The organism is Luteirhabdus pelagi, from assembly GCF_016827595.1.
Classification (GTDB): domain Bacteria; phylum Bacteroidota; class Bacteroidia; order Flavobacteriales; family Flavobacteriaceae; genus Luteirhabdus; species Luteirhabdus pelagi.
This window is the reverse complement of record NZ_JAECMS010000005.1, coordinates 11,277-68,947: the sequence shown is the minus strand read 5'-3', so window position 1 is coordinate 68,947 and position 57,671 is coordinate 11,277. Positions and strand designations below refer to the sequence as shown.

Below are 57,671 nucleotides of genomic sequence, written 5' to 3'. Positions count from 1 at the left end.
TGAATTGGAAGTTCAAGTTCGAGAGAATAAGAAGACGCTAGAAGAAAAACTTACTTATACATGCAACTGCTTTGCATGGCCTTACGGTCAGGATCAGGATTTTCCAAAACAGGCGCTTGAAATAACGGAAAAATACCATCCGTATATTTTTAGCGGAACAAACTATCAAAAGTATTTTTCCAGGAGTGGACGTATTATAAATCGACGACATTTGGAACCGTTCTGGAAGAACTCTCATATCAAATATTTCTTATCGGTAGAAAAAGAATGATTTTAATAGACTCGATATACATCAACACCAGTGGCGGTAAAATCCTTTTAGACTATTTGGTCGCTAGCCTCGAGAAATCCGAGCTTTCCTGCTATTACCTTTTCGATAATCGGAACAAAGGCGACTATTCTACGATTCCAGATGCTAAGAAAAAGTTCATCGAGGCAAGCGTTCGAAATCGCTATAATTTTTACAGAAGTGAAGGCGAAAAATTCACCAAAGTACTTTGCTTTGGAAACATTCCGCCGCTCATTCGTCTCGATATACCCGTGTATACCTATTTCCACCAATTGCTATACGTAGATTTACCAGATTCGATTACCGGCTTAGAACGGCTGAAGTTCAAACTGAAAATTTCCTTTTTAAAATTTTTCAAGAGGAATACAGACCATTTTCTGGTCCAGTCTAACTCGGTAAAGAAAAAGCTGTTAAAGGCTCTATCATTATCTTCCGACACCGTAATTGTCATGCCATTTTATCCTCCATTGCCGTCAACTACTGCCATCGAAAAGGAAAAGAATACCTTTCTATACGTAAGTACAGCGTCGCCCTATAAAAATCACGAAAAACTGATCAACGGCTTTGAAGCGTTTTATGCGGAACATCAAAAAGGAAAACTGATCGTTACCGTGGGAGAGGAGTTTGAAGCTATGAGATCTCTTATTGCTTCGAAACAGGCTGCCGGCATTCCGATAGAAAATCTAGGGATTATCCCGCGCGAAGAACTCGCCTATCAATATTCGAGATCCGAATTTTTAATTTATCCCTCGCTACGCGAAAGCTTTGGCCTAGGGTTGGTGGAAGGGATAGAGCACAACTGTAAGGTATTGGGAGCCGATTTACCTTATACTTTCGAAGTCTGTGAACCCTCGTTGGTTTTCGACCCGCATTCAGTATCCGATATTAGCGATACCCTTGGCAAAGCCGTTAGTGGAACTATCGGCTATTCTTTAAAACGTATTAATAATGAAATCGATACCTTGCTAAAAATGCTAGCATAGTTTTATGGTGGAGAAAATTTTAATTACGTCTACCGGTCGAACGGCCACAAGAAGCCTCGCCGATTTTTGCAATGCAATAGAAGGGGTTGTTTGCTATCATGAGAAGCACCGCAATGACGTGCAATTACTCTTTATATCGCAGTTGCCACAATATTCAACACTGGTTAAAGAGTGTTTGACTAAACGGATGTCGGAAATGGATAAGGCTGCCGGTTCGCACTATGTTGAGGTAAATCCATATTTCAGATTTGTCGATAACGATTTGCTGAAGGGTATGGGCTGGAAAAAGATTGGGATTATAAGACATCCAAAAACCTATCTGGAAAGTGTTTTTGAGCGACCATTATTTACCAAATATGATGTATTGTTAAACCAGTTTCCCTCAAATTCGGACCCGGCTTCGGAGAAATGGACCCATTGGTCTCGATTTCAAAAACTATGTTGGTACTATGCCTCGGCGAATAACTTCCTTTTGCAGTCTGGGATTCCTATATTTCAATTTGAAAAGCTGGTAAATCAGGATGCACAAGTGAAGGAATTGCTCACACTTATGAACATAGACATAACTAACGTCTCAAATTTTAACCTTCCTAAAAGGAATAGCAGCGCCAGGTTTTCTTCCACCAAACAATTAAAACAATTATTTGGTAACGATACATTTCGCCCCGAACAATTGGACTGGAAAACGCTATCATCGGCCGAGAAACAAACCTATACCGAATATTGCCAACCTATAATAAAGCAAGTATATGGCGATATATAGCAGATGGTATCCGTATCAACGTTTATACCTTCCATGGAGGAGAAAAAGACAAGTAACGGCGTATGTATTTGCCATTAAGAACCACGGAAAACCGTTATTCATCCACATCAATAGGACGGCAGGTACTTCAATTGCTTCGGCGCTTAACGTTCCACAGCAGCATTATACCTTAGCGCAATTTGAAACCTTATATGAAGATGTGGTGAAGGCACCGCTTCCCACGACTACTATAATAGTATCGGCGGTTCGAAATCCGTTCGGGAAGGTGCTTTCAGATTACCGTTACCGAAAGCAGACAAATCAAACAAATATTGTAAGCGCAAATCTCGATTTTAACGATTGGGTTGTGGAGGTTTTTGAACGAAAGAACAAAGACTTCAGGGATCGGGAGATCATGTTCCTGCCTCAGACCAAATGGCTTCATTCAGAGCAAGAGTACACCATACGAATAATTCGTTTCGAGAACCTGATCGAAGATTTTGAAAACGTTCAAAAACAGTTTGGAGGGACCTCCTTACCCTGGAAAAAACGAACCCAATCCCAAGCGTATAGGAATATATATAATAACCGATCAAAACAGATTATTGAATCGGTTTTTGAAGAAGACCTTAATCGTTTTAATTACACTTTTTAGAATGCTCGTAAAAAGCTTAAAGACGGTATTTGTCCATATCCCAAAGACAGCGGGACAAAGCATCGAGGATGCTATTCTAGGAGAATTGGGTCACGATCGTATAACAAATGGGGCAACATTTCTTTTAAAAAGGAATAGAAATCCAGAACTGGGCCCCCCGCGTTTAGCACATTTAAGTGCACACAACTATGTAGATTTCGGTTATCTCACATGGGAAGAATGGAAGGCTTATTTTTCCTTTTCGTTTGTGCGCAATCCTTGGGCACGTACAGTTTCGCTATACAAGCACAAGGGGTTTCATAGTGTCACCTCTTTTGAAACCTTTGTGAATAGGTATCTACCGGGATATATAGAGAGGGAAAATTGGTTTTTTAAACCCCAAACTTCCTTTGTTTTTTCGGATAGCGACGAGCCCTTAGTGGATTTTATCGGTAAGGTTGAAAACCTTAAAGAAGATTTCAACACGGTAGCAACAAGATTACAATTGGGAAGCATCGAGCTTGATCGAAAGAACGCGGCTAAACCACAAAAGTTTTTGTCGAGAAAAACAGTCTCTCTTTTACTAAGACATCCCTTGTTGGCACTTCGGCTTCAGCCTTTCGCTACGCAGTATATGAAGTATTCAGATTATTATTCAAACAAAACCAAAGCAACTGTGCAATCTGTTTATGAACGCGACATCGACTTGTTGGAGTATTCCTTTTCAGAATGATTTGATATATTGCGAAGATTCTGAGATTTGAAATTACCGTTATTGATATTATTTCAAAGAACATTTTAGCACCTATTTCATGATTGTTTCCCATAGGCATAAATTTATCTTTGTTAAAACCAAAAAGACAGCTGGCACCTCTATCGAAATTGCCTTAAGTAAGATATGTGGGCCTAAGGACATACTTTCTCCGTTGCGCAACGATGATGAACAATTCAGGCGGAATCAAACGGGTAAGGAGGCGCAAAATCATGATATTCCCTTCAGCAAGTATACAGCAAAGGATTGGTTGCGGATGGTTCGTTATCTGAAAAGGCGAAGGTATTATAATCATATGCCCGCGCTAGAAATAAAGCAATATGTTGGGGCCAGCATATGGGATTCTTATTTCACATTTTGTTTTGAGCGTCATCCCATTGATAAGGTTAAATCGCATTATTTATGGCAAAAAAGGAAGGGCGGGTTTCAGGATATAGCTTCTTATATGGCTTCGAAAAAAATTGAAGAAATAAAGGGGGATCATTTTTATACGGATGATGGCACTACCGTCTTGGTCGATAAGGTTTATAGAATGGAAGACATGGACATGGCTTTTTCGGATATTGGTAATCGACTTTCCATACCCTCTGAGCTGTTGAAAAAACCTTCATATTTTCGAAAGAAATATAAAGGAAAAGATCTTTTGGATAAGGAAAAACTTCAACTTGAGTTTGGTGAAACGATACGAAACATCTTTCAATTCGAATATAGCAACTGGTACGGAGAAAATTTCGCTGCCAAATAACGCAAAGAGTAAGCATTGTTAAAGAAACTATATAAATCGTATGGATACAAGGCATTGCACTTAATTGTGTTAGCACTGTATGCCATCTTTCTTATCCCAGCATTACTTTATTTTTGGGATTTGCAGGTCTATGGAAAATGGATAGCGATTTATTCTTTTTTCAACCTTATCCAAGTACTGGAACTGGGCCATGCAAAATTCATCGGAAACGAATTTAACCAACTTATCCATTTGGATATCATCAAGGCCAAAGCGCTGGTGGGAGGCGCCATACGGTTTAATTTTGTGATCGGCATACTCCAAATAGGGTTGGTCTACCTATTTTATGCCTATGATTTCTTTCGATACTTTTTCGACGACGATATCAATCGAGATGTAATCGCTTTAGTGCTGGCCATTCTATTTGGCTATCGGTTTGTAATTGGCTCCTATCGTGGTTTAATCGTGAAACTATTAAATCCTTTCGGTCTTATATACAAATCCTTTCAGTTTGCTTTGATGGAAAAGATTCTAGAGTTTGTAATTTTGGTATCGGCCGCCGCTATAGGGTTTTCCTTGATAGAATTGGCTATAATTTGGTTTATCTCAAAGACCTGTTATTCTGTGATTATTATGATTGAATTGCGGAAGTTACTTCCAGAATACTATCCTTTTTGGAACTATGGTTCTTTTAGTATTGGAGCACAAAACTTTAGGTCATCCATCTACTATTCAACCAGTACTTTTTTGGACCGTTTAAGCAACGATGGAATCAATCTGTTTGTATCTGCCATAGTAGGTACTACCTTTCTACCCCTGTTTAGTGCTACTAAAACCCTTGTAAATTTCGGAAGCAAATTGTCTGAATTACTGTTAGCCCCCATCAACCCAGAAATGATTACCCTTTGGGTTAAGGGTAAGCGGTCAAGGATTTTAGATGTCTTTAATGGGTACTGGTTCGCTACGGCAGTCATATTAATTCCTATGTATACAATAGGTTTATTTTTCCTAGACGATTTTTTCGTTTTTTGGACCAGCGGTAAATTGATTTTCAGTGAACTGCTGTTTGGTGCATTGGCAATTATCTATTTGGTACGGAACTACGGCTTTATTATGGAAAGCTTCTTTGTTGGAATTACAAAAACAAAGGTTATTTTCTCCACTTCCGTTCTTAGGGCAGCAATCATGTTGGGTGTAATATTTATGTTTAGGGAAGAAGGACTGTCCTCTATTTTGGCAGGTCTGTTTTTTTCTGAGCTTTTTTTGTCAGCCTTTTGGTTACCATATTGGACCTTTAAACATTTTAAAAGTCAATCGATACGCCCATTGGTCTTTTTCGGCTATCTGATAGGAACATTATGGCTGGCAATATTATTTTATATGAAGCAAGATGGTAAACCCCTTTGGTTGTTGTTATTATTATTTATTCCGGTTCTTTTTGTCCTACGGTATCAATATTCCACCGTAACGATTTCAACAAAGGAAATTGTGGTAATGGGAATACAGAAGTTAACTAGTTTTGTATCGAAGAAAAAGTAATATGAACACTCCATTCGTTTTATTTGTGTTGCGGAAGAGCCATCAAGGGAATTTCAGCATTGAAAACATTTACAATGGTTTGTACTCTTTTCTTAAAGGTGAAAACGGGGAGAGATTTCGATATGGACGTCTGCAACTATCACGAACATTCGACTTCCTTACATTCATAAATTGTTTTATTACCTCATTCTTCAGCCAAAAGAAAATCGTTCATATAACCGGAGGATGCGATTATATGGTCATGGCATTTCCGGGTATGATCAGGGTTTGGACGGTCCATGATACCTTCCGCTACCGCGAGATGCGAGGAATTCGAGGTCGCTTTTTCGATTGGCTTTTCTACCGGCTACCTGTTCGGTTTAGTCATAGCATCATCTGTGTGTCAAATGCTACGAAGGAATCGCTGGAGAAATATTTTCCGGAAGCTAGTACTAAGATAGTGGTTGTTCATAATCCTTTGCCGATAGCCAATATCCCACCAGTAAGGGAAGCAAGAATAAGTAAAAGAGAGCGCACCCTGAAAATTCTTCAGATTGGAGCAAAACCTCTAAAAAATTATGAGAGATTGATTATGGCAACCATACATCTGAACGTACAGTATACTTTTGTACAACCAGATAACCCAAGGATTCGAAAATTAATCCAGCAACACAAACTACAGGAGCGCGCAAGGGTAGCTAATAATTTGTCCAGAGATGCATTTTTATCATTGTACGAAACCCACGATGTGCTGTTTTTCGCTTCGGAAAGGGAAGGGTTTGGACTGCCTATTATCGAGGCCCAAGCGTACGGTTTACCAGTTATTACATCGAACATTGCTCCTATGAACAGTATTGGGAAAAATTGTATCCTAGTAGATCCCTTCGATACTGAATCGATTGCGTTGGGGTTCGAAAAGCTTTATGATCCGGCAATCGTGAGGATGTCGATTAAAAAGGGATATGAAAATTACGAGGAATTTAAAATGGAACATGTGTCAAGAAACTATCAATCACTTTATGAAGATTTAGCTCAAAGGTTTCTTTGAAAATTTGTAACATTGCGGCAGTTTAAAGGAAGGAATTTGATTGCCATTTTAGCACCATATTATTTGCCCGCCGTAGAACCCGGAGGGCCTATTAAATCTATAAAAGGTGTGTGTTCTATCTTACATGGGAAAATTCCTTATAAGGTCATTACCTGGAACCGTAACATAAGACAGAAACCCTTCGAAAAGAGGGAGTGGAGTACGCATGCCGAATATGTGCCTAGAATAACCATCCGTGTATTGTGGAAAAACTTTAAGAAGGCAAAGGTTATTTGGTTGAATTCACCGTATAGTATTCAATTCGCTTTTCTTCCATTATTGGTATTGTTGTTTTTCAAAAACAAAAAAGTTTTAGTGTCACCTCGGGGCCAGTTGTTGTACGGAGCTATTTCAACTAAAAAGAAACTGTATTTATACGTATTTCGGTTCTTGCTGCGTATTTCCAGAAATACAACCATTATACATTACACGCACAGCGATGAGCAATCTCGGTCGTACCCCATATTCCGGGATTTTAAGCAAATAGTTTTTTTAAACCCGATTAACGAAATTGAAAATACCCTTCACAAGGGAAAAAATGTGGTAAAGCCAATAATTGGGTTTTTTGGTAGAGTGGTCCCGAAAAAAAATATCGATTTTATCATTAGTATCTTGCCGCTTTTAGATAATAAATGTACTTTTCAGATACATGGATACATTGAAGATCAGTGGTATAAGAAAAAATGTGAATCGTTAGCGAAAAAACTAGGGGTCTACGATAGGGTAAAATTCTATGGTACCTTTACACCTAACGATTTTCAAGAAAAAATTGCCCCCATGAAAGTGGTTGCTATACCTTCATTATCGGAAAATTTTTGTCATGTATTCTTCGAAGCAATTGAAGTTGATAAGATGACTGTTGTAAGCACTGGATTGCCATGGAAGGATGCCAATGACTTTGAGCCTAACACGGTTCTTCCCTTACAGGAGAACTTTTGGGTGAAGCGTATCAACGAAATAATGAAATATGATGAAAAGACGTATGCAGCACATCAGATACGATTGAAGGAATACTATAGGCAAACACAAGCAACTATTAAAAAAGAAAACTTAAAGCACTTTACAGAATTAGTAGAACAAGCCTAAACTAGCATAATGAAATTAAGAAATAAGACCTTATTGATTACGGGTGGCACGGGATCCTTCGGAGGAGCCGTATTAAACCGGTTTCTCGATACCGAGCATTTTAGTGAAATACGCATATTTTCTAGAGATGAGAAAAAGCAAGACGATTTAAGAAGGCGTTTAGGTAATCCCAAAGTTAAATTTTACATCGGCGATGTACGCGATCCGGAATCGGTTGATTATGCCGTACGAGGCGTCGATTATATCTTTCATGCTGCCGCGTTGAAACAAGTCCCTTCTTGCGAATTCTTTCCATTGCAGGCAGTAAAAACCAATGTATTAGGGACAGAAAATGTGCTATTGGCCGCAATTCGGCATAAAGTCAAGAACGTTGTGGTACTGAGTACAGACAAAGCTGTGTATCCTATAAATGCCATGGGGATTTCCAAAGCGATGATGGAAAAAGTGATGGTAGCAAATGCTAGAAACGCCGGGGAAACTGTAATTTCAGGTACGCGTTATGGCAATGTTATGGCCTCAAGAGGATCTGTCATTCCCTTATTTGTTGAGCAGATAAAAAACGGTTTGCCCTTAACTATTACCGATCCTACAATGACACGGTTTATGATGACACTAGAGGATGCTGTCGATTTAGTATTATTCGCGTTCGAGAATGCGAACCCTGGCGATATGTTCGTTCAAAAGGCACCTGCGGCAACCATAGAAACGCTAGCTATGGCGGTGAAAGCGTTATACAATAGCGAAACACCCATTAATATTATTGGTACGCGACATGGTGAAAAGTTATACGAATCGCTCCTTACCCGGGAAGAGGTAATGAAAGCCGAAGATTTAGGCGATTATTATAGGGTTCCGGCCGATAACCGAGATCTAAACTATGCTAATTATTTTTCAGAAGGGGAAAAGGATATAAGTACAGTAGAGGATTATCACTCTCATAACACAGAACGTCTAGATATTGAAGGAATGAAAAAATTATTGTTGAAATTAGACTTCATCAATGAAGATTTAAAAAATCAATAACCTTTTGCAACCAAAACTGATACCTGGGGGTATACATAAGGATAAAAGGGGAATGTTACAGTTTTTAAACGACTTCGACATGTCACCGATTAAGCGGATGTATGTCACCACCCATCATGACACAAAAACCATCCGAGCTTGGATGGGGCATAAAATTGAATCGAGATGGTTCTTCTGTACCCGAGGAGCTTTTATAATTCGATTAGTTGCTATAGGGAAAGACGATTCACCAACCGGACCTGTTCGGTCCTTCCAATTAAAGTCTAGTGCATCTGAAGTACTGTTTATCCCTCCTGGTTATGCGTCTGGCTTTAAGGCCGAAGAAGAACATTCCTCGCTCTTGATTATGGCCGATTATGGTTTTGGCGAAATAGACGATACATTGAAATTTTCAACCAAAGAGTTTTTAGCATGGAAGTAAGAAAAAAAGTAGGCATTACGGGTCAATCGGGGTTTATGGGGCAACATTTATATAATTACCTCGGACTTTTCCCCGATGAATTTACCCGTGTTGAGTTTGAACGTTCGTATTTCCAAGATGACCAGGCACTTGAACAGTTTGTGGCCTCGTGTGATGTAATCGTGCACCTTGCTGCCATGAACCGCCATGACGATCCACAGGTTATCTACGATAATAATATCGAATTGGTTCAGAAACTTGTACACGCTTGTGAAGCGGCCGAAACATCTTCCAAGATTATTTTTTCCTCCTCTACCCAAGAAGAAAGAGACAATCATTACGGAAAGTCAAAGCGCGAGGGGCGAAAAGTGTTTCAGGAATGGGCTCACAAATCTGGAGGCCAGCTTGTTTCAATGATTATTCCAAATGTATTTGGACCTTTCGGCAAACCCTACTATAATTCGGTAGTGGCAACCTTCTGCCATCAGCTTACACACGATGAAACTCCCGCAATACATCAAGATGGTACGGTCAACCTGATTTATATAAACGAATTATGCGAAGAATTCCTTAGACTCATCAGAGGGGATCAACAGGAATCTTCTGTCACGGAAACAATTGTACCTCCACATGCGATCAAGGTTTCAAGCTTATTGAAATTACTGCAAGAATACAAAAGCGATTATCTTGAGAATGGAGAGGTACCCGATTTGACCGATGCTTTTCAAAAGGCGCTTTTCAATACGTTCAGGAGTTATATTCCAATGGATTATTTTCCTAGAAAGTTCACCCAACATTCTGATGATAGGGGAGCCTTTGTGGAAATAATGCGAGCCGATACGCCAGGACAGTCTTCCTATTCAACTACTGTTCCTGGAATCACCCGGGGAAACCATTACCACACCCGAAAAATGGAGCGTTTCGCGGTCATAAAGGGGCAAGCGATTATTCAACTTCGAAAAATAAATACGAAGAAAGTGTACGAATTTATGCTTAATGGAGATACTCCGGCCTATGTCGATATGCCTATCTGGGTAACACATAATATTAAAAATGTGGGCGATACAGAACTCATTACGCTTTTTTGGATCAACGAACCATTCGACCCTAAAAATCCAGATACGTATTACGAAACGGTTTAGTTTTTATGTCTTGATATAGATTAAATTATGTTACTTTTGCAGCCGAAACAAACCTGCTGATTATGAAAACATTAAAAGTTCTCACAGTAGTTGGTACACGCCCCGAAATTATACGCCTAGCTTGCGTAATGAAAGCATTGGATGCCAACGAAGCCATAGAACATATACTCGTGCACACAGGTCAGAACTATGATTATGAGCTCAATGAAATTTTCTTTGAGGACATGGGTATTAGAAAACCAGATCATTTTCTCGAAGCGGCTGGCAAGAATGCTACCGAAACTGTGGGGAATATTTTAATTAAAATAGATCCTATTCTTGAAAAGGAAAAGCCTGATGCATTCTTAGTATTAGGCGATACGAACTCCTGTCTTTGCGCCATTCCAGCGAAGAAACGAAAGATTCCAATTTTTCATATGGAAGCTGGAAACAGATGTTTCGACCAGCGTGTGCCCGAAGAAACCAATCGAAAAATTGTAGATCACATCGCGGATGTAAATCTTACCTATAGCACTATTGCACGCGAATATTTATTGCGTGAAGGCCTTTCGCCTGACCGGGTTATTAAGACTGGTAGTCCTATGTTTGAAGTACTTTCCGCTTTTCGTGAAAAGATTGAGAATAGCAACGTATTGGAAAGGCTGGAACTGAAAAGGAATCGATATTTTGTGGTGTCCGCCCATCGAGAAGAAAACATCAGTAATCCGAAAAATTTTGAAGGGCTCATCGCTTCGCTTAACCAAATTGCGGAAGAATACGAATATCCTATTATAGTTTCGACCCATCCTAGAACACGAAAAATGTTAGACGAAAAGGGCATTGCCACTCATGAAAACATCCAGTTTTTGAAGCCATTGGGCTTTAGCGACTACAATGCACTGCAACTGTTCTCATATGCCGTCTTATCCGATAGCGGAACCATTTCGGAAGAATCCTCAATTCTTAATTTCTGGGCCCTAAATATCAGAGAAGCCCATGAACGCCCAGAAGCGATGGAAGAAGCCTCAGTTATGATGACGGGCCTGGATCCCGAACGCATCTTACAAGCACTGGTTACCTTAAAAACGCAAAAACGAAATCCAGAGCGATCTTTCAGAGAAGTGGCCGACTATAGTATGCCCAACGTTTCCGATAAGGTTGTACGTATCATCCTCTCGTATACCGACTATGTGAATCGTGTTGTGTGGGCTAAATAAAGAAATATTCCGGTTATGAAAGTATTGTTTCTTACCATGGCAGGTATTAGTAACGTGTCTTCCAGGGGTATCTACACAGACTTGTTGCGTACCTTCAGGGATGAGGGCCATGAAGTTGTTGTGATGTCACCGATTCAACGACGAGAGAATCAAAAAACGTTTGTAAAAAAAGAAGACAATGTAACTATTGTAAGGGTGCGCACCTTGAATGTAGAAAAGGCTAGCGTGCTGGAAAAGGGAATCGGACAATTATTAATCGAACAGCAGTTTCTAAAAGCTGTAAAGAAGTTCCTTAAAAACGATTCCTTCGATTTGGTTCTTTATTCTACTCCACCTATAACATTTTCAGCGGTTATAAAATATGTGAAAAAACGAGACAATGCATATGCCTATTTGTTGTTGAAGGATATTTTTCCTCAAAATGCGGTAGATATGGGGATGATAAGAAACGGCAGTATATTGCATCGGTTTTTTAAACGGAAGGAACGAAAACTATACGCGCTTTCCGACACCATTGGCTGTATGTCGCCAGCAAACAAAGAATTTTTAACAAAGCACAATCCGGAAATAGCAGAGGATAAAATTGAGATTAATCCGAATACCATTGTCCCAATAGTGCAAGCGCCTCAAAAAGATGAATCAGTCCTTGAAAAGTATAACTTGCCGATCGACAAAAAAATCTTTGTATATGGTGGTAACTTGGGCGTTCCACAGGGATTAGATTTCCTCCTGGATGTAATTGAACAGAGCTCATTCGATACCGTTCACTTTCTTATCGTAGGGTCGGGAACACAATATCTAAAGTTAAAGGCTTGGTTTTCTCGGAAGAAGCCCTCTAATGCTACCCTATTCTCTGCCCTGCCAAAAGAGGATTACGATCGGTTATTAGGCAGTTGCGATGTAGGGCTCATTTTTCTGCATCCTAATTTTAGTATTCCAAACTTTCCCTCTCGATTGCTGTCGTATCTAGAAATGAAGATGCCTGTAATTGCCGCTACAGACGAAAATACGGATATCGGTTCATACATTGAAAATTATCGATGTGGCTTTTGGGTGAAGTCGGGGGACATAGATTCCTTTATGGCTAAAACTAGAAAATTACTGTCCGCTAATGATGCGGAATTTGAAAAATATCGTGAAAATGCAAGACAATTGCTTTTCGATAACTTTACCATTGAAAAGTCATATAATAGTATCATGTTGCATATGGTAAATCACTCCTCTCATAAAAAAAGGAAGTAAAACGATGTATACTAATTTTATTAAACCGTTTTTCGATATAACAACAGCGTTCGTCTTGCTCGTTGTTTCCAGTCCACTTTTTATATTGCTTCTTATAGGATTGGCACTGGTAAATAAGGGAACACCGTTTTTCATCCAATTACGTCCTGGTAAGGACGAGCACTTATTTAAAATTATCAAATTTAAAACCATGACGGATGAGAAAGACAAGAATGGAAAGCTATTACCCGATGAAAAACGGCTAAAATCTTTTGGTAAAGTTGTAAGGGCACTCTCCTTAGACGAACTACCCCAATTGATAAATGTGGTGAAGGGAGATATGAGTTTTGTCGGACCACGCCCATTATTACCAGAATATTTGCCATTGTATGATGAGGTACAGAAGAAAAGGCATTTGGTGAAACCAGGGATTACGGGATGGGCTCAAGTTAATGGACGTAATGCGATTAGCTGGACAAAAAAATTCGAACTCGACGTATGGTATGTTATGCATCAAACGTTTGCTTTAGATGTAAAAATCTTGTTGAAGACGGTCAAAAAAGTAATAATAAAAGAAGGGATTAATACCGAAGGGCAAGTTACTACTACACCCTTCAATGGAAGCAATTAAGATATGGAGGATATAATTATTGTAGGGGCAGGAGGTTTTGGACGTGAAGTTGGAATGCTTATAGATGTTATAAATCAATACTCTAGCGAAAAGAAAAAATACAATCTCTTAGGTTTTGTTGACGATGGTATAAAACAACACACAAAAATCCATGAACACGAGGTATTGGGAGGCATCGATTATTTAATGAATAATGATAAAAAATGTGCACTGGTATTAGCTATAGGAAATCCTAGCATTAAACGTGAACTAGCAGCAAAACTAAAGAACTATCATTTCCCAAATATTATTCATCCAAATGTTTCGTTGAATAAAAAGTACGTAACTATAGGAACGGGATGTATAATTTGTGAAGGCTCAATAATTACGTGCGACATCGCTATTGGAGACTTTGTAATTGTAAATCTGGCCTGTACTATTGGTCACGATACCGTAATTGAAGATTTTTGCTCATTTATGCCAGCGGTTAATATTAGTGGTGAAGTAACGGTTAAAGAAGCTGTTTACATCGGTACTGGAGCGAAAGTTATTAATCAATTAGAAATCGGTAAAAATGCTATTATAGGAGCAGGAGCAGTGGTTTCCAAATCCTTACCAGAAAATTGCACAGCGGTAGGCATTCCAGCAAAACCAATAAAATTTAATTAATGAAGGCATCAAAAATTTGGTTGTCCTCGCCACATATGGGAGGAACCGAACAAAAATACGTAACGAAGGCTTTTGAGGAGAACTGGATTGCTCCGTTAGGTCCAAATGTTACCGGATTCGAAAACGATTTGGAACATTATCTAGGCAGGGATTCCCAGGTAGCGTGTGTATCCTCTGGTACGGGAGCTATTCACATTGCTTTGGACATGGCTGGTGTTTCTGCCGGTGATACTGTGTTGTGCCAAAGTTTTACCTTTTGTGGATCCGCTAACCCTATAACCTACTTAGGTGCGAAGCCTATTTTTATCGATAGCGAGCTAGAAACATGGAATATGTCACCAGAGTATCTCAAGGCAGCTATTGAAAAAGAAATCCAAAAAAGTAAAAAGCCTAAGGCTGTCCTAGCAGTACACTTATATGGGATGCCCGCGAAAATCGACCAGATTGAACAAATCTGTAAGGAATACGACATTGTTTTAATAGAGGATGCGGCAGAAGCGTTAGGCTCGGAATATAAAGGAAGGAAATGTGGAACATTTGGCGACTTTTCAATTTTATCATTTAACGGGAATAAAATAATTACAACCTCTGGTGGCGGAGCGCTGGTCTGTCGTACTAAAGAAGCTAAGGCTGAAGCCATCTTTTTAGCCACGCAGGCAAGAGATAATGCCCCGCACTATCAGCATAGTAGGATTGGGTACAACTATAGGATGAGTAATGTCGTAGCCGGAATAGGAAGAGGACAAATGGAAGTTTTGGAGGATCATGTTTCAGCCAGACGAGCAAATCATACGTTCTATAAAAAAATCTTTGAAAAGGTTGAAGAAGTTACATTATTCGAAGAACCATCAACCGATTTCTACAGCAATCACTGGCTTAGCTGCATAACATTTGATGATAAGAAAATGTTAAATTGTGAGAAATTACGTAATTTTCTACTCGATTTTAATATAGAAAGTAGACCTTTGTGGAAGCCAATGCATCTTCAACCTGTCTATGAATCAAACGATTACTATGGTAATGGGGAGGCAGCGGCATTATTTAATAAAGGGCTATGTCTTCCTTCTGGATCTAACCTTGGAAGTGAGGAAAAAAATAGAATCAAAGAAGCCCTTTACTCGTTTTTCGAGAATAATTAGGGCCCCAAGCCATTGAAAAGATGATGAAGTCGAAATTTTTACGAGCATTAAAAGTTATCCTCTCTTCTAGCGATAACAGGCTCGATATACGAAATGTTCGCTACCTGCCTAGATGGGCTGTCCTTGGTATCGATACTATTTTACTACTATGCTCCATTTTGTTAACAGTTGTAGTTCTCGGTGACTTAAATATCTATCACCTAAATTTTATGCCAGCATACCAACAGATTCTCTTGGTACTGATGGTGAATGTAATTGTGATGCTAATTTTCAAGACCTATGCCGGCCTAATTCGTCATTCGTCTTATATGGATGCCTTAAAGTTGATACTTTCCAGTATTAGTGCCTTCGGCATACTTACGATTATCAACTTGATAACAATAGCCATTACTAGTGAAAAGATTTTTCTGAATGCAGCATTGGTGGTATACTCCTTTTTTTCATTTGTTTTACTGTTTACGTTTCGCCTTTCTATCAAACAGCTTTTTGAGTATTTCAGAGTATTTCAAACTAATGAACGTTGCGAAAAAGCGGTGGTAGTAGGAATCGATGAGAATGCTATATCTATTGCAGCTGCCTTAGATCTTGAGCACCCCCAACGTTTTAAAATTCAAGGTTTCTTGTCGCGAAGAGCCTCTAATAAACGCCTGATGATACTAGGAAAACCTGTAGTTAAAGTGGAGGGTGGAATTGGTATGGAGGTCCAAAAACTGGGTGCAGACGCAGTAATATTATCAGGAGATGGCTTAACTGCCAACCAGAAATATGCATTAGTTGAGGACTGTTTAGAGCACAATATCAAAGTTTATAATAGCCCCTTGGTATTAGACTGGAGTGCTGAAACCTCCGTAGCGAAACAGGTCCGAAATCTACAGATCGAGGATCTGCTTGAACGTGAACCCATAGTGTTACACAATCGAGAAAAATCGAAGCAATTATTTGGCAAGACCGTATTGGTTACTGGGGGGGCGGGTTCCATTGGAAGTGAAATTGTTCGACAGCTTATAAAGTATAAACCTGCTCTAGTCTTAATCTTAGACCAAGCAGAAACGCCATTGCACGAGCTTTACTTAGAATTAAAGGCGAAGCATAAGGATTTCAATTTTAAATGTATCATCTGCGATGTAGCCAATCGAAATCGGTTAATGATGCTATTCAAGAGATACAAGATCGACGTAGTATACCACGCAGCAGCATACAAGCATGTACCGCTAATGGAAGATAACTCTCCCGAGGCAATCATCACCAATATTTATGGAACAAAAAACTTGGCCGATTTAGCGGTACTAAATAAAGTTTCAAGATTCGTGATGGTCTCCACCGATAAGGCAGTTAATCCCAGCAACGTAATGGGAGCATCCAAGCGCGCAGCAGAAATGTACGTTCAGTCTAGAAACTTTTATAAGAGAAACCCTAAAAACGCCACCAAATTTATTACCACTCGATTTGGAAATGTATTAGGATCTAATGGAAGTGTAGTTCCCTTGTTCAAAAGCCAAATAGAAAAAGGAGGCCCCGTTACCATTACGCATCCTGACATCATTCGGTATTTTATGACAATACCAGAAGCCTGTCAGTTGGTGCTGGAAGCTGGAGCCATGGGGAAAGGTGGCGAAATTTATATTTTCGATATGGGCGAACCCGTCAAAATTATGGACCTTGCTACCAAAATGATAAAACTAGCGGGATATGTTCCCAATGAAGATATTACTATAGAAATTACTGGACTTCGACCAGGTGAGAAGTTATATGAGGAGTTGCTCGGGGATACCAGCAAAGCCTTACCGACACACCATTCAAAAATTTTGATAAGTAAAGATCTGGAACAGGATTTCGATACCGTGAGCGAAAAGATAAACAGAATTATTGAAGCTGCCCTTAGATACGATGCCACAAGAGTCGTTTCTGAATTGAAAGATTTGGTACCTGAATATATTAGTAAAAACTCAGAATTTGAGATGCTCGACGATTCCGGTATACAGAAAGATAAAAACCAAGATTTTTCACCCTTTAAAACCGAAATTATCTCAGAAGATTCATGATGGGAAGCTTGCCACGCCTGTTTTGTTTTTTGATATTCACTGTGTTGGTATATAACCCTTCAAGCTTCTCTCAGTCAACACACCAGTTTTCCATAAACGGTTTTATCGATTTACAGGGTAGTTTTGCCAATGCCGATAAAAACCCATTCTGGATCAGCGCCAATACCTCTGGAGCATTGTCGGAGACCACCACCTACGTAGTTACTCCTTCCATTCGTATATCGTATGGTTTATCTGAAAATGATTCTTTAGCAATCGGGGTTTCAGGTTATGTACACGACGGATTTGATGATCAATTTCAACGAAAGGAAGCTTATTTGGAATATAAGAACGATTGGTTACGAATACTGGTAGGTAGTGAAAAAGTAGAAGAACGATTTAATGGTGCTTCGGTAGTAGCAGAAAATTTTTGGATGTCTGGAAATAGCAGGCCGCTTGCTGGCTTTTTAGTGGAGGCTCCAAAAAAACTGTTTGTCACTAACACCCTTTCTATAGATTATGGGCTTGGGCACTATTTTCTTAACGATGAACGAGTCGTACAAAATGCATGGGTTCATTTTAAACGACTTGGTTTATCTTGGAACTTTTCAGAAAGAAATACTATTACCTTCAAAGTCGAACACTATGCGCAATGGTCTGGTACTTCTGAAGAATATGGTGTACAACCAAATGATTTCAATGATTTTTGGGATGTTTTTCTTGCGAGTCGCGGGAGCGAGGCAGCTCCCGAGACCGATAGGGCAAATGCTACCGGAGAACATATGGGGCTTTTCAGTATTGAATATCAATACAAACCTTCCATCGGAATAGTTTCGTTCTACCATGAACATCCAATTGAAGACGGATCAGGAACTCGATTTCAGAATTTTCCAGATGGGATATGGGGAGTAGCCTTCATCCCTAATACAAAAAGGTACGATAGTTTGTTGAAGACTCTGGTGGCAGAATATATCCAGACAACGAATCAAAGTGGTCAATTAGGGAGAAGCGGTAACGATAACTATTTTAATGGTGGTGTATATCAATCAGGGTGGTCGTATGAACGCAGGATTATTGGTCTGCCCTTTATTCAAATAAGGCCCGATGGAGTGGGTATTCAGAATAATCGACTTCGAGCGCTACATCTAGGATTGGTATTGAATTATAAGAGATGGGACCTTCTGTTAAAAACCACCATGATAGAAAACTTGGGAACATATACAGTTCCTTTCAACCCAAAGCAGCGAGCTTTTCACAATTTAGTACAAATTGCTTATACCACAAATACGTTTGGTGCATTTACGATTTCCGGGGGACACGACTTACTTGAAAATGTAGATGACAGCCTAGGAGCAACAATAGGATATCACTACTCATTCTAAAAACCTATAAACGCTTGTTAGCCTTACTGCCAAGCGTTCCTTTAACATCATATATGACACTGCTATCATGCAGGATTTCGCTAAAATCCATATCAGCAAACTCTTGGTGTGCGACCGCCAGTATTATACAGTCATATGTTTTCGTTGGCACCTTGTTAAGTATTTTTAATCCGTATTCAGATTCAACCTCAGTAGGGTCAGCCCATGGATCGTAAATCGTAATATTGGTTTCGTACTCTAGCATCTGTCTAATGACATCAATGACCTTCGTATTGCGGACATCAGGACAATTTTCTTTAAACGTAATACCTAGCACCAAGATCTCGGCATTTTTTATTTTTAAGTTATTCTGCAACATTAACTTGACCACTTCACTTGCAACATAATGCCCCATACTATCATTCATCCGTCTTCCTGCAAGTATGATTTCAGGGTGATATCCTAGTTCCTGGGCTTTCTGTGCTAAGTAGTAGGGATCTACACCTATACAATGACCGCCTACGAGCCCAGGCTTAAAGGGAAGGAAATTCCATTTCGTTCCAGCTGCTTCTAATACGGCATGGGTATCGATACCCATCATGTTGAAAATTTTTGCTAATTCATTTACGAAAGCAATATTGATATCTCGCTGCGAATTTTCGATCACTTTTGCAGCTTCTGCTACACGAATTGAAGGAGCCAAATGCGTTCCAGCCGATATAACCGAAGCATATAGTTTATCAACCTTTTTTCCTATCGCTGGAGTAGATCCGGAAGTAACCTTCAATATCTTCTCTACAGTATGCTTTTTATCGCCAGGGTTTATACGCTCTGGTGAATATCCGACAAAAAAATCTACATTTAGGGTAAGACCAGAGGCTTTTTCCAATAGTGGAACGCAATCCTCTTCCGTAGCACCTGGATAAACGGTACTTTCGTAAATTACGATATCATCTTTTTTTAAGACCCGGCCAACTGTTTCACTCGCCTTAAATAGAGGTGTTAATACTGGTCGATTATTTTTATCCACGGGCGTAGGAACCGTTATGATATAATAATTGCATTGCTGCAGTTCCTGTATCTCAGTTGTGCAGTATAAGCCAGGCAAACCTTCTTCAATTGTATGAGCATCCACCAAGACGGTTTGAAGATCTCCGTCAGAAACTTCCAACGTGCTATCATTTCCGTCAGTAATTTCAGCTACCCTATCTCTATTTATGTCAAAGCCAACTACGGGATATTTTGTTGCGAAAAGACGCGCTAGGGGAAGTCCAACATATCCTAGTCCTATTACAGCAATTTTCTTCATGAATTTCTGTTATTGATTTAAGTGTTCCCAATACCAACTTACCGCCTCCTTTAGTCCTTCCGAAAACGTATGCGATGGAGTATACCCTAAAAGTTTCGAAGCTTTTTCTATCGAGGCCAAGGAATGAGGGACGTCTCCCTTTCGTTTGGGACCATATTTAATTTCTATGGTAGCGATTTCAGGATCGTAAGCACTAAGATAGGTGCGTAATTCTTTAGCCATACCTGTTATGGTGGTCCTATCGCCAACCGCTGTATTATAAACTTCATTTAAGGCATCTGAATTATCTGTTAATAGTGCCCGAACATTCATTTGAATTACATTGTCAATATATGTGAAATCCCTTGAGAACGTTCCATCACCATTAATGGTTGGACTTTCATACCTCATAAATTGGATGACAAACTTAGGGATTACCGCAGCATAGGCTCCCTTCGGGTCTTGCCTTCTTCCAAAGACATTGAAATATCGCAATCCAATGGTATTCAAACCATAATTTTGATAAAAAATTTCGGCATAGAGTTCATTCACATATTTAGTTATGGCATACGGCGAAAGTGGTTTCCCAATCTTTTCCTCCACCTTTGGCAACACCTTCGAATCGCCATACGTCGAAGAACTAGCAGCATATACAAAACGCTTTACCCCTTGGTCACGAGCCGCTACAAGCATATTCAAAAAGCCACTAACATTCACTTCATTGCTGGTAATAGGATCGTTCAAGGAACGCGGTACCGAACCCAAGGCAGCTTGATGCAAAACATAATCTTGATTTTCGCAGGCTTGCTGACATGTATTCAAGTCGCGGATATCACCTTCAACCAACTCGAAATTGGGGTGTTCCAAGAACGATTTGATATTTCGCTTATGACCTGTGGCAAAGTTATCCAGACAGCGAACCTTACTACCATTCTCCAAAAGATATTCGCATAGGTTGCTGCCGATAAATCCGGCTCCGCCAGTGATTAAAACGCTAGTATTTTCTAATTTTTTAAGATTCATGTTAGGAGCAAATCTGTCGAGGCGTAAAAATAGCAACTATAACTTAATTGATACGGGATTGATACCGATTAATTCTCACGGTTATTTTGAAACAGAAATCCTAGTGGTATCCAGAGAATGAAGAAAAAATACCAACCCGTAACAAGTCCGATAATTGTCACAAGAGCAGCCAGAACCGCTATAACAATTCCAGATTTACTAAAATATGGCTGTTTCATTGCCTTGAGAATAAAAAGACCCGGGAAATCTCCCAGGTCTCAATATAGTGATGTAGAAAAAATTTACTTGATTTCTACCAATTCTAAATCGAAGGTCAAATCTTTTCCTGCCAATGGGTGATTTGCATCTACAATGATATGGTCGTCATTCACTTCCGCAACACGCAATTGGCGCTCAGATCCGTCAGGATTTTTGGCCATAAGGCCCATGCCCACTTCCGGCTTAATTTCCTCAGGAAGGTTGTCGTTTGGCACTTTGTGAAACAATTCCTTGTTCACGTCGCCATACGCCTCTTCTTTAGGAATATTGATTGTTTTCTTTTCACTTTCTTCCATTCCAACGATTCCCTTTTCGAAACCTGGGATCAACATTCCTTGGCCCAAGGTAACTTCAATAGGGTCGCGTTGTACCGAACTGTCAAATACCTGTCCGTCTTCAAGCTTTCCTGTGTAATGTACACGTACTGTGTCTTTTGCTGTTGCTTTACTCATAAAATTAAAATAATTGATTTTCAATCTTTTATCGAAGGGGCAAAGGTACAGGTTCTCTTTCGGAATGAAGAAGAATAACCCATTAATTTAGAAAGGATTAACAGTTGTAAATCAAATAGTTAAATTGAATTTGTTGAGATGAAGACATTATTAGTTTTTGTGAAACCATACGGACGCACTATTTTAGCTAGAACTACTCGTTTCATGCCACTACGATTACTGTTGCGAAATATACGGCAAATCCTTCCCTTCGGATTTATTTGGTTGGTGTTGGGATGGGTTTTTTTATTGGTAGAATACGCTGCTGCTGATGGCCCTGAAGCGTATCGTGATACGGCTATCTCACTAACGCCTGAAGTATTCATCTTTGCAAGTATAGCCGTTTTTGTCGTGGGATTGTTAATCGGGTTTGTAGAGATCCGTTTTCTGCAAAAAGCCTTCGCTAACCAATCATTTCTCCAGAAAGTATTTTTTAAGCTAATAGTCTATAGCTTATTGCTGTTTATTATCATCACGATTACGTTTCCCATCGCCGCCAGCCTCGAAATGTCATTATCCGTCTTGCAAGCTGACGTCTGGAATCGATACTTGGCGTATTTATACAGTACTACATTTCTAAGTACAGGCCTGCAAATGGCGGTATCCCTACTGCTCACTATCTTCTACGCTGAAATTCGAGATTATGTGGGACAAGGCGTGCTACGAAATTTTTTTATGGGGAAGTACCATCATCCGATAGAAGAAACCCGAATCTTTATGTTTCTCGATATGAAGTCGTCTACCGCAATAGCTGAAAGACTGGGCCATAGGCACTATTTCAAATTACTCAGGCAGTTTTATATCGATCTTTCTAAAGCCGCCAAACCTTTCGACCCGACCGTCTATCAATATGTAGGGGATGAAATGGTGCTTACTTGGGTCTACAGGAATAAAAGAACCGTTCAAATTGCAACCGATTGCTATTTTGAAATGAAAGAGGCTTTGCATAACAACCTCTTGTGGTATGACAAGCATTTTGGAGAAAAGCCTTGCTTTAAGGCTGGAATCCATATGGGAAGGGTAACAACTGGCGAAATCGGTGTGTTGAAAAAGGAATTATTGTTTACAGGCGATGTGTTAAATGTTACGTCTAGAATTCAAGCGCTGTGTAATTCATTTGAAGTTTCCATCCTAGTTTCCAAGACTATTGCCGAAGAAATGATAAAAGCTGAAAATTTTAAATTTTTGTCTAAAGGCGAAGTAAAATTGAAAGGCAAGGAAGAAAAGGTGGAGCTATTTACGGTGAAGAGAGCGTAAAAACTACTTTCCGATGCAATATCTAACTTTCCTTTATTTACAGTGGTTTCAAAAGTGTGAGGTGTAAATGAGGTACAAAAAGAAAGATTGTTGATAAAATTAACGCAATCTCAACTAAAATTAATGCCAGACAGAAAGTTTTAATAAAGATAGTTTATTATCATACAATTTTCCTGCAAGTTAAACTCCTAAAATACTTCCATCAGAAGACTATATAGAAATGGTTTTGACTACCATAAATTCATATTAATTTAATCTTTTAGCCTCCTAATTTGAATCCAAATAGCCCTATTTCATGTTTGATACAGTACTTGTTATCTTTTTGTCCAAGATAGAGTGCTTTTTTGACAGCAAAAATAACAACATTCATTTTTGGACGGCGGCATAAACCGTTGCGCTTCGCTTCACTTTTTATACGCCTTACCAAACCTGAATATTGTACTGACCCAAGCATCAAAAAAGGCAACAGCGATGGCTCTATGGGAAGTAAATCGATAATGATAACGATAAAGTTATCGCAATCCATCTAGTTATTAGATGCAGTTCCATCCTAGTAGAATATCAAAAAAGGAAAACGCTCTGGATATAATAAGTAAATCGTTTCGAAATTGATGGGATGGTTTTTCTTTTTTGTTTGAGAATCGATAAAATGTAATTTGTATAGGTATTGATTTTTTAACTTACCCTTTTTAAAACGTTTTAAACTACTTCAAGTCACTTTGTTCGAAATTTTCACACGTGAGTGTGAAATTTGAATAGCAAGAGGGTAACACGCTGCGCGATGTTACACATTCCATTTCTATGTTAAATGACTGGTTTTTAGACGTATAAAACTCAATCGAATTTCTAAATATTTTGCGGTTTGCGTCAAATGGCCTCGTAATGCGTGAAAACATGGTTGGATTTACGTTAAATTCTCAAAAAGACGGAAGAAAATAGATTCATTCATCACCATCCGGTTCAATCGGAAAACTGCTAAACGGTTTCAGTAATTTGGTAGGATGCACTTCAAGACGCACACCGAGGCAATGAAAGCCATCCTCGATTTCTTGTAGGGGCTACTCGATGACTCGTCGTCATCATTTTAACGTCTAGAAAATCCTTCGCTTTCCGCGACAATTCGTTTGATGGTTTCATCTATGGTTTTCAAAAAATAGGTGCCGGCACTAACCAACTTAGGATAGCAATGGTGAAAAAGCCAATTAGCGCGGCAACTATATAGAAAGTTCTGTTACTCATTTCTTTCATATTTACCTGTGTAGAGCCATTACGGGGGTGCTGTGCAACGGACCTATATTAATCAGTTGAGAGTGTGAAATACCCCATTTTCTCCAAAAGTTTGGCTTGCGGTCCATAAGGCATACGATATAATCTGAATGGTAGTGGGCAAAATCCTTTAGTGCTGGAGCATTTTCAATATATACTACCTTGATTGGATTCTCGGAAAGCATCTCCAGCTGAAAACGGACTTTATCTTGATTTACTTTTTGGAGTTCACTAAGTTCGTTCTTGCTCGAAAAAGATACTATTTTTATACTCCCTTTTGTTATTCTAACTAAGTCATACCAGTTCTCGAGTTCGGCTTTAGGTAGGTCAACTTCAAAATTTGAAACCAAAACGAACTTTGGTTTCTTTTCGAAATTTACGGCAGCGGGGATAATGATTACAGGGCATTCTCGTATGGTTTCGATGATTCTTTTTGTGTTTCGCCCGTATCGGTTGCGATCTGATTGTTCTTCGCTTCCCGAAAGCACCACCAAATCAATACCCAACTCTTTCACAATACTCTTTATAGCAATTACTAGATCGGAACATTTCGAAATGGCATTGAATCTATGTTTGTCATTTCTGTTATTGCATATGAACTTGTCAATAACTTGGCCTAGCTTATTTTCGGACTCCCGTTTCGGTTTCTCAAAATATTCGTCATCTGCGTGCAACAGGTCAATAGCGTTCAACCCATTTATATCGTAATAATAGGTGTTAAGAAAATAGAATTCACATGGCTCTTTCTTGAAGAAATGTACAATGTTGTCCACGGCTTCATAGCTGTTGTTTTTAACGTTAACAGGAATCAGTACTTTTTTCATTTGAAAGGGTTTTATTTACGTTCGTATTTAGATAATTGGTGATATATTTTCTTTTTAATGGTTGTAAATTCATTCATTAGTTCGTTGAATACTGTTCGTTTCTTTTCGTGTTCCTTTGCCCGTTGTACGTTATACTCTTTTTTACCATATTCATATTCGGTATTTAGCTCTTTTTCATAATTGCACAATACACCCATTACAAGCGTGTTTTTTCTTCGTATCCCTACAAGGAATGAATTTGTTGCGGAATCTTTAATGAGTTGCTTTTCAATAATTTTTAAAGAATCAATCTCTTCGTTTATCTGAGCGAGCACGTCTATCCATCCACTCAGTTCAATAAGATCCTTTTTAATGCAAAGCCTTCGTTGTGCATCAATTCTATATGGTAGTGCGACTTCCAAAAGAATTGTTTATTGCGAAATGTGCAACAAGTTGCCTTGGACTTTACTGAAAAACTCGTCCTTAAGTCTTCTATACTTATCTAAATGATACAGATAGCTTCTCCTATACGATTCGTGCTCCGTGATATAAGCCATATCGCATTGGGTATCTTCGCACTCTATAATGTGTGCCCTAGAGTTCATATACTTTTGTAATGCACTAAGCATTGTATCATTTTCAACATCTTTTTTCTGAAACTGTTGGAGCATAGTTTTCACTTCTACCCGTTGGTTCAGCTCTTTCCCACATAGGCCAATTAAATTTTTCAATTCCTTTTTGACGTATTGAAGGTGGTTAATCCAGTTATCCAGTTCGATGGTGTTGATTTTATGTGTCACATCCACATCTGAATCGTGTTCAAAAATTTCTTTTTTTAAAGCTTCCATTTTTAGGTTTTTATATAGGGACTTCAATCTTTTTCTTCGAATTATCTTGGATTACAGCCACAATTTTGATTCTTTGTTTTCCGGAAGGAAAATCCCATTCTATGGTATCCCCTTCAGAATAACCGAATAGTGCTGCGCCCATTGGTGTGAGAATAGAGATCTTATCTTGTTTGGCATCTTTGTCTGCTGGGGCGACCAATTGAATCGCTTGTTCCCAGCCACTCTCTGAATAGACCACGATTTTGCTATTAAAGCGGATGACGTCTATGGGCAATTCATCCTCGTTCACGATTTGCGCAGTCTTCAACTCTTCACCCAAGCGTTGCAGCGATTTCTGTGTCTCGAAATCCTCAGCATATCCCGAGATATTGAGTATTCGTTTTAAATACACATACTCTTTTTTTTCCAGTATTAAACTTCCGTATTTCATATCTTCAATTTTTTGACGTTCATAAATCAAGGGAAAATCCCGCGTTGTATGTAGGCTTTTTCTATTCTCTTGATTGCAAGGCAATATGCGGCTGTTCTAAGGTCCATTCCTTCTTTTTGAGAATATTCATAAACCTTGTTGAATGACTCACGCAATTTTTTGTCGAGTTTTGCCATTACTTCGTCCAGTTGCCAGAGCTCACCATTACGGTTCTGCAACCATTCAAAATAACTGCCAACAACACCTCCTGAGTTGCAAAGAATGTCAGGAATAATAGTGATGCCTTTTTCTAACAAAACTTTTTCTCCGTCTACATTGGTTGGACCATTGGCACCTTCGGCAATTAGACGGGCTTTGATTTTAGGGGCATTTTCTTTTGTTATTTGGTTTCCGAGCGCTGCTGGAATACAGATATCACACTCTGTGGTAAAGAACTTTTCATTGTCAAGGTCAAAAGCTTCAGGAAATCCTGAGATGCTTCCATTATTTGCTTTTGAATAATTGAAGAGATCTTCGACTTTAATGCCATTTGTACTTCTAATACTACCAAAGGCATCTTGTACGGCTACCAATTTTGCTCCTTCTTTTTCAAGGAAATGCGACGCCCAGTAGCCTACGTTCCCAAATCCTTGAACGATAAACTTTTTACCCATTAAGGTTTCATTATTTTTTTCTGCCCAGAATTTGATATTTAGGAATACTCCATATCCTGTGGCACGATCTCTTCCTTCGAGTCCTCCGCTTCCATCAGGCTTGCCAGTTACCACGTGTTGATTTGCAGTGCGCTCTGCCGGTGGCCTTGTACTCATATACGTATCGGCTATCCAAGCCATTGTTTGGCTATTTGTATTTACGTCTGGAGCTGGTATATCGTGCTCTGGGCCAATATTGTCAGCTAAGGCAAAGGTGAAGCGGCGGGTGATGCGCTCCAATTCATTTTCAGAATATTTAGAAGGATCCAATTGGATTCCACCTTTTCCACCACCATAAGGCAATCCTGCTAAAGAGGTTTTCCACGTCATCCACATTGCCAGCGCTCTAGCTGCATCAATATCAACCGTTGGATGGTAACGAAGTCCGCCTTTATAAGGTCCCAGTGCATTGTTGTGTTGCACACGGTAGCCCGTAAAGATTTCAACCTCCCCATTATCCATTTTTACTGGAAAATTCACGATTATCTCATTGTTAGTTATACTCAATATCTTTCTGATATTGGGGTGAAGTTCAATGTGATCTGCAGCACTATGAAATTGCTGCATCACGTTATCCATCATACCTTTTACAGGAACTTTCTTTTTTTTATTATTCAATTCTGCTGTTATTGTTGTCATAATTGTTATCTAAATTGACTGATATTTTATTACTTGAAAAGTCGATTTGCAATGCTTCTTTCGTGATATTTTGTCACGATATAGCTTGGCATCCTTTTCTGTTTTCTAATCGTTTTAGCTGTAATTGCAGCTATTAATGCGTTAAAAATCATTTTCATTTTATTGAAGAATTAGACTAATGCCATCTCAGGCTCTTTTTTGCTTTCCTGAATGGGTGTAGGTTTAATATTGATTGAAGAATCTTCTTTACGTTCTTCGTATTCGCTACAAGACCAGACTGTATGTTTCTGGTTTGTAAGCACACAAGTTGTACTAAACAAACAACTTGGGCATAGATTAAATGGATTTGGATTCATTGCGCTTTACAAAATTTTTATTTGTTCTGTGTAAAGCAATCAAGATGCCAGTGGGTGTGCCAAAAAATGACATAATCTAAATAACCCTTATCCAATAAGGGTTTAGGGAGTTTTCGTTCTGTAAAAGGATAAAATTGAAACGGGGCAAAATTACCCGACTGGGAATAAAAGTATCACTGCGTTAGCATTCAGTTGGAGAGTTTTTGCCGAATAGTTTTTCTATCTATTCCCAAAATTTCAGCAGCTTTTGTTTTATTGTTGTCCACAGCCCGTAATACCTTTCTTATATGGCGTATTTCAACTTCCTGTAAGGAAAGTAGCGCTTCTTTAGGAAATGTTATGGTATGTTTGAGTGTTTCAGGTAAATGGTCAACTTCAACAATCCTGTCGCACATAATCACGGCGCGTTGAATGATATTTTCCAACTCCCTGATATTACCTGGCCAATCGTATCGTTGTAAGATATCGGCGGCATCTTGGGTTATTTTGATGAACCTATCTTTATATTCTACCCCATATTTAAAAAGAAATTTTTCTGTAAGTAATGGAATATCTTCTTTACGTTCGCGCAAGGGAGCAACGTTAATTTCAACCACAGTTAAGCGATAATATAGATCTTCCCTGAAAGTATCCTTCTTAATCATCTCCTTAAGGTTGCTGTTGGTGGCTGCAATTACCCGGACGTCAATTTTTTCAGCTTTTTGTGCTCCCAATTTCACTACCTCTTTTTCTTGTAGAACACGCAATAATCTTGATTGAACACCCTTTGAGGCGTTGCCAATTTCATCTAAAAAAATAGTTCCCCCATTAGCCGCCTGAAAGAAGCCATTTCTGTCTTTTTCCGCACCTGTAAATGCTCCCTTGGTATATCCAAATAGTTCGGCTTCCAACAAATTTTCAGGAATACCTCCACAATTTACTGCAATAAAGGGAGCGCGAGAAAATCTTCCTTGATAGTGTATGGCGCGCGCCACAAGTTCTTTGCCCGTACCGCTTTCACCTCTAATAAATATAGTGGCCTTATTATCCTTTACACGTTCAATAATTTGGATAACGTCCTTTAACTTATCAGAAACTCCAATAATGTCTCCGTAACTTTTTTCTTTTTCTTGTTTACCTAATTCCTTAGTTTCTGTATTTGAATCGGTATTTTTTAAGGAGGTGTCGATTGCTGTTTTTAGTTCAACTTTCGTGAATGGTTTTGTCAAATAACCTACCACGCCTGCTTTTATTGCGGCCAATGAGTCTTGAACCGAAGGATATCCTGTGATGACCAGTTTTGGGAGGTGCGGATAATGTTCTGAAACAAATTTTATAAGTTCTGTTCCGTCAATCTCCGGCATTTTTAAATCGGTAATCAACAGGTGTATTTTGGTATCACGAAGTATTTGTACCGCTTCTTTTACTGATATAGCCTTATAGGTATGGTAGTTCCAAGATTGTAGATGGCGTTGTAACAATTCTAAAATATGAATATCATCATCGACAATTAATATGTTCTCATTTTTAAGTTGCATAACATTGTAAAAGTATCAAGTTTTAGGGAGTTTTACCATAAATGTAGCACCATTGCCTGTTTTATTTTTAGCCGTAATAACTCCTTTATGGCTAGCTACTATTCCGTGTACAACGCTTAATCCTAGACCGGAACCATCACCCGTTGGTTTTGTGGTAAAGAAGGGTTGAAACACTTTTTCAAGGGCTTCTTCTGAAAGTCCTGGACCTTCATCGCTTACCGTAAACATACCGTTTTTATCGGACTGTGATGCTGTAATGGTTACCGTACTGTTTTCGGGTGAAAAATAAATGGCGTTAATGATTAAGTTGAATATAATCTGAGTGAGCTGGATGGGATCTGCTTTCAATTGTATCAAATTATCTTCCGCAATAACCTCATATTTTACATTCGCTTTTTTAAAGGATGCATCGAGCAACGTTAAGGAACTTTGGATACTTTCTACCAAGTTCACTACTTTTCTTTCTTGTGGCATCTCACACGCAAAGAACATCAGTTTTTTGACTACTTCCCTTGAGAATATAGCATTGTCGATAATTTTATCCAGATCCTCATTGGCTAGCTGGTCGGTTCTCAGGTTATCTTTTACCAACTCAGCAAAACCTAGTATATTGGCTAGCGGTGTGTTGAGCTCGTGGGCAATACCAGCAGTGATTTCTCCTAATATTGAAAGTCGATCCGCTTGTTCCATCTGACGCCTCAATGAAGTTTCATTTCGTTGTATCTCTATACGCTCCAGCAAATTGCCTATCTTCAAGGCCACACTGTCCAATAACTGTTTCTCCTCCTTTAAAAAAGTACATTTCTCGTTTTTTAAGGAAACCGTTATCGCGCCTTCAGCTTTATTGAAAACATTTATTTCTGATGCGATAGTAAGTGATTTGTTAATAGTTCCAGTCTTAAAACTACGAATAGGGGTCTTTATGGAAACCTCGGTTTGCTCTGGAAACTGAAACCCTTTTTTCAAGCTTTTGGAAATAGCCTTTAACGTTTCCTGCATTTGTCCTACATTGGTGTTTACGATAATAGAGGATATCTCATAGAGACAGGTAAGTTCTTTGATCCGTTCTCTTAGTATGTCCTCAGTAGTATCCATTTCTTATATTTTTTTGCAAATCTCAATAAACTTTTGATAAATGTTCTTGAAATAAACATACAATAAATGTGGGCTAATCGAGAAATGTTGTATTTCTGTTTTACAAATTTACTATAATCACAAATTAATGATTATGCAAAATTGACTCGCAAGAACGCTGATGATTAGAATATTAAACTGTATTTTCGCATTAGAAATCCCAATTACTAAGCAGTCTCTAGCTTTGGCCTTTTAATTATATCTTTTTATTGATCCCCACTACCACAAACAACTCATGCCCAAAATCTTGAGTATAATTTGCAATTCTGTATTCTGCTCCTGTTTCTATTTCAATTCCTTCATAAAAATTAAAACCGTAAAGAACTGCCAATCGCTGTTCAAATTCTGGTTTTTGGGTATGGGCAATTTCAAAAAGACTTTCGGTCTCGGTTTTTAAAAAAGATTTGTTTTTTGATGTAAATGGAAACTCAAGCCCCAATTCGTACCTTAACCTATGTTTTACGGTTGAGGCGTAAAAACGCTGCTCTGTTCGCAATCGATTTTCAATTTTTATATTTAAGTCCTCGTTTTTCCACTCATATTCTTGCATCAGGCGTAATTCGTTTTCTTCTGTTGAATCAAAACTCTCTTCGAACCGATATTGTATTCCTAATCCTATTGCGTTATTACCAAAACTGAAATTTGAAAAATGTGAAACGTCGATCTGTTTTACAATGTAATTCAAGGTTTGCTTATCATATAGATAATTTCTGTTCTCGACCCCGAAACTATGCGAATATCGAGATGTGATTGTATATTCTAATTCAAGCTCAGGTTCAAAATAAGATGTGAAATTTTGTCCATTTGCTAGATTGCAGAAGAAAAGTAGTAGCATAATTAAAAATAGTTTCATCTAAGACATATGGCTTTTAAGAGAAAAAGGGCTGGAACAATTCCAACCCTTAACTCCATCAATTCAATATAATTACAATAAATTACCCCTATTCTTCGCTCAAAACGTTTCCATTTTCGGCAAGAATTACCTTTTTGTCCTTGGCAAACCATTTGTCCAGTTCAACCTCATAAGTTTTCTTTCCATTTTCTTCGGTGACTTCCACTTCATCAATTTTGTACTTACCATATTTGGATTTGATAGTAGAAGCAACTGCCGATGGTAATTCGTTTTCAGTTGTTTCCATTTCGCTTTTCACGATATTTCCATCTTTTGAATACCAGATTTCATTGTCCATATTTTCGAGGTCAAACTCTACCTGATAGTTCATCCCATCCATTTCCCATTCCACATCCGTGGCATTGGGATAGGTTTTCTGAAAATTATCCATTATAGATTGGGGAATTTGATTTGTCATTACATCCTGTGCGCTCACGGTGGCTGTTGCAAACAGCGCTAGCACGGCTATTTTTAAATTTTTCATATTATTTAAACTTTTAATTTGATGTAAAGAAACGGTCTGATTCTGTAAAGAATTTGGAATAAGATATTAGGCTCTTGGTGTACTGTATCCGAAGCGCAAAAGTGTGTCCTTAATTGACTTTAAGATTCCCAATTCTTTATAGAATTCCACTATATTATAGCTGAAATCTTAGCGTATGAAAATATTGATTATTGAAGATGAACCCCAAATGCTGGAAAATATGCAGGAGAGTTTAGAACGTGAAGAATATACCGTTACCGCTGTGTCTGATTATAGAACGGCAAGTGAACGGATAGGGGTGTATGACTATGATTGTGTGTTGCTTGACATTGGCCTTCCAGATGGTAATGGCTTAGAACTTCTTAAAGAATTAAAAAAATTGGGCAAGAGTGAAGGTGTTATCATTGTATCGGCAAAAGATTCACTGGACGACCGATTGGAAGGATTATATTTAGGAGCAGACGACTATCTCTCAAAACCTTTTCATATGGCAGAATTGCACGCGAGGGTAAAGGCTGTATTGCGGAGAAGATATTTTGAGGGCAATACGCGGGTTGAAATAGGAAATGTTTCTATTGATCCAGAAAGCCGAAGTGTGAAAATTGCAGACGCAGAAATTAACTTGAACCGAAAGGAGTATGCTATTCTAATGTACTTGATAACCAACAAAACCAGACTGGTTACAAAAACGGCTTTGGCAGAGCACGTTTGGGGTGATCATATAGACCAAGCCGATAGTTTCGACTTTATCTATTCGCAAATCAAAAACTTACGGAAGAAGCTCAAAAAGGCCACTATAAATATTGAAGCAGTATATGGAGTGGGTTATAAACTGGATATTTTATAATGAAACTTCTCAATTACACGTCGCGCTATCTTGCAATACTATTGTTGCCGCTTATTACCGTATGGGCAGTACTATTCTATTATGCAATGTTGGATGAAATATATGACAGTCTTGACGATGGGCTTGAGAACCAAAAGCTGTTGATGGTTGAGCGTGCTGCTATTGACCCCAGTATTCTATTGCAAGATGATCCTGAGTTTAAAAAACACGTATACAATTTTACAAGAATTGACAAAGAAACCTATCGTAACTTCAAAGAGAGCTATCGCGATACATTAATGTTTATGCTCAATGAGGAGGACTACGAACCAGTGCGCATTTATGAGAGTGCCGTTACCTTTGGCAACGATTACTACAAATTGAAGATCATTACCTCGATGGTCGAAGAAGATGATTTGGTTCAGGATTTGGCGATTTATATTATAGCATTGTATTTAGTGCTCGTCGCCAGTATATTATTATTGAATAATTTCTTGTTACGAAGAATTTGGAAACCATTTTATAGCCTTATTGCCCAACTTCGTAGTTTCAAAATTGAAAAAAACACATCTATTGAAACCGCTCCAACGAATATTGAAGAATTCAGAATATTAAATAATACGGTAGATAAATTGATTCGTAAATCTACCGATAGCTATGTTGCACAAAAGCAATTCATCGAAAATGCATCACACGAATTGCAAACACCCCTTGGCATAAGCATCAATAAGCTGGAATTGTTTTTGGAAAACAATACACTTACCGAAAATCAATTGGCTGATATTGCAACGGTACTCGAAAACCTGGGTAGGTTGACGCGATTGAATAAATCACTCCTATTGCTTTCCAAAATTGAAAACCATCAATTCAATGATGAAGAAAAAGTTGATTTTAATTCTTTGACAAAAACTATAGTTTCAGATTTTGAAGATCTGGCCGAGCATAAAAAGATGAAGTTTACCATCAGTTCAAGCGGTTCATTAATCTATAAAATGAATGAGGATTTGGCCATAATATTACTTACAAATTTGATTAAAAACGCCCTAGTTCACGGTAAGAGAAAACATTCGGTACAGATAAAAATCACTAAAAATAAATGGCAGATAAGTAACCTTGGTAAAATGAAAGTCATTGATGAAGACACACTCTTTACGCGATTTAGAGTTTCTGGTAATAGAAATAAATCAACGGGGCTGGGTCTGGCCATTGCCAAAGCTGTTGCTAATAAATACGGTATTGATATCCACTATTCTTTTGAGGGATTGCACATATTTTCACTTCGGTTTGCTGATGTAAAATAATCTCCGAGCAGATTTTATCACGCTGCTGATGATTCTCGATTTCCCAATTGTTTACAGAATTGCTAAGCATCTTTACAGAAAGTTCAATTTTAGCAATAAAGAATAATGGACATCAATAAAAAAATCATAGCATTTTCTTTTGGAACGTTAGCGTTTCTAGTTATAGCAATAACATTTGCATTCACTGTACACACTTTCAAGAAAAAACAACCATCGTCCAAAGATTACACTATAAAGGAAACGTGGGAACTTCCTGCAGTTTTAGATGAAATTAGCGGAATAGCTTGGCTTTCAGAAGGAACAATAGCTAGCATTCAAGATGAAGATGGGATTATTTTCATCTATGATTTAAATAAGAAAAAAATTATTGAAGAAATTGAATTTGCAGGTCCGGGAGATTATGAAGGGATAGCTATTCATAATCAAGATGCGTATGTGCTGCGCAGTGATGGCACCATTTATATCATCTCAAATTTCAGAAATGAAAACAAAAAAGTAGAAACCTTTACAACCAAATTTACCGCTAAGAACAATATGGAAACCTTAACGCTTGATGCCAAAAAGGATAAATTAATCATTGCACCAAAGGATAGAGATAGCAGTGATGATTTTAAGGGGTTATACGAGATTGAGCTGATTAGTCACCGAATGAATGCTGAACCAAGCGTACGCATTATGATGGAAGATGAAGCTTTTAAGGATTACAAAAAGAAAAAAATATATAAAACTTTTAATCCCTCAGACGCAGCCGTGCATCCTAATACTGGCGAATATTATGTACTGGAAGGCAAGAACCCAAAACTGGTCATTCTCGATAGCGATGGTACTATCAAAAAAGTGCACAAATTGGATGAAGACACTTTTGCCCAACCTGAAGGTATTACATTTAGTTCGGATGCAACTCTTTACATATCAAATGAGGTGGGTGATAACGATGCTAATATAATGCAGGTAACGTTTAATTAATGGAGTACATTAAGAAAAAACAACACAAAAAAAGTAAGTTGCCGTTTTATTTCTCGATTGGATTGATAGTTGGTATGGTTGCATGTTATTTTTTTGTGCCCAGTGTACAGCAATTCCTTGATGAGGCGTGGCAGGTATTGACCAGCGACGATGAAGAGCATATCAAATCTTGGGTAGATGGCTTTGGGTGGTACGGTCCGCTGGTGCTCATCCTGGCAATGATTGCTCAAATGTTTTTACTTGTCATTCCTACCATTCTTTTAATGGTAGTATCCGTTCTCGCGTATGGCCCTCTTTGGGGTAGCGTTATTATTCTTATAGCGGTTTTTGCTGCATCAAGTGTAGGCTATTTTATTGGGCGCTATTTTGGGCAAACTGTTGTAATGAAATTATTAGGGCAAAAAACGGAAAATAAGATAGAACAGTTTATAGAAAATTATGGATTCTGGGCAGTCATTGTTACAAGGCTTAATCCTTTTTTATCAAACGATGCCATAAGTTTTGTAGGGGGAATGCTCAAAATGGGATACTGGCGTTTTATAGGTGCGACAATGGTGGGCATTTTACCGCTTACCATTTTTATAGCCGTACTCGGAAAAAGCACCGAACAATTAAAAACTGGATTGTTTTGGGGTTCCTTAGTGAGTTTGATTGGTTTTTTGGGATATGTTTGGCGGGATAAGCAAAGAGGTTGAATGGAGTAATATATGGCTTTTGAATAATCATTGAACTAATAGAACCATTAAAACTTTAATTGAAAAATTTCAATGTGTTGTATATTATCCTTTCCTCAGGACATAACTCAGGGCTTCATCTTTAATTTCTGATTTAGATTTTCGGTTGTTTTGAATTAACCATTCATTAAGCCGATTGATATCAAAAAAAATAAGTTTGCCATTTGGTTTGCTGTGTGGTACAATTCCAGCAGAAGTCAATTTGTACAGATAGCTTCGTGAAATTCCGGTATAGGTACTAGCCTCATCAAAAGTAAGCACCTGTTTCGTGCCTAACAACAAACTCTCAATCCTATCGAGCTTTTCATGAATTTCGGTAATATCCATAACAATTAGTTTAAAGTTTTAAACCCTATAAAGCGTAAAGTTTCTTTTATTAGTATTCCGAAACTAAAGGTATAAATAAGAAAAAGGCAAAAGGCGGAAAAGTAGTGTTAATTATGCACAAATATCATGTTATCAGATACTTATATACAAATGAACATAAGTATGTTCAGTTTTAATTAACCACATAATATTGATAAATAAATATTGAGCTTTAAAGTCAAAAATTATTCAATAAAAAACTCAAAATCAATAGTTATTAACAATCAAACGATTAAAATTATATCGAAGATCTTTTATCTCGAATTAAGGACATCGTAGTTTAAATTTTAAACGGTCGTTTTCAAAATATCTAACTCCAATTTTGGGACTAAGTTTGCGGCTTCTTTCATTTTCTTGTCAATTATTTTAGCATAAATTTCAGTAGTCCTTATTTCCTTATGTCCAAGACGTTTTGAGACCGTATAGATGTCTGCCCCATTTTCGAGTAGCAAAACTGCATTGGTATGGCGTGCGGAGTGAAATGTAATATGTTTGGTAATGCCGGCAAACATACACCAACGGAGCAATTGAAGGTTCATATAGGCACTATAACGAAGTCCTTTGAACACACGTTGCTTAGCATCTTTTCTTTCCCCCAAAAGCTCCCTGGCCTGTTCGGAGATATACAAATATTCGACCCCTTCGGTTTTCTTTTGTTGGAAAACAATCCTGAAAATAGGATTTCCCGAGTCATCTTTACCTTCATCACGTACCTCGGACCATTTTAATTTGTTGACATCTGACCACCGGATTCCAGTCAATGCCGAAAAGAGAAAGGCACGTTTTAATAAGGGGATCTTACAGGGGGTTTGCGATAATCTTTGGAGTTCACCATAAGTGAGATATTCTCTCGTCGATTCTCCCATAGAAAACCCTTTGACTTTTTTAATAAGGTTTTCTTTCAGATACCCTTCATCAAAAGCGGCATTCAAGCAGGCCTTGAATTTATTGAAATAGGTATGTTTGGTATTTTGTGAGAGGTTTTTTTTGCTCTTGGTAACTGCAACTGTATCAAGGTGTTTTCTATATCCTTTAATGAATTCCACATCAACATCATTGAAAGTGATATGAGCGGGACAATACCGTTCCAAATGCTTTTGAGCTGCATCCCAATTATCGTAATTCCCTTTCGTCTGGTAACGCTCTTCTTTCTTTTGTTCATAAAAGGATAAGAGAGTGGTTTTGCCCTTATGGTTGTTTTGAATTTTAAACTTACCCTGATAGACTTCAGCTTGACGAATAGCTAAGATTTGTTTCGCCAACTCTAGTTGTTCTTTATTTTTCTTCTTTTCAACTGCCGTGTTTGGGTCTGTGATCAAATAAAGGTTTAAATATTCGAATTCCCGAAGGTGTTTTGTTTTTCCTTCTGAAGTGGTTTTATGGCCTTTATAATATTCAATATAAATGCTAGTCTTTCCACTTTTAAGTTTCTTTTTTCTCAGATGTACTTTCATTGATAACATTTTTACACCTCGGGTGTAAAAAATGAAATTGAGGTGTAAATTAGGTGTAATAAAAGTACGAAAATAGGCATATTAACAGAAATCAAGGATTTAAAAGTTGTTAACAATTATTTGATTTACAGATATTTACATTCAAATGATATCAAATAAAATCGCTGTCTATTTGCCGATACAAAAATTCGCAAAGATATTTCCTAACAGCTCATCGTTGGAAATCTCTCCCGTAATCTCTCCGAAGTGATATAACGCCTGACGGATATCGATGGCCAACAAATCACCACTTAAACCAGAATCCAAGCCTTGCTGTACTTTCTGGATTTCCGACAGGGCTTTCAATAAAGCATCATAATGACGGGTGTTGGTCACAATCGTCTCATCATTACGAAGTGCACCGGTATTCACAAAATCGAGTAGCTTGGTGGTGAGTTGTTCCACGCCCGTTCCCGTTTTTGCGGATAGCGTAAAGAGACTAGGGATTTGGGATTTCAGATTTGTAATATGGGTATCAGAGAGTTTGTCCACTTTATTGGCAACTACCATCAATGGTTTCTGTGGATATTTATTCTTAAGCTTTTCTATTTCAATGGAAATACGGGTAAGCTGCTCCCCTTGAGGGGAGCTCCCGCCTTTGGCGGGTGAGGGGTGTTCCTGAATTCTTAATTCTGAATTCTGAATGTGAGAGGCATCGAACAAATACACCACCACCTGCGCCTGACCAATTTTCTCGAAGGTCTTCTTAATGCCCATGCCTTCAATCGTGTCCTGGGTTTCACGAATGCCCGCCGTATCGATAAAACGGAAACCAACGCCACCCAAGGTAATCTCGTCTTCAATCGTATCTCGTGTCGTTCCCGCGATATCGCTTACAATGGCACGCTCTTCATTCAGCAAGGCATTCAACAACGTACTTTTCCCAACATTCGGCTCCCCAACAATGGCAACAGGAATACCGTTTTTCAACACATTCCCTGTAGCAAAACTATCGATCAATCGCTTCAGCACCTGTGCGATACGCTTCAGCAACCGATCGAATTCATCACGATTGGCAAACTCAACATCCTCTTCGGCAAAATCGAGCTCCAGTTCAATCAAACTGGCAAAGTTCAATAGCTCTTGTCGCAAATGCTGAATTTCTGAAGAAAATCCACCGCGCATCTGCTGTATAGCCAACTGGTGACTGGCAGCGCTTTCGGAAGCAATGAGGTCGGCTACCGCTTCGGCCTGACTTAAGTCCATTTTTCCATTTAGAAACGCGCGCAAGGTAAATTCGCCAGCTTCTGCCATACGAGCACCTTTCCGAAGGCATAGTTGAATAATTTCCTGTTGAATGAAAGGCGAACCGTGACATGAAAATTCCACCACATCTTCACCTGTATAACTATTCGGATTCTTAAACACCGACGCCAATACTTCATCCAAGGTTTTGTCGCCATCCTTGATATGCCCTAAATGAATGGTATGCGTTTTTTGATTCTTCAACACCTTTCCCGACACCGACTGAAACAATTCCGAAGCTATGGAAAGCGCTTCGTTACCTGAAAGGCGAATAATGGCAATAGCTCCAGCTCCTGATGGTGTGGCTAGGGCAACTATGGTATCGTTATGAATCATACGGCAAAAATACGAATATTGTAATCGATTTTAGGATTGAAGTGTTAAGTGAGGCACTAAAACATATAGGTGACTCCCAATCCGCCATAATAATTGATGGGTGGAGCAGGGTAGAAGTAGCGGGGCTTATTTCCGCCAAATGCCGAAGCATTGATCAATATTGAAGAAGCATAGGTCGCATCCGCGACATTATTGATACCTGCTGAAAGGGATAGCTTGATGTTTTCCAAAAGCGTCGTGTCGTATCCCGCTTTTAGATTTAGTACGGTATACGAATCGCTATATAGGTTGTTGGTATCGGTAATGGGCTGACTACCTACGTGAAGTACATTTCCCAAAACATACATTCCTAAGGTATGTTTCAGGGTAAGGCCACCTGAAATTTTTTTATCGGGCACACCAGTCAGTTCATTTCCCGAAAAGTCTTGGTCGCCATCTATAAAATCGACAAATTTATGGAAATTGAAGTCGGCATTCGCATAGGTTGAAAGCGTAAAGTTTTGAAAGATTTCAGAAGAATAGTTTACTCCTACTTCGATACCGCGATTATGGGTTTTTCCCGCATTCCGGCCTACAAACTGGTCATTTCCGACACGTTCGGCGACTAACAAATCGGTAATGGAAAGTAAATAGGCGGCTGCCTTCACTTGTAATCTGTTACTGAGAAAATCAGCTTCCGTTCCCACTTCATAGTTCCAGCCAATTTCAGGTCCGATTTCTGGGTTCACAATCCCTTCCGGAGTTAAGGTTTCAGCAACACTTGGGTAATTAAACCCGCGACTGATATTTCCGTAGAACGACCAATTTTGAGTTGCATCGTACAAGAGATTTAGGTTAGGAGCGAGGATAGTTTCAAAATCTCGATCGGCACTAGTATTGGCTTCACCGATATTGAACGAATCGGTAAGGTCGTAATTGGTATTGTTGACGTTCAATCCGATTTCCGTTTTGAATTTTTCTGAAATAGGAATAATCGTTGTGGCGAAAAAATTCAATTGATGACGTTTCTCGTCATTATTGCTTAGAAGATCGCCTTGTAGACTACCATTTTCATTATTTTCTTCATATAAATTTTGAAAGGTGCGACCGTTATAATCGCCTTCGTACCATTCTCCTCCAAAACTCACCGTAGCATTTCGATCGGCAAGCGAATAGGAAGCCGCAAAAATTGAGCGCAGCCCATAACTATGGGTGAACTCTTCCAAAATATCAAAGGGTCTGGGTTCATAATGGTCTAAATAGGTATAAAAAACGCTGGTCGTATTGCTGAAGGTTTCGGAAATAGTGCTTTCCAAGCTAATCCCGGTCAAGGTTTCCCGATTGTCCTCGAACCCTTGTGCTTGACCCCAAGTGAAGGCTGCTTGCGTAGCATCTTCATTAAAATCGGTTTCGCTTAAGGAACTGGCAATCTCTGAGATATTGTTGGTATGCCGAATCAGAATTCCGAGTGAAAGCCTTTCATTTAAATCATAATTTGCCGAAATTAAATAGTTATTCCGATTGTTGAAGCTATTCTCGCGAAACCCGTTGAGTTCAAGATGGTCGTAATTCGCAAACAGGGTTAGTTCGTCATCTTTCACAATTGCAGAGGAACTGTTTTTCAGCAACCCAAACGAGCCAATCGTAAACGTATTCGATACCTCCGCTCCATCGTTCAAAGGGGTTTTGGTTGAAAGCAGTAAGGTGCCGCCCAAATTGGTGCCGTATTGCGTGGCTTTTGGTCCTTTTACCACCTCTACGGCAGCTAGGGCATCGATGTTGAAGCTATTGATCTCGGTACTGCCCGTTCCATTTGTAATCGGTATGCCATTGAAGTAGGCACGAATCTTATTGGTACCATATAGCGTTCGTGACCCAACGCCGCGAATCGTAATTCGGTTGGTGTTTTGGGCGCCATTTTGAATATAAACGCCTTCGGTTTGATTCAAGGCATCGATAGCGTCAACTGGGTCGAATTCTTCTAATTTTTCTTCAGTAAGGGTTTTGGTGGGAATAAGCACACCACTTTTTTTATTGAAAGTTGATGCGAGAAGTACTGTGGAAAGTTCATTGTCCTTTGGAATTCGTTTTAGTTGAAAAGTACTGTTATTTTCCGTTAGGGAAACTTCAAGGAAAAAATAGTTTGGATGTGAAAACGTAACACGAATAGGCAGGCTAATTGATGCTGGTAGCAGAAAAATACCGCTTTTATCAGTAGTAGCGATTTCTTCATCATCTACAGTTATGGAAACCTTCGCAATAGGGTTGAAGTCGGAATCGACTACCGTACCTGTCGTCTGAGAATTCATGTAAAAAAATACAGTCATAAAAATGACTGTATGTATGGTTCGTAATATGTTTCGCTTCTTATTGTGCATACTGTACTTTCCATATCACTCCTCCGGTATCGTCATTTACCAAAAGTGAGCCATCGGTAGCAACGGTTACGCCTACCGGACGACCGTATACTTGCGAGCCATCGCCTTCCGCTATAAACCCGGACAAGAAATCCTGTGATTTTGAATTTGGTTCGCCATTTTCAAATGGTACAAACACTACTTTATATCCTGAAAAGTTTTTTCGATTCCAAGAACCATGTTGCCCTACAAAGGCTCCGTTTTTATATTTTTCAGGGAATTGATCTGCTGTATAAAAGGTAAACCCTAAAGAGGCTGTATGATTTCCAGTAGCAACATCGGGAACGATGGCGGCTTCAACCAAAGAGTCAACTTCCTTATCCAACAATCTTGGGTCGCGAATCTGACCGTAATAGGAGTATGGCCATCCGTAAAATCCGCCTTTTTTCACACTGGTAATATAATCCGGCACCAAATTGTCGCCCAATTTATCGCGTTCATTCACGGCTGTCCATAATTCACCGTTGGAAGGATTCCAGTCCATTCCGACAGGATTTCTAAGGCCACTGGCATAAATTACTTCGCCAGAACCATCTAAATTGACTTCCAAAATATTGGCGCGGCGAATTTCTTCTTCCATGCCATGTTCGGCTACATTACTTGCCGAACCAACCGAAATATAAATCTTATCCTTTGCTTCATTGGTAATGATATTTCGCGTCCAATGGTTATTGTAGCCTCCCGCTGGGAGCGAGACAATCTTTTCACCTTCAACATCTTTTAAACTCGTCTGACCACGTTTATATGTATAGCGCCAAAGTGCATCTGTGTTGGCGACATAGAAATAGTTGTTTATAACTAACATCCCAAAAGGTTGATTGAGATTCTCCAAAAAAGGTTGGCGTACCTCAAATTCACCATCACCATTCTTATCTCTCAAAATAGTGATGCGATTCGCACTCTTTCTTGTATTGCTTTCCACCACAAATATATCGTTGTTGGGAGCGATGTAGGTCCATCGCGGATTATCAAATCCCTCTGCAAACTTTGAGACTGTAAAACCTTCCGGTGCTTTTGGTAATTGCCCTTCGGGCCATTCGGTAAGTTTTGAAATTTTGGCTACCGATTCGGTTGCATATGGAGCGGCAAGTTCCAGCGGTCCTACGGCCGTTTCAACAGTAGATGCGGTATATTCCTTGTCCGGGGCTTCCATTTCCCGTTCTGCTTTGCTCTCACCAGATTTCTGCTTGCAAGAGATTATGGCGATAATTGTTAGGAAGAGTATAATATTCTTTTTCATATTGAATGTTCACTTTCTATAAAAATACTGGAAGGGAAAGGTTTATCAAGTGTGAAGAAGAAGTTTACAAAAACTTTAACCAAATAGAAGGGGAATCGTAAAATTTGATATCCAATATGTAGGGTACTAAAAAAGGGAGCTTTGTTGCTCCCTTTCTTCACCTAAATAAATTTACTTTTATTCAATAATCATCTTTTTGGTACCTACCAATCCTTCAGTATTGTAAAGGCTTACTATATAGATACCACTTGATTTGTCTCGTAAGGAAACCATGATAGAAGTTTCGGTACTATTTACGGAAATCGTTTCCAGTTTTCGGCCCAAATAATCATACACCACTATAGATGAGATTTCCTTGGAAGGATCGACATCCACATAGAAGACACCTGAAGAAGGATTTGGATACATGGCGAAATCTGTGCTTTCAAATGCCTCATCTCCTAAAACGATATTGTTTAACGGACTGTTTCCAAAGGAAATCAAATACGAAGAAACGATTAGGTGCGGATTGAAGCCATCGTCACAATTCGGACAGGTGGAACCGCTGATACAGTCTGGATTGTTAGGGTGACAAAGGTCTACGTAGTCTTCATCGAAGATATACTTTACATCAACATTTTCTTCAGAAACAAATGCACTCATATCGAAATCGAAGAATTGGGCGATAGATCCAGGGCACCAACCTGCCCGATTGAATTGCCACGTTCCGTTTTGTGGACTACAACCATCGGGGTTAGGGTTGCAATCTACCCAGTTGTATTGCTCGAATGTCTCTTCATCGTCCACCCAAATATGATGGGTGTCAGCGTGAAATTCTGCCGCATTTCCACTATTGTTTTCGCCCCATCCATGGCCAGAACTGACTAATTTAATCTTAGCTGCTTCCGTATTTTCTGGGAAGGTAGCGTTATAATGTTCGGTAGGTTGAAGATTGGCGGGATCGCCAAATTGGTAGGTTTGGTACCAAAGCTTTTCAACTGTGCTATACGCATTATCGGGTACACCCGCGTTATAACTAAGTTGAAGGGTGTATAAAAAGCCATTTCCCTGGGTGCCAAGGTTCACCCGAAATTTGGTCTTTCCGCTTAATAGTGAAGCGAAATCGGTTAAGTCAATTTCACTTTCACAGGCAACGCCATAAGGTGTTAGATAGCGAATGATTTCATACCATTCCCCATTTTTTCCTTGTACTTCAACGCTTGAAACACGGTCCCATGGGTCGCAACCGCCCGTCGGACAATCGATGACCAAATTTCCAATTATTTGGTCGTAGGCGCCAATATGGCTTGGCAATTCAGATTCTATGGTGACTGAAGGCACATCGGCCCAGACCCATGCTTCATCCGTAGCGAGTGCCACAACATTAGTTGCTGTCTCCGTAAGGTTGAATGCGTGTGGAATCGTAGTCATAACGCCAAAGTTATTTTCAGCTTCAATTTCCACATCGATGTTGCCATAGGCGGTTGGCGTCCACCAACCCGTATAATGTCCATTGCCATGATCGGTTAAGGTAACCGTTTCACCTTCAACAATAGCAGTTACGTTAGCCACGGAAAACAATTCTGGGTAATCAATACCAGCCGTAAAAGCAATTTGGATTGGGATGAGGTTTGGTGCATGAACATCTCCACTCAAAGGGTGAAGAATGTCGGCTTCTACCAATACTTCATTTGGGTCTAACACTTGAAAGCTTACAAAAACATCGGGAGCTGGATCCCAATCGGCATTTCCGGGCTGACTTGCTTTCACGGTTACTTCACCCGAAGAACCTGTAAGGGTTAAGGTATTACCACTGACGGTTGCAGGCCCTGAAACGATTTCATAGGTAATCGGTAATCCGCTGTTGCTGGAAGCTTCCAATGCGAACGGTGGATCGCTAACAAGTTTATTTTCAATTTGCGGAAAATTAATAGCTTGTTCACCAGACCCCAGTTCCCCTAAGAAGTTAGAAGTTGTTCCAGTAAGCGCAAAGTTTAAGAGGTTTGAATGCTTATCGGAATCGCCACTTTCATCCAACAACAAGGAAATCCCTGTATTATTCCCTTCTGGTGTACCTTGGTTGAATTTATAATAGACCTCCAAGCCCGTTTCGGTTCCGTCCAATTCGTTGGCAATCATGTCTTGGATTTCAGCTTGTGTAAGTGCCTTGCTCCATAGCGATACTTCATCTGCGCCACCTTTATAAACGAAATTGAAACCTGCCAGTACACATTTTCCGATGGTAAAAGGCTTATCGGGCGATTGAAAAATACCAGAAGCCGTGCTGCTTCCTATGGAGACTCCATCGATAAACAATTCGACTGTAGTTTCATCGAACACCCAAGCGATATGTTGCCACATTCCCGCAACGATGCTTCCAGTGGGAGCGACAACTTCATGAAGTCCAGTGGTCGTAACCAAGCGGCATTCAATAGTTCCATTATTGAGTTGGATGAGATACATTTCACCAGATCCAGATCCACCCCCGCGAATACTCATCATTCCTTGGCCGTACAAGAGCTCATCGGTCTTAAACCAGCCAGCCATGCTGACGGTATTGCTATTATTAATAAATCCAGCACCGTTTGGAAGTTCTGTGTAGTCATCCTGGCCATCGAAATGGAGGTATTGATTCGATTGTGCCAACATGGAAACGCTTAGAACAGCGGTGAAAATCGATAATACAGAGGCAAGTATTCGTTTTTTCATGAAATCAGGTTTAGTGAGTTGTGAATGTTTCAAAAATAATCAAATACTGCATATAAAATACTTCAAGACACTATTGTTGAAAGATTTAGCAGTAAGCTGTAACTTTTTGTATCTTTTTAATACTAATAACTGAAAACAATTTTATGAGCGAAAAACCTTCCGAAGAAAAAAATCCCATGCGACAAGTGATTATTTCACTTGCGGTTTTTGTAGGAGTAGCGGTTGCAGCCTATTTTATTGCAACCTGGGTTTTTAGCTTATTTTAATGTAACATCAATCAATCAATATCATGGAAGTCATCAACCACACCCAAAAAAGAGTCGATACCCAACTCTTAGTCATTACCCATCTTTCCCAATTACTGTATTATGTTACAGGATTCGGGGGCTTAATAGTTCCCTTGATTTTGTGGCTAACCCAGCGCGACAAAGTAATTGATATGGATGAGCATGGAAAGGCCGTCGTCAATTTTCAAATAAGCTTAATTCTTTATACGATAATCAGTATTCCCGCCATTCTTCTTTTAGGTTTAGGGATTTTGATGCTGATAGCTGTTGGAATACTTGGGTTTGTATTGCCCATAATCAATGCTGTTAAAGCGAATAATGGAGAAGCGCCAAGTTACTTTATGACCATTCGTTTTATTTCGTAGCTATCCTTACTACTACATAAAAAAGGCTGCTCGAAAACTTAAAGAGCAGCATTTTTATTTTATATACAAAATGTTCACTATTTAATAAAGAGAATAGCCGGCTGCTGATTCATTTTGAAAAAGTAGCTGCCTGCTGAAAGTGCGCCTATATCGATTTGCTGCTGCGGTTCAAATATTCCACTTAAGATTTCTTTGCCTTCGACACTGAAAATGGTATAAGCACTACGTTCTTGTATGCCTGCTATTGAAATATAGGAATTGGCAGGATTTGGAAAAAGTGTTATCGTTTGCCCATCCTGTTCTTGAGTATCTAGTATATTTTCGACCTTTACTATTTTGTCGCTACCAGAATCCACGATAAAAAGGGTGGTCGTGTTAAGAGCTATGTCTCTTGGGCTGCTTACACCCGTTACAACCGTTGAAATGGTAGGAGAGGGGTCAGCTAAGTTTATAGAAGAAATTTCGTTTCCCGTAAATTCTGAAATATATAATATGTCATTTTGAATCCGAATGCCTAATGGTCGTCCCAAGGCCGCAACCAAGTCGGTTGGTGTCGTATCGGAAGTGGTAACATCTACAAAGGAAATTCTATTAGCGAGCCCTTGCCCCATATACAGGATATTGCCTCGAATTGCCAAACCAGTCGGATTGAAATTGATAGTTGAACTGGCAACGGTTTCTGCAGTTGGGTTCGAAGCGGTAATATCGAAACGGGCCACTACATTCGCATTGTTGTCAGAATAGTAAAGGAAATCATTATCAAGTAACAAAAAATTTGGGGTGCCAATCCCAGTAACAAAATCTTCTCGGGTGGCCGGTGAGACGGATAGGTCTATTTTTGATATTCTGCCGGCGTTGAATTCCGCGACGTAAAGGTCGGTACCATCAAGCGCCATGCTTTCAGGAGTTGCCAAGCCACCAATAACTAACTCTGGTGACGCTGGGTCTTCCGTGATATCTATTTTTTGAATGCTGTTGGCATCGGTAAAGTAAAGTGTGTTTCCATCTAACAACAACCGTTGCGGATTGTTTAATCCCGTAACAACATCGGTAATCTGAGCGTTTACAGTAAAAAAGAAGGTTGATACAAATAAAAAGAGTACATATTTTCTCATAGAATGAAAGTTGAAAGGTTATATCATTCCATCGAAAAGAAATCTACTTGTCATCAAAAAAAATCTGCTTTTGAAAAAAAGCAGATTTCGATACTGTTTATGTTGTTACTTTCTTAGTTGTTAAGCATCACTGGCATGACTAACATAATAACGTGTTCTCCTTCATCCAAACCGTCGTTAGGCGTAAGGATACCGGCACGATTAGGAAGGCTCATTTCCAAGGCAACCTGATCGCTGGTAAGATTGTTCAGCATTTCGGTAAGGAAGCGCGAGTTGAAACCGATTTGAATGTCATCTCCCTGGTAATCGCACGTAAGACGTTCCTCTGCTTTGTTACTGTAGTCTACATCTTCTGCAGAAATATTTAGTTCGGCACCTGCAATCTTCAAACGAATTTGGTGTGTGGTTTTATTGCTGAAAATGCTTACTCGACGCACACTGTTTAAGAACTGATTACGGTCGATGGTAAGTTTGTTTGGATTTTCCTTTGGAATAACCGCTTCATAGTTCGGGTACTTCCCATCTATTAAACGACAAACCATTTCAATATTGTCGAAGGTGAATTTAGCATTGCTGTCGTTATAATCGATCGTTACCTCTTCTTCACTACCTGCCAAAATACTTTTCAAAAGGTTTAGTGGCTTCTTCGGCATAATAAATTCTGCCGTTTGTGCTGCGGTTACGTCTTCACGCGTATACTTCACCAACTTATGTGCATCGGTGGCTACGAACGTTAGGTTATCGCTTCCGAATTGAAAGAAAACCCCACTCATTACCGGCCGAAGGTCATCATTTCCACTGGCAAAAATCGTTTTGCTAATGGCTGTTGCTAAAATATCACCGAGTAATACTGTTGAAGAAGGATCCTGTAATTCTACTGCTTTCGGAAATTCTTCACCTTCAGCATACGCCAAGGCATACTTACCGTGATTGCTACTAATTTCTACCGTATGATTGTCTTCCTTGGTGAAGGTTAGCGGCTGCTCTGGAAACGTTTTAAGCGTATCCAATAACAGTCTAGCTGGAATACAAATACTTCCCGATTCGCTGCTTTCCACTTCCAACTTTGCGGAAACTGTTGTCTCCAAATCGGAGGCAGAAACGGTTAATGCGTTGCCATCCAACTCGAAAAGAAAATTATCAAGGATAGGAAGGGTGTTATTGGTATTAATAATACCGCCCAAAACCTGCAATTGTTTAAGTAAATACGAACTCGATACGATGAATTTCATAAGTTATGCTGTCGTGGCGTATAGCCTATTGAAAAATTATGCTTTTTTTGAATTGCGTGTTGCCGGGCTGCGCCCTAGCAGTATTCACAAAGATATTTGAATTGGGACGTTTGTAAAAACTAATTTATTAACAGTTAGCGACCGTATTTTCGGGTTCTGTAGAAATGAAAGAAAATTCCGAACAGTCCGAGTAAAACCAACGGCAGCAGTATGTTAACGAGTTGCCAGGTGCCGCGTTCATTCGCCGTTTTTTGTGGATCGAGAAATGGTATGGCAATTTCCTTACTGCGAATGTTTATAAGTCCGCTGTCATCCAGCAAGTAATTCACCGTATTCAGAAGAAAATCCTTGTTGCCGTAAAAGTTACCAGTCCATTTGTCGAAGCCTAATTCCAACGGACGGTTACGGTCCAATTGGTTCGCAATTACATCGCCGTCACTTACAACGACCATTTTTGTTGAAGGAGATGTTTCTTTTAGGGTTGAAGGTGAAAACGGCTTGATACGATTTTGAAAAACAGAAGTAAATTGCCCTTCCAGCAACACCGCAAGCGGAATCTCTCCAGCATTGAACACATTCATATCAGGACCTTCATTCACCACTTTCAGGTTCTTGGGAATCTCGACGTCCATATTGATTTCTGCTGGAAGTCCAACCTCTTGTGAAATAGGCGAAGAAGATAGCAAAACGGTCTTTTCGATATCATTTTCCAGGATATCGATTCCGCTTGCATATTGAAACTTCACCGCTTCAATATTGGTTACGATAGGATGATTGTTTCCACTACTGCTCAAGGGATAATAAAACCAAGGATACTGGTTGTACTGTGCTTCACGGTCTTCGCCACTGGCTAAGACAATCGGCGCCGAATAGATGTCCTTTACCAAATTCGGATTTACTCTAAGCCCATACTTAAAAAAGAAATCGTTTAGGTTCAAGTCCATTCCAAATCCAAAGGTATTTCCGCTTTCAGGATCGCGTCGCAATTGCGTGGCATCGATAAGCCAAAGTGAAGCGCCGCCGTTCATGATATATTGATCCAATATGAGTTTTTCATTATCTGAAAACGGCTCCATTGGTTGAGCGACAATTATCAAATCGAAGGTATTCAACTGGTCCAGGGTTCGTTTGGGTGAAACTTCAGCAGAATCTAAGGTGAACGGTGCGATATGATAATAATCGCCTATTGTTTTTAGGAAGTCCGCTAATTGCGCGTCTCCAAGCTCTCCATTACCTTTTAGAATGGCAATTTTCTTCGATTTTGGAGTGACTAATTTCTTGAAGCCATCGGCAAAGGCATATTCCAGATTTTGGATACTGCTATTAACGCGTTCTTCGGAAGTAGCGCCCAATTGATTCTTGAGTAATGGAATCTTTATGGTCTGGCCGTTATATTGTGCCAGTGCCCAAGGGAATACGGTTTCGGTACTAACCTTGCCGCCTTCGCGTACCTGAATCTGAGCACCGGTCATATTCCGTCGGGAAAATTCCTGTAAAAGCGCTTGCGAATTATCCACCTCCATCGGATCGGTGAAGTCGTATCGAATATTGGGGTTGATGGCCGAAAACTCTTCCAATAGCTGTTCGGTTTCAGCCTGCAAGCGACGAAATTCTGGAGGGAAGGAACCTTCAAGATAGACATCGAGTACGATGGGATTATCTACTTGGTCGATTATGGCTTTGGCTTCTTCACTTAGCGTATACCGCTTGTCTTGGGTTAAGTCTAATCGTTTATATATATAGGACGAAAGAATATTGACTCCTATAAATATGGCGATAGCTAAGGCGATATGTTTGAGGATTCCTTTCTTCATATTAGCCTTTCCGAAGTTTAAGCGTGGTAAAAAACAGAAACAATGCCGCAATGCTGACAAAATATATGATATCGCGCGTATCCAAAACGCCACGGGCCACACTATCGAAATGCGCTTTCATACCTAGTTCTTCTATCGCGAAATCGCCTCCGAGAGAAGCCAGACCCTCAAAACCGTAATACAGCAAAAAGCAAAGTATCACACCTATGATGAAAGCTACGATCTGATTTTCCGAAAGGGTTGATGAAAAAATCCCGATGGCGGAATAGGCCAATATCAAAAATAGTAAACCGATGAAGGAACCGATAGTGCTACCAACATCCCAATTTCCTGGAGGATTCCCGAGTTCGGAAATAGTGAAAATATACAATAGGGTAGGGAGTACGGCAAGGATTATCAATAGTACCGCTCCAAAGTATTTTCCGAGGACGATGTTGTTGAGGGAAATAGGCTTGGTTAAAAGTAGCTCGAGCGTTCCCATCCGTAATTCTTCGCTAAAGGCACGCATCGTAATCGCGGGGATAAGAAATAATAATACCCAGGGTGCTAATTCGAAGTAGGGGGCCAGATCGGCAAAGCCGCTATCGAGGATGTTGAAATTTCCTCCGAATACCCAAAGAAAAAGTCCGTTCAGCACCAAATACACACCAATGACCAAGTACCCGATGGTACTGGCAAAAAATGCGGTAATTTCTTTCTTAATCAGTGCTATCATATATAGGCTTTATGCTATAAGCAAAATGCTTTTTTAAATTCCAAATCTCAATCTCCAAATCACAAAATATTTAATCTATTGTATTTTCTCTCTTCTCACTGCTCACCGTTCACTACTCACTACTCACTTTCATGAACCACATCCACGCTCCATGCCTGTGCCTTTACCCGAAACTTGGGTTTTGTATTCGCCCAAACAGACCGAAACAAATCGCTCGAGCGATAGTGCTCCAAATCGTCTACGCTAGTCCAACGACTATAGGTGAAAAAGATTGTGGGATCATCCTTATCGCGCAACAATTTTAAATGCTTACAGCCCGGGAAACTACGAATCTTATGTTTCACCTGTTCGAAGTTTTCCAAAAAAGAAGTGACTTCTTCAGCTTGAAATTCCATTTTTACGATTCGGGTGAACATAGTTTTATTGAAAATTTACGGTTATGGTATCTCGATATTCCAATCCGAATAGGGAAGAGGCGCTTCCTACGGTAGTTGGATTGCTTTTGTAAATCGCAAGTTCCAAATAATTGGACGAATTCCAAATGGCGAGTTTCTTGCCATCTTCTTCACGTTTTTCCTTGGGGGTATTAAAATTGATGGCATCGCTATAATTAGCGTAGATGGTTGAAAACTTCGCCCGCCGTGCCACAATCTGAAACGAGCGCATCTTTCCAATTTTTTCAAACAAGCTTTTGGTGATATTGCTGACCACATTTCCGTAATTATCGATATAAATTACATTACCGATAATTTGATTGGCTTCCTTATTCACTACGGGTCTAATTCCCGTAATCTCCTTCAGCTCCTCCATCGATTTTCCGATTACTTCCAAGGTACCTCCACGCGCAATATGGCAGGCAACTTTTACGAAAACATCCAATACGGGAAAATTGCTTTCGATACGATCATGGATATTAATTTCCACAATTTTTTCCGGTTTTATTTCTGAAGTAAGCATTGAAATGATCCCATTATTAGCACATATAAAATAATGGCCATCCAAATACACCGCAATATGTTTGTTTTCTGGGGTAAGTTCGGCATCTATACCGACGATATGAACAGTTCCTTTAGGAAAACTGCGATAAGCATTTTGGATAATGTAGGCGGCTTCGGTAATATGGAAAGGGGAAACCGAATGCGAAATATCGACAATCCGAACCTGTTCCAATTCATTATAAATCGCTCCCTTAACCGCTCCGGCGAAATGATCCTTTTCTCCAAAATCGGTCGTTAAGGTTATAATGGGCATAGATGGATTGTTGATATTTTGTTAAAACAACTCCCACAAAAATAAGGTACTTTTGTAACAGGAAAAACTATATTTACAAGAGTATCCAAAATTTAAAATATTCCCGCTTTTGAACGAACTTATCATCGAACTTACCGAAATCAACCCACGCGATTTCTTCGGTCTACAGAATGCCAACATCGACCTGCTAAAAAAGTATTTTCCAAAACTCAAAATCGTTGCCCGAGGTAGTAAGGTGAAAGCCTATGGCGATGAAGAAGTGTTGGAGGAATTCGACAAGCGACTGACGATGTTGTTGGATCACTTCGGAAAGTATAATAAAATCGACGAAAATGTTATCGAACGCGTGTTACAAAGTAACAGTAGGGAAGAATATGAAACGCCCGTGAGCGCTGGCGATGTATTGGTCCATGGCGTTAGCGGTCGTTTAATAAAGGCACAAACCGCCAATCAGCGTAAGCTGGTAGAGCTAATGAGCAAAAACGATATGGTATTTGCCGTCGGACCAGCGGGTACCGGAAAAACATATACAGGTGTAGCCCTTGCGGTAAAGGCCTTAAAAGAGAAGCAGGTGAAACGGATCATCCTAACTCGACCTGCAGTGGAAGCAGGGGAGAACCTCGGTTTTCTTCCGGGCGATTTAAAGGAGAAACTCGATCCGTACATGCAACCACTCTACGATGCCCTGCGGGATATGATCCCCAATGAAAAGCTGGAGTCGCATATAGAAAAGGGAATCATTCAAATTGCCCCAATGGCATTTATGCGCGGTAGAACGTTGGACAACGCTTTTGTTATCTTAGATGAAGCTCAAAATACGACCCATGCCCAGATGAAGATGTTCTTAACCCGTATGGGAAAGAACGCCAAGTTTATGATTACGGGCGATCCAGGTCAGATCGACCTTCCACGACGTGTAATCTCAGGATTGAAGGAAGCGTTGTTAGTGTTGAAAGATATTAAAGGAGTGGGAATGATCTATTTGGACGATAAGGATGTCATCCGTCATCGCTTGGTGAAAAAGGTTATCGCCGCCTACAAATCAATCGAAAACGTAGACTAACCACAATGGACTACCGACCACCGATTAAAGAATAAAACCATGAATACCCTCACCCATACCGATTTTCACTTTCCAGGTCAAAAACATGTATATCGTGGAAAAGTTCGGGAAGTATATACATTAGAGAACGATATTATGGTAATGGTAGCGACCGATCGGTTGAGTGCGTTCGATGTGGTGATGCCTAAGGGAATCCCTTATAAAGGTCAAATCCTAAATCAGATTGCAACCAAGATGATGCGTGATACCGAAGATTTGGTCCCAAATTGGTTAATCGCAACGCCAGATCCGAATGTGGCTATTGGAAATACTTGTGAACCTTTTAAAGTGGAAATGGTGATTCGCGGCTATCTAAGCGGTCATGCAGCGCGTGAATACAAAGCGGGTAAACGAATGTTATGTGGGGTGAAGATGCCGGATGGCATGAAGGAAAACGATAAGTTTCCTGAACCAATTATTACCCCAGCAACAAAAGCTGAAAAAGGCGATCATGATGAGGATATTTCAAAAGAAAATATTCTAAAGCGCGGAATCGTTTCCGAGGAAGATTACGCGGTATTGGAGGACTACACCCGAAAACTTTTTCAACGTGGTACAGAAATCGCTGCTAAACGTGGCCTTATATTGGTCGATACTAAATATGAGTTCGGAAAAACAAAAGAGGGCACAATTGTCTTAATCGATGAAATCCATACTCCGGATTCTTCGCGCTATTTTTATGCCGAAGGGTATGACGAACGACAGCTAAAAGGGGAACCTCAAAAACAGCTTTCCAAGGAGTTCGTGCGACAATGGCTTATTTCAAATGGTTTCCAAGGATTGGAAGGGCAAAAAGTTCCTGAAATGTCGGAGGCTTATATCAAAACCGTTTCAGACCGATATATTGAGCTTTATGAAAATATCACGGGCGAAACGTTTCATAAAGCAGATTTGAGCAATATTGAAAATCGAATTGAGACCAATATTTCGGAATACCTTAACAAATAACGTGAACTTCTTCACAACGTTATATAGGGTTTAAACTATTAATTTAACGTCTTTTATAGCTTTTGGCAAAAGCTTATTAATTGATTGTCAAACATTAACATTTCTTTAGCAAACCACTTTTTACTTCTTCACGTATGTTTACATGAAGCGGCTTAAGATTGATCCCCACCTTACGAGCCGAAGTAATAATCAAACAACATACTATGAAGAAGAGAATTACCCTGAACATCCTTATTGCGATGTCTTTCATGTTAATGACAACCCTGTCTTTTGGGCAATTTGTCGTTACAAACAACAACGATTCTGGACCAGGCTCATTACGGCAAGCTGTACAAGATGCTGATGCCACGGCTGGGCCTAACACAATTACATTTGATGCCGATTATACAATTGCACTGACCTCTGGTCAGATAGTAATTAACGATGACCTTGCCATAACCGGTACAGGTATGGGTGCAACTGTCATAGATGGTAGTGGAAATGGAACAGCTCGTTTAATCGGAGCCGATAGTTTTACTGATCTTACCATTGAAGGAATCACCTTTCAAAATGCCAATGGTGCAGTAGATGGTGGTGCATTGGGAATTGATACCGTTACCAATGCTATGATAATCGATTGTGAATTCCTAAATAACGCTACCGGCGGTGCTGGCGGTGGTGGAGCCCTAGGGTCTCGCGACAGTAATACTACTGTTATGGGAACGACCTTTACAAATAATTCTGCTATTGCTTCTGGGAGTAGTAGTGGTGGTGCTATCGGACAAGATATTTCTGGTACATTGACAGTGATTAATTCAACCTTCACAAACAATACTGCAAATAGAGCAGGTGGGGCTATTGAAACAAATTCGCCTGACCTTTTAACAATTACCGATTCTAATTTTATGGATAATTCTGCAGTTGGTCCTCCGGGTAATGGAGGGGCCCTTCATATTACAGGTTCTGCAGATTCCAATATTTCTGGGTCTAATTTCAATACTAATATTGCTGCTCTAGAAGGTGGTGGTGTTTGGAATGGAACTGGAGTTATGACAATAAATGGTGGTACGATAAGCAATAATGAAGCACAAGGAGCGGCTGCCGATGACGGTGGTGGTGGTGTTTTCAACAATGGTGGTACACTTGATATTTTAGCAGGAACAAATATTTCCAACAATCTAGCAACTGGGGCTTCTGGTTCTGGAGGTGGAATTTTTAGTACTGATGGAAGTATCACAATTACGGATGCCGTTATTTCCCAAAACAGTGCGAATAGAGCAGGAGGAGGAATTGAAGTAATCGATGGTTCGGTTACCTTAACAATGTCTGCACTTAGTATAAATGATGTAAACGGCACAGCCGGAACGCCAAATCCAGGAAATGGAGGCGGTATGCATGTCTCTGGCGCTGCTACCATCATTATTAATGGCGGACAGGTTTCCGCAAATCAAGCTGCATCTGAAGGTGGCGGACTATGGAACCAAGTGGGTGCTACAATGACAGTTACCGATGCTATGGTAAACTTGAATACTGCAGCTGGTAGCGACGCTGATAATGGTGGTGGAGGAATCTTCAACAACGGTGGAAACGTCGGTGTTAATAATTCGACCGTTCAAAGTAACACGGCTACTGGTACATCTGGATCTGGTGGTGGTATCTTATCTACCGCAGGAGATGTAGCCATTATTGGTGGAAGTATCGATAATAATTCAGCTAATCGTGCTGGAGGAGGAATCGAAATCATCGACGGAACCCTTTCAACTTCTAATACATCCTTAAATTCAAATGATGTAAATGGCAATGCTGGTACAGCAAATCCAGGGAATGGTGGTGGACTTCACGTAAGTGGAAGCGCAACAGTTTCCATATTCGGAGGTACGGTAAATTTAAACGATGCTGCTGCTGAAGGTGGAGGTCTTTGGAACCAAGCTGGAAGCATGATGACAGTAGATGGAACAACAATCGATAATAATACCGCTAGTGGAGACGATGCTACTCAAGGTGGTGGCGGTATCTTCAACAATGGTGGTACCTTGATGGTACAGAACTTTTCTGTAATTACGAATAATTTTGCCGATGGAGCTGCTGGTTCTGGTGGTGGAATTCTTAATGTAGATGGTGGTTCTGTAACAGTGAACAATACTGTTATATCAAATAACACGGCCAATCGTGCTGGAGGAGGAATTGAAGATAATTCTACAACGACTACAGCAGGAGATGTTACCCTTTTCAACGTAACATTAAATGACAATGAAGTAGGAAACGCACCAGGTAATGGTGGTGGACTTCATATTACAGGTCCTGGAGTAGCAACAATTACAAACGGATCGGTAAACAATAATATAGCTGCTGCTGAAGGTGGTGGACTATGGAATGGCTCTGGCGAGATGACCATCGACGGAACGACCATAGACGGTAACACGGCCAGTGGCGCCGACGCTAACCAAGGTGGTGGCGGTGTATTCAACGCGGGCGGAACGCTCACGGTCATGAACGCGACGATCACGAACAACATAGCCGACGGAGCTGCAGGTTCCGGAGGTGGGATCCTGAACGACGAGGGAAGCCTGACGGTAATGGATTCGGAATTAAACGGAAACAGTTCCATGCGCGCCGGTGGTGCGATCGAGGACAACTCGGTTGCCGGTAACATGTTGACGCTTACAAACGTGGACATGATGGGCAACAGCACGGCCTCTGCCCCAGGAAACGGTGGCGGACTTCACATTACGGGTGAGGGCGACTCCATGATCACCGGCGGAACGGCAAGTGGAAACACGGCATCCGCTGAGGGTGGAGCCTACTGGAACGGGACCGGAGAGATGACCATCGACGGTACGACCATCGACGGCAACACTGCGAGTGGTGCCGACGCCAACCAAGGCGGTGGCGGTGTGTTCAACGCGGGCGGAACGCTCACGGTGATGAACGCGACGATCACGAACAACATAGCTGATGGAGCTGCAGGTTCTGGAGGTGGGATCCTTAACGACGAGGGAAGCCTGACGGTAATGGATACCGAGCTTAACGGTAATAGTTCCATGCGCGCCGGTGGTGCGATCGAGGACAACTCGGTTGCCGGCAATATGCTGACGCTTACGAACGTGGACATGATGGGCAACAGCACGGCCTCGGCCCCAGGAAACGGTGGCGGACTTCACATAACAGGTGAGGGCGACTCCATGATCACCGGCGGAACGGCAAGTGGAAACACGGCATCCGCTGAGGGTGGAGCCTACTGGAACGGGACCGGAGAGATGACCATCGACGGTACGAC

Annotated in this window: 54 protein-coding genes (1 of these 54 only partly in view); 29 read left to right on the top strand and 25 right to left on the bottom strand. The window is 39.9% G+C overall.

From position 1 onward, the window contains the following. The 19 genes from I4Q58_RS12820 to I4Q58_RS12730 all read left to right on the top strand — a co-directional run. Positions 1-271: the 3' portion of a polysaccharide deacetylase family protein gene (locus tag I4Q58_RS12820; protein ID WP_203296294.1), read on the top strand. It extends 500 nt beyond the left edge of the window; the window shows 271 of its 771 coding nt (coding positions 501-771); its start codon lies beyond the left edge, outside the window; its stop codon occupies positions 269-271. Further along, the gene (locus tag I4Q58_RS12815; protein ID WP_203296293.1) at positions 268-1,272 is read left to right on the top strand and encodes a glycosyltransferase; all 1,005 of its coding nucleotides are present in this window, start codon (positions 268-270) and stop codon (positions 1,270-1,272) included. Before I4Q58_RS12820 ends, I4Q58_RS12815 begins: the two co-directional genes overlap by 4 nt. 4 nt (positions 1,273-1,276) lie before the next feature. Further along, positions 1,277-2,035 (top strand): hypothetical protein, encoded by a 759-nt coding sequence (locus I4Q58_RS12810; RefSeq protein ID WP_203296292.1) that lies wholly within the window; start codon positions 1,277-1,279, stop codon positions 2,033-2,035. Further along, a complete protein-coding gene (locus I4Q58_RS12805; protein WP_203296291.1) occupies positions 2,022-2,669 on the top strand; it encodes a sulfotransferase family 2 domain-containing protein in 648 nt (215 codons plus the stop codon). Before I4Q58_RS12810 ends, I4Q58_RS12805 begins: the two co-directional genes overlap by 14 nt. Position 2,670: 1 nt before the next feature. Continuing rightward, positions 2,671-3,381, top strand: a complete 711-nt coding sequence (locus tag I4Q58_RS12800; protein WP_203296290.1) for a sulfotransferase family 2 domain-containing protein — start codon at positions 2,671-2,673, stop codon at positions 3,379-3,381. 79 nt (positions 3,382-3,460) lie between these two features. Next, positions 3,461-4,165 (top strand): sulfotransferase family 2 domain-containing protein, encoded by a 705-nt coding sequence (locus tag I4Q58_RS12795; protein ID WP_203296289.1) that lies wholly within the window; start codon positions 3,461-3,463, stop codon positions 4,163-4,165. A gap of 15 nt (positions 4,166-4,180) precedes the next feature. Continuing rightward, the gene (locus I4Q58_RS12790; RefSeq protein ID WP_203296288.1) at positions 4,181-5,683 is read left to right on the top strand and encodes a hypothetical protein; all 1,503 of its coding nucleotides are present in this window, start codon (positions 4,181-4,183) and stop codon (positions 5,681-5,683) included. A 1-nt stretch (position 5,684) separates the two neighbouring features. Continuing rightward, complete coding sequence (locus I4Q58_RS12785) at positions 5,685-6,710, top strand: glycosyltransferase (protein ID WP_203296287.1); 1,026 nt, start codon at positions 5,685-5,687, stop codon at positions 6,708-6,710. 108 nt (positions 6,711-6,818) lie between these two features. Continuing rightward, positions 6,819-7,835 carry a glycosyltransferase gene (locus tag I4Q58_RS12780; protein ID WP_203296286.1) on the top strand — a complete coding sequence of 339 codons (1,017 nt, stop codon included), beginning with the start codon at positions 6,819-6,821 and terminating at the stop codon, positions 7,833-7,835. Between the two features lie 9 nt (positions 7,836-7,844). Next, positions 7,845-8,858, top strand: a complete 1,014-nt coding sequence (locus I4Q58_RS12775; RefSeq protein WP_203296285.1) for a polysaccharide biosynthesis protein — start codon at positions 7,845-7,847, stop codon at positions 8,856-8,858. Between the two features lie 4 nt (positions 8,859-8,862). Further along, the gene (locus I4Q58_RS12770) at positions 8,863-9,279 is read left to right on the top strand and encodes a WxcM-like domain-containing protein (RefSeq protein WP_262896180.1); all 417 of its coding nucleotides are present in this window, start codon (positions 8,863-8,865) and stop codon (positions 9,277-9,279) included. Beyond that, positions 9,270-10,400: a polysaccharide biosynthesis C-terminal domain-containing protein gene (locus I4Q58_RS12765; RefSeq protein WP_203296283.1), complete on the top strand. Its 1,131-nt coding sequence runs from the start codon at positions 9,270-9,272 to the stop codon at positions 10,398-10,400. The genes I4Q58_RS12770 and I4Q58_RS12765 overlap by 10 nt, the downstream gene beginning before the upstream one ends. A gap of 62 nt (positions 10,401-10,462) precedes the next feature. After that, complete coding sequence (wecB, locus tag I4Q58_RS12760; protein WP_203296282.1) at positions 10,463-11,596, top strand: non-hydrolyzing UDP-N-acetylglucosamine 2-epimerase; 1,134 nt, start codon at positions 10,463-10,465, stop codon at positions 11,594-11,596. A gap of 15 nt (positions 11,597-11,611) precedes the next feature. Next, a complete protein-coding gene (locus I4Q58_RS12755) occupies positions 11,612-12,838 on the top strand; it encodes a glycosyltransferase family 4 protein (protein ID WP_203296281.1) in 1,227 nt (408 codons plus the stop codon). Positions 12,839-12,842: 4 nt separating this feature from the next. After that, positions 12,843-13,448 carry a sugar transferase gene (locus I4Q58_RS12750; RefSeq protein WP_203296280.1) on the top strand — a complete coding sequence of 202 codons (606 nt, stop codon included), beginning with the start codon at positions 12,843-12,845 and terminating at the stop codon, positions 13,446-13,448. A 3-nt stretch (positions 13,449-13,451) separates the two neighbouring features. Next, the gene (locus I4Q58_RS12745; protein ID WP_203296279.1) at positions 13,452-14,096 is read left to right on the top strand and encodes an acetyltransferase; all 645 of its coding nucleotides are present in this window, start codon (positions 13,452-13,454) and stop codon (positions 14,094-14,096) included. Continuing rightward, on the top strand, positions 14,096-15,235 hold the full coding sequence (locus I4Q58_RS12740) for a DegT/DnrJ/EryC1/StrS family aminotransferase (protein ID WP_203296278.1): 1,140 nt from the start codon (positions 14,096-14,098) through the stop codon (positions 15,233-15,235). The genes I4Q58_RS12745 and I4Q58_RS12740 overlap by 1 nt, the downstream gene beginning before the upstream one ends. Before the next feature lie 20 nt (positions 15,236-15,255). After that, positions 15,256-17,277, top strand: coding sequence for a polysaccharide biosynthesis protein (locus I4Q58_RS12735; RefSeq protein WP_317194067.1), 2,022 nt, complete (start codon positions 15,256-15,258; stop codon positions 17,275-17,277). Beyond that, positions 17,274-18,638, top strand: a complete 1,365-nt coding sequence (locus I4Q58_RS12730; RefSeq protein WP_203296277.1) for a capsule assembly Wzi family protein — start codon at positions 17,274-17,276, stop codon at positions 18,636-18,638. Before I4Q58_RS12735 ends, I4Q58_RS12730 begins: the two co-directional genes overlap by 4 nt. A 4-nt stretch (positions 18,639-18,642) precedes the next feature. Here I4Q58_RS12730 and I4Q58_RS12725 read toward each other — a convergent pair whose 3' ends face one another. The 3 genes from I4Q58_RS12725 to I4Q58_RS12715 form a co-directional block, all read right to left on the bottom strand. After that, positions 18,643-19,926, bottom strand: a complete 1,284-nt coding sequence (locus I4Q58_RS12725) for a nucleotide sugar dehydrogenase (RefSeq protein ID WP_203296276.1) — start codon at positions 19,924-19,926, stop codon at positions 18,643-18,645. Positions 19,927-19,935: 9 nt separating this feature from the next. Further along, entirely contained in the window at positions 19,936-20,928 is a 993-nt protein-coding gene (locus tag I4Q58_RS12720; RefSeq protein ID WP_203296275.1) for an SDR family oxidoreductase, read from the bottom strand. 281 nt (positions 20,929-21,209) lie between these two features. Beyond that, entirely contained in the window at positions 21,210-21,638 is a 429-nt protein-coding gene (locus I4Q58_RS12715) for an FKBP-type peptidyl-prolyl cis-trans isomerase (RefSeq protein ID WP_203296274.1), read from the bottom strand. Positions 21,639-21,776: 138 nt separating this feature from the next. Between I4Q58_RS12715 and I4Q58_RS12710 the strand changes: the two genes are divergently transcribed. Then, a complete protein-coding gene (locus I4Q58_RS12710) occupies positions 21,777-22,934 on the top strand; it encodes an adenylate/guanylate cyclase domain-containing protein (RefSeq protein WP_203296273.1) in 1,158 nt (385 codons plus the stop codon). Between the two features lie 259 nt (positions 22,935-23,193). Here I4Q58_RS12710 and I4Q58_RS12705 read toward each other — a convergent pair whose 3' ends face one another. The 10 genes from I4Q58_RS12705 to I4Q58_RS12660 form a co-directional block, all read right to left on the bottom strand. Continuing rightward, positions 23,194-23,460, bottom strand: a complete 267-nt coding sequence (locus I4Q58_RS12705; protein ID WP_203296272.1) for a hypothetical protein — start codon at positions 23,458-23,460, stop codon at positions 23,194-23,196. 724 nt (positions 23,461-24,184) lie between these two features. Beyond that, entirely contained in the window at positions 24,185-25,024 is an 840-nt protein-coding gene (locus I4Q58_RS12700; RefSeq protein WP_203296271.1) for a universal stress protein, read from the bottom strand. A gap of 11 nt (positions 25,025-25,035) precedes the next feature. Beyond that, positions 25,036-25,425, bottom strand: coding sequence for a hypothetical protein (locus tag I4Q58_RS12695; RefSeq protein WP_203296270.1), 390 nt, complete (start codon positions 25,423-25,425; stop codon positions 25,036-25,038). A gap of 9 nt (positions 25,426-25,434) precedes the next feature. Beyond that, positions 25,435-25,878 (bottom strand): hypothetical protein, encoded by a 444-nt coding sequence (locus I4Q58_RS12690; protein WP_236002928.1) that lies wholly within the window; start codon positions 25,876-25,878, stop codon positions 25,435-25,437. Continuing rightward, positions 25,862-26,281, bottom strand: coding sequence for a GreA/GreB family elongation factor (locus tag I4Q58_RS12685; protein ID WP_203296269.1), 420 nt, complete (start codon positions 26,279-26,281; stop codon positions 25,862-25,864). The genes I4Q58_RS12690 and I4Q58_RS12685 overlap by 17 nt, the downstream gene beginning before the upstream one ends. A 26-nt stretch (positions 26,282-26,307) precedes the next feature. Beyond that, positions 26,308-27,612, bottom strand: a complete 1,305-nt coding sequence (locus I4Q58_RS12680; RefSeq protein ID WP_203296268.1) for a Glu/Leu/Phe/Val family dehydrogenase — start codon at positions 27,610-27,612, stop codon at positions 26,308-26,310. Positions 27,613-28,156: 544 nt separating this feature from the next. Further along, positions 28,157-29,485 carry a sigma-54-dependent transcriptional regulator gene (locus I4Q58_RS12675; protein ID WP_203296267.1) on the bottom strand — a complete coding sequence of 443 codons (1,329 nt, stop codon included), beginning with the start codon at positions 29,483-29,485 and terminating at the stop codon, positions 28,157-28,159. A 15-nt stretch (positions 29,486-29,500) separates the two neighbouring features. Then, positions 29,501-30,580, bottom strand: coding sequence for a sensor histidine kinase (locus I4Q58_RS12670; RefSeq protein ID WP_203296266.1), 1,080 nt, complete (start codon positions 30,578-30,580; stop codon positions 29,501-29,503). Between the two features lie 235 nt (positions 30,581-30,815). After that, the gene (locus I4Q58_RS12665; RefSeq protein ID WP_203296265.1) at positions 30,816-31,454 is read right to left on the bottom strand and encodes a DUF2490 domain-containing protein; all 639 of its coding nucleotides are present in this window, start codon (positions 31,452-31,454) and stop codon (positions 30,816-30,818) included. Positions 31,455-31,560: 106 nt separating this feature from the next. Next, positions 31,561-31,995: a PepSY-like domain-containing protein gene (locus tag I4Q58_RS12660; protein WP_203296264.1), complete on the bottom strand. Its 435-nt coding sequence runs from the start codon at positions 31,993-31,995 to the stop codon at positions 31,561-31,563. Between the two features lie 175 nt (positions 31,996-32,170). Here I4Q58_RS12660 and I4Q58_RS12655 point away from each other — a divergent pair, with 175 nt between their 5' ends. The 4 genes from I4Q58_RS12655 (at position 32,171) to I4Q58_RS12640 (ending at position 35,783) form a co-directional block, all read left to right on the top strand. Next, the gene (locus I4Q58_RS12655; RefSeq protein WP_203296263.1) at positions 32,171-32,842 is read left to right on the top strand and encodes a response regulator transcription factor; all 672 of its coding nucleotides are present in this window, start codon (positions 32,171-32,173) and stop codon (positions 32,840-32,842) included. Then, positions 32,842-34,122, top strand: coding sequence for a sensor histidine kinase (locus I4Q58_RS12650; protein ID WP_236002927.1), 1,281 nt, complete (start codon positions 32,842-32,844; stop codon positions 34,120-34,122). Before I4Q58_RS12655 ends, I4Q58_RS12650 begins: the two co-directional genes overlap by 1 nt. Before the next feature lie 105 nt (positions 34,123-34,227). Further along, positions 34,228-35,088, top strand: coding sequence for an SdiA-regulated domain-containing protein (locus I4Q58_RS12645; RefSeq protein ID WP_203296262.1), 861 nt, complete (start codon positions 34,228-34,230; stop codon positions 35,086-35,088). Next, complete coding sequence (locus I4Q58_RS12640; RefSeq protein WP_203296261.1) at positions 35,088-35,783, top strand: TVP38/TMEM64 family protein; 696 nt, start codon at positions 35,088-35,090, stop codon at positions 35,781-35,783. Before I4Q58_RS12645 ends, I4Q58_RS12640 begins: the two co-directional genes overlap by 1 nt. A gap of 84 nt (positions 35,784-35,867) precedes the next feature. Here the strand turns inward: I4Q58_RS12640 and I4Q58_RS12635 are convergent, their stop codons facing one another. The 6 genes from I4Q58_RS12635 to I4Q58_RS12610 form a co-directional block, all read right to left on the bottom strand. Further along, positions 35,868-36,149: a helix-turn-helix transcriptional regulator gene (locus I4Q58_RS12635; protein ID WP_203296260.1), complete on the bottom strand. Its 282-nt coding sequence runs from the start codon at positions 36,147-36,149 to the stop codon at positions 35,868-35,870. A gap of 326 nt (positions 36,150-36,475) precedes the next feature. After that, positions 36,476-37,642: a site-specific integrase gene (locus I4Q58_RS12630; RefSeq protein ID WP_203296259.1), complete on the bottom strand. Its 1,167-nt coding sequence runs from the start codon at positions 37,640-37,642 to the stop codon at positions 36,476-36,478. A 168-nt stretch (positions 37,643-37,810) separates the two neighbouring features. Continuing rightward, positions 37,811-39,262: a tRNA uridine-5-carboxymethylaminomethyl(34) synthesis GTPase MnmE gene (mnmE, locus tag I4Q58_RS12625; RefSeq protein ID WP_203296258.1), complete on the bottom strand. Its 1,452-nt coding sequence runs from the start codon at positions 39,260-39,262 to the stop codon at positions 37,811-37,813. Between the two features lie 56 nt (positions 39,263-39,318). After that, positions 39,319-41,568 carry a TonB-dependent receptor gene (locus I4Q58_RS12620; RefSeq protein WP_236002926.1) on the bottom strand — a complete coding sequence of 750 codons (2,250 nt, stop codon included), beginning with the start codon at positions 41,566-41,568 and terminating at the stop codon, positions 39,319-39,321. Positions 41,569-41,608: 40 nt separating this feature from the next. Next, entirely contained in the window at positions 41,609-42,898 is a 1,290-nt protein-coding gene (locus I4Q58_RS12615; RefSeq protein WP_203296256.1) for a PQQ-dependent sugar dehydrogenase, read from the bottom strand. Positions 42,899-43,075: 177 nt separating this feature from the next. Next, positions 43,076-45,586 carry a LamG-like jellyroll fold domain-containing protein gene (locus tag I4Q58_RS12610; RefSeq protein ID WP_203296255.1) on the bottom strand — a complete coding sequence of 837 codons (2,511 nt, stop codon included), beginning with the start codon at positions 45,584-45,586 and terminating at the stop codon, positions 43,076-43,078. A gap of 143 nt (positions 45,587-45,729) precedes the next feature. Here I4Q58_RS12610 and I4Q58_RS15705 point away from each other — a divergent pair, with 143 nt between their 5' ends. Together I4Q58_RS15705 and I4Q58_RS12605 are read left to right on the top strand one after the other, a co-directional pair. Then, a complete protein-coding gene (locus I4Q58_RS15705) occupies positions 45,730-45,852 on the top strand; it encodes a hypothetical protein (protein WP_262896179.1) in 123 nt (40 codons plus the stop codon). Positions 45,853-45,875: 23 nt separating this feature from the next. Continuing rightward, a complete protein-coding gene (locus I4Q58_RS12605; RefSeq protein ID WP_203296254.1) occupies positions 45,876-46,238 on the top strand; it encodes a DUF4870 domain-containing protein in 363 nt (120 codons plus the stop codon). 77 nt (positions 46,239-46,315) lie between these two features. Here I4Q58_RS12605 and I4Q58_RS12600 read toward each other — a convergent pair whose 3' ends face one another. The 6 genes from I4Q58_RS12600 to I4Q58_RS12575 all read right to left on the bottom strand — a co-directional run bounded on the left by I4Q58_RS12600 (position 46,316) and on the right by I4Q58_RS12575 (position 52,365). Then, positions 46,316-47,353 carry a T9SS type A sorting domain-containing protein gene (locus I4Q58_RS12600; RefSeq protein WP_203296253.1) on the bottom strand — a complete coding sequence of 346 codons (1,038 nt, stop codon included), beginning with the start codon at positions 47,351-47,353 and terminating at the stop codon, positions 46,316-46,318. Between the two features lie 113 nt (positions 47,354-47,466). After that, positions 47,467-48,585: a DNA polymerase III subunit beta gene (gene dnaN, locus I4Q58_RS12595; protein WP_203296252.1), complete on the bottom strand. Its 1,119-nt coding sequence runs from the start codon at positions 48,583-48,585 to the stop codon at positions 47,467-47,469. A 134-nt stretch (positions 48,586-48,719) separates the two neighbouring features. Continuing rightward, positions 48,720-50,399 (bottom strand): gliding motility-associated ABC transporter substrate-binding protein GldG, encoded by a 1,680-nt coding sequence (gene gldG, locus I4Q58_RS12590; RefSeq protein ID WP_203296251.1) that lies wholly within the window; start codon positions 50,397-50,399, stop codon positions 48,720-48,722. A gap of 1 nt (position 50,400) precedes the next feature. Beyond that, the gene (gene gldF / locus I4Q58_RS12585) at positions 50,401-51,114 is read right to left on the bottom strand and encodes a gliding motility-associated ABC transporter permease subunit GldF (RefSeq protein WP_203296250.1); all 714 of its coding nucleotides are present in this window, start codon (positions 51,112-51,114) and stop codon (positions 50,401-50,403) included. A 119-nt stretch (positions 51,115-51,233) separates the two neighbouring features. Further along, entirely contained in the window at positions 51,234-51,530 is a 297-nt protein-coding gene (locus I4Q58_RS12580) for a putative quinol monooxygenase (RefSeq protein ID WP_203296249.1), read from the bottom strand. 4 nt (positions 51,531-51,534) lie between these two features. Next, a complete protein-coding gene (locus I4Q58_RS12575; protein WP_203296248.1) occupies positions 51,535-52,365 on the bottom strand; it encodes an SAM hydrolase/SAM-dependent halogenase family protein in 831 nt (276 codons plus the stop codon). A 109-nt stretch (positions 52,366-52,474) separates the two neighbouring features. Between I4Q58_RS12575 and I4Q58_RS12570 the strand changes: the two genes are divergently transcribed. The 3 genes from I4Q58_RS12570 to I4Q58_RS15650 form a co-directional block, all read left to right on the top strand. Then, positions 52,475-53,428: a PhoH family protein gene (locus tag I4Q58_RS12570; protein ID WP_203296247.1), complete on the top strand. Its 954-nt coding sequence runs from the start codon at positions 52,475-52,477 to the stop codon at positions 53,426-53,428. Between the two features lie 39 nt (positions 53,429-53,467). After that, positions 53,468-54,415, top strand: a complete 948-nt coding sequence (locus I4Q58_RS12565; RefSeq protein ID WP_203296246.1) for a phosphoribosylaminoimidazolesuccinocarboxamide synthase — start codon at positions 53,468-53,470, stop codon at positions 54,413-54,415. Positions 54,416-54,618: 203 nt separating this feature from the next. After that, positions 54,619-57,671: beta strand repeat-containing protein (locus I4Q58_RS15650; protein ID WP_394369344.1), on the top strand; the 3,053-nt coding region annotated here is incomplete at its 3' end.

Bases quoted from the DNA above. Each gene is read 5' to 3' on its own strand.
- I4Q58_RS12700 (WP_203296271.1), bottom strand. From the start codon at position 25,024: ATGAAAAAAGTACTGATTCCTGTTAACGTTAAAAACAACAGCTATGAA.
- I4Q58_RS12810 (WP_203296292.1), top strand. From the start codon at position 1,277: ATGGTGGAGAAAATTTTAATTACGTCTACCGGTCGAACGGCCACAAGA.
- I4Q58_RS12665 (WP_203296265.1), bottom strand. From the start codon at position 31,454: ATGCTACTACTTTTCTTCTGCAATCTAGCAAATGGACAAAATTTCACA.
- I4Q58_RS12615 (WP_203296256.1), bottom strand. From the start codon at position 42,898: ATGAAAAAGAATATTATACTCTTCCTAACAATTATCGCCATAATCTCT.
- I4Q58_RS12620 (WP_236002926.1), bottom strand. From the start codon at position 41,568: ATGACTGTATTTTTTTACATGAATTCTCAGACGACAGGTACGGTAGTC.
- I4Q58_RS12775 (WP_203296285.1), top strand. From the start codon at position 7,845: ATGAAATTAAGAAATAAGACCTTATTGATTACGGGTGGCACGGGATCC.
- I4Q58_RS12575 (WP_203296248.1), bottom strand. From the start codon at position 52,365: ATGCCCATTATAACCTTAACGACCGATTTTGGAGAAAAGGATCATTTC.
- gldF (WP_203296250.1), bottom strand. From the start codon at position 51,114: ATGATAGCACTGATTAAGAAAGAAATTACCGCATTTTTTGCCAGTACC.
- I4Q58_RS12680 (WP_203296268.1), bottom strand. From the start codon at position 27,612: ATGACAACAATAACAGCAGAATTGAATAATAAAAAAAAGAAAGTTCCT.
- gldG (WP_203296251.1), bottom strand. From the start codon at position 50,399: ATGAAGAAAGGAATCCTCAAACATATCGCCTTAGCTATCGCCATATTT.
- I4Q58_RS12565 (WP_203296246.1), top strand. From the start codon at position 53,468: ATGAATACCCTCACCCATACCGATTTTCACTTTCCAGGTCAAAAACAT.
- I4Q58_RS12710 (WP_203296273.1), top strand. From the start codon at position 21,777: ATGAAGACATTATTAGTTTTTGTGAAACCATACGGACGCACTATTTTA.
- dnaN (WP_203296252.1), bottom strand. From the start codon at position 48,585: ATGAAATTCATCGTATCGAGTTCGTATTTACTTAAACAATTGCAGGTT.
- I4Q58_RS12675 (WP_203296267.1), bottom strand. From the start codon at position 29,485: ATGCAACTTAAAAATGAGAACATATTAATTGTCGATGATGATATTCAT.
- I4Q58_RS12600 (WP_203296253.1), bottom strand. From the start codon at position 47,353: ATGAGAAAATATGTACTCTTTTTATTTGTATCAACCTTCTTTTTTACT.
- I4Q58_RS12630 (WP_203296259.1), bottom strand. From the start codon at position 37,642: ATGAAAGTACATCTGAGAAAAAAGAAACTTAAAAGTGGAAAGACTAGC.
- I4Q58_RS12800 (WP_203296290.1), top strand. From the start codon at position 2,671: ATGCTCGTAAAAAGCTTAAAGACGGTATTTGTCCATATCCCAAAGACA.
- I4Q58_RS12805 (WP_203296291.1), top strand. From the start codon at position 2,022: ATGGCGATATATAGCAGATGGTATCCGTATCAACGTTTATACCTTCCA.
- I4Q58_RS12650 (WP_236002927.1), top strand. From the start codon at position 32,842: ATGAAACTTCTCAATTACACGTCGCGCTATCTTGCAATACTATTGTTG.
- I4Q58_RS12795 (WP_203296289.1), top strand. From the start codon at position 3,461: ATGATTGTTTCCCATAGGCATAAATTTATCTTTGTTAAAACCAAAAAG.
- I4Q58_RS12745 (WP_203296279.1), top strand. From the start codon at position 13,452: ATGGAGGATATAATTATTGTAGGGGCAGGAGGTTTTGGACGTGAAGTT.
- I4Q58_RS12660 (WP_203296264.1), bottom strand. From the start codon at position 31,995: ATGAAAAATTTAAAAATAGCCGTGCTAGCGCTGTTTGCAACAGCCACC.
- I4Q58_RS12705 (WP_203296272.1), bottom strand. From the start codon at position 23,460: ATGGATTGCGATAACTTTATCGTTATCATTATCGATTTACTTCCCATA.
- I4Q58_RS12580 (WP_203296249.1), bottom strand. From the start codon at position 51,530: ATGTTCACCCGAATCGTAAAAATGGAATTTCAAGCTGAAGAAGTCACT.
- I4Q58_RS12655 (WP_203296263.1), top strand. From the start codon at position 32,171: ATGAAAATATTGATTATTGAAGATGAACCCCAAATGCTGGAAAATATG.
- I4Q58_RS15705 (WP_262896179.1), top strand. From the start codon at position 45,730: ATGAGCGAAAAACCTTCCGAAGAAAAAAATCCCATGCGACAAGTGATT.
- I4Q58_RS12685 (WP_203296269.1), bottom strand. From the start codon at position 26,281: ATGAAATACGGAAGTTTAATACTGGAAAAAAAAGAGTATGTGTATTTA.
- I4Q58_RS12750 (WP_203296280.1), top strand. From the start codon at position 12,843: ATGTATACTAATTTTATTAAACCGTTTTTCGATATAACAACAGCGTTC.
- I4Q58_RS12635 (WP_203296260.1), bottom strand. From the start codon at position 36,149: ATGGATATTACCGAAATTCATGAAAAGCTCGATAGGATTGAGAGTTTG.
- I4Q58_RS12815 (WP_203296293.1), top strand. From the start codon at position 268: ATGATTTTAATAGACTCGATATACATCAACACCAGTGGCGGTAAAATC.
- I4Q58_RS12735 (WP_317194067.1), top strand. From the start codon at position 15,256: ATGATGAAGTCGAAATTTTTACGAGCATTAAAAGTTATCCTCTCTTCT.
- mnmE (WP_203296258.1), bottom strand. From the start codon at position 39,262: ATGATTCATAACGATACCATAGTTGCCCTAGCCACACCATCAGGAGCT.
- I4Q58_RS12725 (WP_203296276.1), bottom strand. From the start codon at position 19,926: ATGAAGAAAATTGCTGTAATAGGACTAGGATATGTTGGACTTCCCCTA.
- I4Q58_RS12755 (WP_203296281.1), top strand. From the start codon at position 11,612: ATGAAAGTATTGTTTCTTACCATGGCAGGTATTAGTAACGTGTCTTCC.
- wecB (WP_203296282.1), top strand. From the start codon at position 10,463: ATGAAAACATTAAAAGTTCTCACAGTAGTTGGTACACGCCCCGAAATT.
- I4Q58_RS12740 (WP_203296278.1), top strand. From the start codon at position 14,096: ATGAAGGCATCAAAAATTTGGTTGTCCTCGCCACATATGGGAGGAACC.
- I4Q58_RS12720 (WP_203296275.1), bottom strand. From the start codon at position 20,928: ATGAATCTTAAAAAATTAGAAAATACTAGCGTTTTAATCACTGGCGGA.
- I4Q58_RS12640 (WP_203296261.1), top strand. From the start codon at position 35,088: ATGGAGTACATTAAGAAAAAACAACACAAAAAAAGTAAGTTGCCGTTT.
- I4Q58_RS12605 (WP_203296254.1), top strand. From the start codon at position 45,876: ATGGAAGTCATCAACCACACCCAAAAAAGAGTCGATACCCAACTCTTA.
- I4Q58_RS12670 (WP_203296266.1), bottom strand. From the start codon at position 30,580: ATGGATACTACTGAGGACATACTAAGAGAACGGATCAAAGAACTTACC.
- I4Q58_RS12785 (WP_203296287.1), top strand. From the start codon at position 5,685: ATGAACACTCCATTCGTTTTATTTGTGTTGCGGAAGAGCCATCAAGGG.
- I4Q58_RS12765 (WP_203296283.1), top strand. From the start codon at position 9,270: ATGGAAGTAAGAAAAAAAGTAGGCATTACGGGTCAATCGGGGTTTATG.
- I4Q58_RS12645 (WP_203296262.1), top strand. From the start codon at position 34,228: ATGGACATCAATAAAAAAATCATAGCATTTTCTTTTGGAACGTTAGCG.
- I4Q58_RS12730 (WP_203296277.1), top strand. From the start codon at position 17,274: ATGATGGGAAGCTTGCCACGCCTGTTTTGTTTTTTGATATTCACTGTG.
- I4Q58_RS12610 (WP_203296255.1), bottom strand. From the start codon at position 45,586: ATGAAAAAACGAATACTTGCCTCTGTATTATCGATTTTCACCGCTGTT.
- I4Q58_RS12715 (WP_203296274.1), bottom strand. From the start codon at position 21,638: ATGAGTAAAGCAACAGCAAAAGACACAGTACGTGTACATTACACAGGA.